Raw genomic sequence first — 57,671 nt, forward strand, 5'->3', positions numbered from 1 at the left:
GAACGCTCTCCACCTCGAACGGGCCGATGCGGTAGCCGGCCATGATGATCACGTCGTCGTCGCGGGAGGAGAAGCGGAAGAAGCCGTCCGCGTCCTGCGAGCCCGCGTCACCGGTCAGATACCAGCGGCCGTCGGCGGTGTAGCGCTGCGCGGTACGGTCCGGAGCGTCGAGGTAGCCGAGGAACCACAGCAGCGGACTGCGTTCCGTGTCGATCGCGACCCGGCCCAATTCGCCGGTGGGAGCGATCGTGTCGGCGTCGTCGGAGAGCACGGCGCAGGTCCAGCCGGGCAGCGAGCGACCCATCGATCCGGCCGGGGTCTCGGTATCCAGGTCTTCGTGCCAGGCGTTGCAGATAACCATGCCGTGCTCGGTCTGGCCGTAGTGGTCGCGCACCGGGACACCGAGGTACTCGACGGACCACGCGACCACTTCAGGGGTCAGCGGTTCTCCCGCCGAAGAGGCACGGCGCAATCGGGAATGCACGGGCGGCGTGGCACCGTCGGCGCGCAACGCTCGATATACCGTCGGGGCGGCGGCGAAGTTGGTGACGCCGAACGTCTCCAGCACCTGCCAGGTCAGCGGTGCCGAGAAGCCCGCGTGCAGCAGGATGCTGCGGACGCCGGTGGCCAGCGGGCCGAGGATGGCGTAGTAGAGCCCGTAGGCCCAGCCCGGATCGGCGGCGTTCCAAAAGACGTCGTCGGGGCGGACGTCCAGCGCGAATTCCTGGTACGCGTGGAAGGAGGCGAGCGCGCGCAGCGGAATCGGGACGCCCTTGGGCGTGCCCGTGGTGCCGCTGGTGAACAGTTGGACGAGCAGTCCGTCACCGCCGACCGCGATCGGCTGAGCCTGCGGAGAGGTGGCCGTATGAGCGTGGAGCAACTCGTCCATCCGCAGCGCCCCTTCGGGCGCCTCCGCTCCGGTGACGATCAACCGCCAGGACGGGTCGGCGGGCAGATCGGGTCCCGGCGCCAGCTTCGGCGCCTGGTCGGCATCGGCGATGACGACCGAGGCGCGACTGGCGTTCAACCGCAGGGCGATCGCGGGCGGAGCGAAGGCGGTGAACAGCGGAACGTGCACCGCGCCCCGGCGCCAGATCCCGAGCAGAGCGACCACCAGGTCCGCGGATTTCGCCATCAGCGTGGCGACCCGGTGGCCGGGTTCGACACCGAGTCCGGCGAGTGCGTCGGCGCAGCGGGCGGAGCGTTCGCGCAGTTCGCCGTAGGTGAGGTCGGTCGAGGACAGGTCTGCCTCGACGATCGTGAAGGCGACCCGGTCGGCCGGGTGCCGATCACACAGCAGGTCCGCCGCCGACGCGTCGGCCCGGTCGTAACAGTCCAGCAGTTCGCGCACCCGCTGATTCAGATCGGTGCCCATCTTCAGTTCTCCTCGTTCTGTGATCCAGCTCAACCCGGGTGTGCAATAGGATGTGGGTCACATCCCGCTGCCCACTACCCCCGAAAAGGGGTGAGTCTCGTGACCCACACCGCCCTGCTGCGTCCGCGCGACAGCGACGCGCTGCGCGCCGAGATCCGCTGGGTGGCGAGCGCGGCGGGCGTGCCGGTGGCGTTCGGCGGCGAGGTGCACGGGGACGCGCTGCTGCTGTCGGAGTTCGTCGGCACGCTGACCAACGGCCTGCGCGGTCTGGCCGTCGTGCGGGCTTCCGGGCTGGGCGGACGAGTGATGGATTCCGGGCGGCCCGCCGCGGTCTCCGACTATCGCCGCGCCTCCTCGATCACCCACGACTACGACGGGCCGGTCTCCGGCGAGGGCATCCGCTCCGTGCTCGCCGTGCCCGTGGTGGTGGACCAGCGCTCTCGCGCGGTGCTCTACGCCGCGACGCGCGGCGCGAGTCCGCTGGGCGACCGCACCGCGGATCTGGTCGTGCAGGCCGGGCGCCGCCTGGCCACCGAGATCGCCGTTCGCGACGAGGTCGACCGTCGGCTGCGCATGCTGGAGGTCACCCCGCCGTCGGCGGCCACGGCACCGGCGATCACGGAGGAACTCCGCGACATCCACGCCGAACTGCGCGGCATGGCGCGCACGACCGAGGACGATCGGCTGCGCGGACGCCTGCACGCGGTATGCGAGCGCCTCACCCGGGTCATGACCGGCGAGCCGCGGCCGGACGGCCCGAAACTTTCCCGCCGAGAACTCGACGTGCTGACCCAGATCGCCTTGGGATGCACCAACCAGGAAGCGGCGCAACGACTCTCACTCGGCCCGGAGACCGTGAAGAGCTACCTTCGCAACGCGATGGTCAAACTCGACGCCCACTCCCGACACGAGGCGGTGGTGGCCGCCCGCCGCCATGGTCTGCTGCCCTGACGCGGCGAAGATTCCCGCTGGAGTTCACCGAGGGAAGGCCCGAGCACGGCCTGCGACGCCCGGCTGCTCGAGAATTCGGATTCAGGTGGGTGAGGAGGTCGTCGACCAGGTCGGTGGGGTCGGCGTTGCCTTTTCCATCGGCCGCGAGGTGGCCCGCCGCGGCGAGGTCGGCGGCACCGTGCGCGACCTCGCGAAGGGTCACCGCCTCGACGCCGCCCGCGTCGAGCAGCCGGATCGCGGAACCGAGCAGCGCGGAGTGGGTGTCTGGCATTCACTCGGCGTAGTGCGCGGCGCACACGCTCCCACGCACGCTTCGCGCAGCTGTCCCGCGCGGCGCACCCTCTGGCAAGAAGCAGACCGATCCCCGGCCGTCCGGACCGCGCGGCCGAGCTCCGCACACACTTGGGGCGCTTGCGCGGGGCGTGGGTCTACCGCTCGGGGCCGGCCGTGTCGTGGTCCGCGAGCAGGTCCGGACGACGCTCGCGGGTCCGCGCGAGAGATTGCTCGCGCCGCCAGGCCGCCACCTTCGCGTGGTCGCCGGACAGCAGGACCGGCGGGACGTCCAACCCGCGCCAGGAGACCGGACGGGTGTAGCTGGGACCTTCGAGCAACCCGTCGGAGAACGAATCCTCTTGATGTGACTGCTGATTGCCGAGGACACCGGGCAACAGCCGGACCACGGCCTCGGTCATCACCAGCACGGCCGCCTCGCCGCCGATCAACACGTAGTCGCCGATGCTGACCTCTTGCACCCGGACGCGGCGGGCGGCGTCATCGAAGACGCGCTGGTCGATGCCCTCATAGCGCCCGCACGCGAAGACGAGATGCCGCTCGGCAGCCCAGCTGTGTGCCATGGCCTGCGTGAACGGCACCCCCGCGGGCGTGGGGACCACGAGCAGCGCGTCGTCGGGACACACCTCGTCGAGCGCGTCGCCCCACACGGTCGGTTTCATGACCATGCCGGGCCCACCCCCGTAGGGGGAATCGTCGACGGACTTGTGCACGTCATGCGTCCAACGGCGCAGGTCGTGCACCGTGAGCGAGATCAGTCCCTTGTCGATCGCCTTACCCAGCAGCGCCGTGCGCAACGGCTCCAGGTACTCGGGGAAGATCGTGACGACGTCGAGTTTCATGACTGTCTCCTAGCGCCGCCGGGCCGCACGTCGTCGGCCGGGCGAGCGACGCGCGGTCGGACGCCCACCGTGTCATTCCGGGTCGAGCAAACCCTCGGGCGGATCGATCACGATCACGCCCTCGGCGAGGGACACCGTGGGCACGATGGCGGTGACGAACGGGATCAGGATTTCCCGCCCGTCTTCCGCGGCCCGCACCTCCAGCAACTCACCCGCCGCGGAATGCAGCACTTCGCGCACGGAACCGACCACGGTGCCGTCGGTGAGCCGTACCTCCAGCCCCTCCAGTTCGTGGTCGTAGTACTCGTCCGGATCCTCGGAAGGCGGAAGGTCGGCGCTGTCGACCACGAACAGCATGCCGCGCAGCGCGTCGGCAGCGGTGCGGTCGGTCACACCGGACAGGAACACCAGAAGCCGGCCCGAGTGCTCCCGGACCGCCTCCACGGTGAACTCGCGAACTTCCGCCGCTCGCGGCAGCCGACCGCGCAACCTGACGCCCTGCGCGAAACGCGCCTCCGGCTCGTCGGTGCGCACCTCGACGACGAGTTCGCCGCGCACGCCGTGCGACTTGGCGACCCGCCCGACGACGAGTTCCATCTACTGGTCGGTGTCGACCACGTCGACCCGGATGCCCCGGCCGCCGATACCGGCGACGAGGGTGCGCAGCGCGGTCGCGGTACGTCCGCCGCGACCGATCACTTTGCCCAGGTCATCGGGGTGAACGTGCACCTCGACGGTGCGTCCCCTGCGGCCGGTGATCAGCTCGACGCGGACGTCATCGGGATTGGCGACGATACCGCGCACCAAGTGCTCGACGGCATCGGCGACGACGGCGCTCACTGCTCCATCACCTCACGACGCAACTCACCCGTCGTCGGGGCCGGTCCGTGGACGGCTCCTGACGGGTATCGGATGGACGGGTATCGCCCGCTCATTACTCGCCGGCCTCGGCAGCCTCGGCGCCCTCCTCGGCGTCCTTCTTGCCCTTCTTCTTGGGGGTGACCGCCTCGGCGACCGGCTCGTTGTCGGCGGCGGCCAGTGCGGCGTTGAACAGGTCCAGCTTCGACGGCTTGGCCGGCTTGACCTTCAGGGTGCCCTCGGCGCCCTCGATGCCCTTGAACTTCTGCCAGTCGCCGGTGATCTTCAGCAGCTGGAGGACCGGCTCGGTCGGCTGCGCGCCGACACCCAGCCAGTACTGCGCGCGCTCGGAGTCGATCTCGATCAGCGAGGGCTCTTCCTTCGGGTGGTACTTGCCGATGGACTCGATGGCCCGGCCGTCACGGCGGGTGCGGGCGTCCGCGACGACGACGCGGTACTGCGGGTTGCGGATCTTGCCCAGGCGGGTGAGTTTGATGCGAACAGCCACTGCTGATCTGCCTTTCGTTGGTTGGTCACGACGCAATTCGGCGACCCGCATGGTCTGCGAGCCCGGTTTTGCGCTTTCGAGTGTGTGACCGCCGCGCGGTACGGAACCGGAGACGGGCTGACACTTGTCCGGAAGGACGGTGGTCCATTGTGCCAGACCGGACGATCCCGCCAGAAATCGCGTGCGTGTTCACACACCGATACCCACCCGCCATAACCAGGCATGCGACTGTTCCGGCGCCACCGCACACGACCCGCCCGCATCACCCGCGACATCGCGAGCGAACTCGGCGAGGAGGCTGCCGTCGAGTACGTCGTACCCGGCGTGTTCCGGGTGCTGCGACTCGTTGCCGCGGGCGTCGCCCGCGCCATGGAGTGCGGCCCGGCGTTTCGATGCGGCTAGCCCGGGGCGGTGGCGGTGAGCGCACGGGTGGGGACCCAGGGGCCGCCCCACCACATCTGCCACCCCACGGAGCGCAGGGTGAGGGCGGTCGCGCCGTTCGCCGCCAGGACGGCGCGGTACGCCCGGGTGTCGCCGATATCGACGATGACCAGTTTGCCGCCGGGACGCAGCACGCGGCAGGCCTCCCGGACCGCCGCGGCCCGGCCCTCGGCGGTCTTGATGTCGTGAATCGCCAAGCTGGAGACGACGACGTCGAACACGCCGTCCGGGAACGGCATGCGGGTCATGTCGCCGGTGCGCAACTCGATCCGGTCGGCGACGTTCTCCGCGAGCGCGTTCCGCTCCGCGGTGGCCGGGGTGTTCTCGCAGTGATCCGCGGAGCACCACAGATCCAGGCCCACCGCACACCCGGCGGGCAAGCGGCGCGCGGCGGCCAGCAGCACCGCGCCGCGGCCGCACCCCATGTCGAGTAATCGTTCGTCGCCACGCAGTTCGAGGTCGTCGAGCAGGCGCGCCCAGACCCGGAACTTACCCCGGCGGGTCGCGTGCAGGAACAGCCCGAACTGCGTGGCCAGCACGACGCCGATCAGCAGGAGCAGCAGGCTCGGGCGCAGTTGCTGGAACAGCGCCACCACCAGCGCGGCGGCAAGATACCCGACCGCGAGAACTCCCAGCAACAACAGCACCGACGGCGCGTCGACACCGTACGACGCGCGCCACGGAGGGGCTATCATGGCCCGATCATAACCAGCGCCAACAGTATTCGCGCCGGGTTCGCGCTCGTCAGCGCACCAACGGAGCGAAGGTACGCCCGGCGAGCTCGACCGCACCCGGCTCGTGCCCGTTGAACACCATATTGATGATGAGACCGTCGACGCCGTGGTCCAGAACGCGGGTCCGCAGCTGTTCGGCAACCTCGTCCGGTGTGCCGACGAACTGGCGGTCGGCCGGGCTCTGCGCGAGCTCGGCGTCCGACAAGGCCGACAGGTCGATACCCATGCGGCTCAAGTAATCCCGCTGCTGCTTGCGCACCAGATCACCGTCTTCGTCCATCATGACGAAGCACAGGTAGCTGGTCTCCAAGGTGCGCGGATCCCGGCCGACCTCCGCGCAACGCGCCCGCAGCGCCTCGATCTTGCGCGGCAGCTCGGACGCGTTGCAGATGATGTTGAGGTGGTCGGCGAAGCGGGCGGCCAGGCCGAAGGTCTTCTTCTCACCGCTGCCGCCGAGCAGGATCGGCAGATCGTCGCGTACGCGCGGCTCGTTCATCGCGTTCTCGACCCGGTACCACTTGCCCTGGAAGGTGGGCCGCTCGCCGCGCAGCATCGGCTGGATGATGTGCAGCGCCTCGTCGAGCCGCTCGAAGCGGTCGGTGAAGGTGCCGAATTCGTAGCCCAGGGAGCGGTGCTCGAGTTCGAACCAGCCCGCGCCGATGCCGAGCACCGCGCGGCCACCGCTGACCACGTCCAGCGTGGTGACCGTCTTGGCGAGCATCGCCGGGTTGCGGTAGGTGTTGCCGGTGACCAACGCCGACAACTGGATTCGCTCCGTCGCCGTGGCCAGGCCGCCGAGCGCGGTGTAGGCCTCGAGCATCGGCTCGTCGGGCGTGCCGATGCCGGGCAACTGATAGAAGTGGTCCATGACGAAGGCCGTGTCGAAACCGGCGGCTTCGGCCTCTCGGGCCTGCGCGATCACCGTGGGGAACAGCTCGCGCACCGACTTGCCGTAGCTGAAGTTGGGCATCTGATATCCGAGGCGAATTGTCACGAAATCCGACCTTACGCCGTTTTCGGATAGACGCGGGTGAGCCGCGGTGCCGAGTTATCTATGGCCGGTGACCGGACCGTGCCCGCCGTACACGCGCCCGCGGAGCACGACGGCGTACGGTGTGGCGAGCGTCTCGGGGTGGCTACGCGGATCCTCCTCGTAGACCACGAAATCCGCGGGAGCGCCGTCCTCGATGCCGGGTCGCCCGAGCCACTCGCGCGCTTGCCAGGATGCCGCGCCGAGCGCGTCGTGCCGGGACAGGCCCGCGGCGCCGAGCGCGGCGATCTCGTCGGCGATACGCCCGTGGCGGATGGAGCCGCCCGCGTCCGTGCCCGCGAAGATCGGCACGCCCGCCTCGTGCGCGGCGGCGACCGTGCCGCGCACCCGCCGGTGCAGATCGCGCATGTGCGCGGCGTAGACGGGGAATTTGCCCGCGCCGTCGGCGATACCGGGGAAGGTGTCGATATTGATCAGGGTGGGAACCAGCGCGGTGCCGTGCTCGACCATCATCTCGATGGTCTCGTCGGTCAGTCCGGTGCCGTGCTCCAGGCAGTCGATACCGGCGTTGATCAGTCCGGGTAGCGCGTCCTCGCCGAAGACGTGTGCGGTGACCCGCGCGCCGTTGGCGTGCGCGGCGTCGATGGCCTCCTTCAGGATGGCGTCGCTCCACAGCGGCCGCAGATCGCCAACGGAGCGGTCGATCCAGTCGCCGACGATCTTCACCCAGCCGTCGCCGAGGCGGGCCTGCTCGGCGACGATCTCCGGCAGGTCGCGTTCGTCATCGAGCTCGATGCCCAGTTCGCGGATGTAGCGCTTCGGACGGGCGATGTGGCGGCCCGCGCGAATGATCCGCGGCAGGTCCTCGCGGTCGTCGGCGAACCGGGTGTCGATGGGCGAGCCCGCGTCGCGCAGCAGCAGGGCGCCTGCGTCGCGCTCGGTCTCGGCCTGCGCGGTGGCGCCAGCGCGGTCCTCGTGGCCCCCGCCGTACCGGATGCCGACGTGGCAGTGCGCGTCGACCAATCCCGGCACGATCCACCCGGAGGCGCAGAGGGTTTCGGCTCCGGGCACCGGCTCGAACGACACCAGGCCGTCGCGCACCCAGAGGTCGCACACCTCGCCTTCGGGCAGAACCACACCGCGTAGGTGCACAGCAACCTCCTGGAACTCGTCCGCGGCCTCCAACCTACTGTCCGATTCCCGGATCGGTCATCCGCGCGAAGCACGGCCACGAGACAGCGAAGCCGGCCGCCGCGTGGTCGCGTCATGGCGACCGAGCGGCGCGACACAGACGCCCGCCGCCCACGAACAGCGTGGTCGGCGGGAGTGTCCTACTTCTTCGGGAACTTCAACTTGCTGAGATCGAAGCCCTCCAAGCCGGGTGGCAATTGGTCCAGACCGGCAGGCATGTCGGACAGGTCGGGCATTCCCGCGGGCAGACCGGGCATGCCGCCCATCCCCGGAAAACCGCCGCGCACCTTCGGCGGCGTCGGGCCACGCCCGCCCTTCTTGCCTTTCTTGCCCTTCTTCGCGTTGCCGCGGCGGGCGCCGGGCAGCCCCATCTGGCGGCCCATCATCGTCATCATCTTCTTGGCATCGAAGAAGCGGTCGACGAGCTGGTTGACCTCGGAGACCTGGACCCCGGAGCCGTTGGCGATGCGCAGCCGCCGCGAGGCGTTGATGATCTTCGGGTTCGCCCGTTCGGCCGGAGTCATACCGCGGATGATCGCCTGCACCCGGTCGAGCTGCTTGTCGTCGACCTGGGCGAGCATGTCCTTCATCTGGCCCGCGCCCGGCAGCATGCCGAGCAGGTTCCCGATCGGGCCCATCTTGCGGATGGCCAGCATCTGGTCGAGGAAGTCCTCGAGGGTGAGTTCGCCGCTGCCGATCTTGCGGGCGGCCTCCTCGGCCTGCTTGGCGTCGTAGACCTGCTCGGCCTGCTCGATCAGGGTGAGCACGTCGCCCATGCCGAGGATGCGGCTGGCCATGCGATCGGGGTGGAAGACGTCGAAGTCCTCGAGCTTCTCACCGGTCGAGGCGAACAGGATCGGGACGCCGGTGACCTCACGGACGCTCAGCGCCGCACCACCGCGGGCGTCGCCGTCGAGCTTGGTGAGCACCACGCCGGTGAAGCCGACGCCGTCACGGAACGCCTCGGCGGTGTTGACCGCGTCCTGGCCGATCATGGCGTCCAGCACGAACAGGGTCTCGTCCGGTTGCACGGCGTCGCGGATGCCCGCGGCCTGGCGCATGAGCTCTTCATCGATGCCGAGGCGGCCCGCGGTGTCGACGATGACGACGTCGTACTGCTTCTGCCGCGCCTCTTCGACACCCCCGCGCGCCACGTTCACCGGATCGGCGGCGGAGATGCCCAGCGGGTTCTCACCGCCACCGATCGAGGTGCCGGGGTGCGGCGCGTAGACGGGCACGCCCGCGCGCTCGCCGACGACTTGCAGCTGGGTGACGGCGCCGGGGCGCTGCAGGTCGCATGCCACCAGCAGCGGCTGGTGGCCCTGCCCCTTCAGCAGTTTCGCCAGCTTGCCCGCGAGCGTGGTCTTACCGGAACCCTGCAGACCGGCCAGCATGACCACCGTCGGCGGATTCTTGGCCAGGTGCAGCCGCCTGGTCTCGCCGCCGAGGATGCCGACGAGTTCCTCGTTGACGATCTTCACGACCTGCTGGGCCGGGTTCAGCGCCGCGGAGACCTCCGCGCCCTTGGCGCGCTCCTTGATCCGCCCGATGAATCCGCGCACCACGGGCAGCGCGACGTCGGCCTCCAACAAGGCCAGGCGGATCTCGCGGCAGGTGGCGTCGATGTCGGCCGGTGACAGACGCCCCTTACCGCGCAGATCCTTGAGGGCACCGGTAAGCCGGTCGGACAGGGATTCGAACACCGATCGCGCTCCTGATCTCGGGGGACGTCACATTCTCTCCCAGGGTAATGGGATCGCCCGCGTGTTCGCGCAGGCGGTGCGTCCTTCCCCGGCGCGGCGGGCTCGCTAGTCGAGCACGCGACGGCGCGGCCTGGCCGTTTTGCGGTAGTCGTGGTTCTCCTCGGCCACCATGAAGACCGCCTCGTTGGCGGTCAGGCCCAGTTCGAGGGCCAGGCCGTCGAGAACGGCCCACTCGGCCCTGCTCGGGATGGGCGAGGTGGCGACCGTGGAGGCGATCGTCATCGCGGTAACCGCCTGTCGCCCGGTCAATGTGCGACCAGGAAGCCAGGAGACCACCCACCGGTCGCCGCCGACGCAGCGCGCCATGTGCGTGGTCTCGTCACTCGTCATCGTGGATGCCGAAACGACTTCAATTGCCACCGACCTGCTCCCCTCGTGCTCGCGATAGCCGGACGCTCTAGATCGTAGGGTCAGGCCACGAGCCGGGAGTTGGGATGTAGCAAATATTGCGCAACGGATTAATCACCGGATAAAAGTGCTGCTAATCACTATTTTCCGGCTCTGGAGTACCTTCGGCGGGAGGTTTCGGCGCAGTTCTGGGAACCACCGCGATGAGCGCTTTCTCGATCGTTTCGCGGCGCGCGGGGCTGTCCTCGGCGCCCAGATCGAGGCAGAAGCTGTCGACCACCGCCGACCCCATCGTGACCACCTTGGCCCAGCGCACGTCGGCTCCGCAGCCGGCCAGCTCCGCGGCCAGACGACTGAGCAGGCCCACGCGGTCCTCGGCGCGCAATTCCAGGATCACCTGGCCGGGCACCGAGGTGTCCGACCAGATCACCCGGGGCTGGGCCTGCGCGTACCGGCTGCGGCCGATGGTGCCCGCCTCGCGCTCGCGTTTGGCCAGCGCCGCGGGCACGTCCAAGTCGCCGGCCGTGGCGCGGATCAATTCCTGGCGCAACAGCCCCGGGTCCGGCGGATCGCCGAACTTGGGCGCGACGACGAAGGTGTCCACCGCGGAGGCGCCTTCGACGCCGAGCGCGGCCGACAGCACACGCAGCGAATGCAGCGCGAGCACGCCCGCGGCGTCGGACAGCAGCCCGGAGCTGTCGGGCGCGATGACGGTGACCACATACGTGTGCTTGCTCTCACCGGGCTGCAGATCGACGTGCACACCCCCCGCCCTGGCCTTCTCGACCAATTCCGGTGCGATCGGCTCCGGTGTCGGCAGCTGGTCGCCCGCCATGACCAACCGGCAACGCCGGACCAGTTCGCCGATCAGCGACGCCTTCCAGTCGCCCCACACGCCGGGACCGGTGGCCTGTGAATCCGCCTCGGCCAGGGTGTGCAGCAGCTCCAGCAGTTGCGGATCGCCGTCGAGCGCCTCGACGACGTACCGCACCGTCTCCGGATCGGACAGATCGCGCCTGGTCGCGGTTTCCGGCAGCAGCAGGTGATGGCGCACGACCGCGCTGAGCGTGCGCACGTCCGACGGCCACAGTCCGAGGCGGCGGCCGATGTGGGTGGCCAGTTCCGCGCCGACCACGCTGTGATCGCCCGCGCGACCCTTGCCGATGTCGTGCAGCAGCGCACCGAGGGCGAGCAGGTCGGGGCGGGCGACCCGGGTGCTCAGCCCGCCCGCGTAGGCGACCGTCTCCATGAGATGCCGGTCGACGGTCCAGATGTGCTGGACATCGCGCGGCGGCAGGTCGCGCACAGCGCCCCATTCCGGCAGCAGCCTGCCCCACAGTCCCGTCCGGTCCAGCGCCTCGATCGCGTCGATCGTGCCGCGGCCCGCGCCCAACAGGACCAGTAAGTCGTTGAGGGCGTCCTTGGGCCACGGCTCGCGTAGCTCGGGAGCGTCCTCAGAGAGCCGGTTGAGGGTGGTGGCCGACATCGGCAGGCCGGTCTGCGCCGACGCCGCCGCGACGCGCAGGATCAGCCCGGGATCGCGCTGCGGGCGGGCGTCTCTGGCCAGCACGACCTCACCCGCGTGCTCGACCACGCCTTCGTCCAGCGGCCTGCGCACCGGCATCCGGCGCAGGCGCGCCAATCCCCGGCGGGGCAGCGCGTTGGCCGCGGTGCGCAGCCCGACGTCCACGGAATAGCTGACCGTCCGGGCCGAATCGCTCAGTGTGCGGGCCAGATCGAACCGATCGCCGATGCGCAGGGCAGCGCCGATCTCGTCGGCGTCCTGTGCGCGCAGCTGGTCGCGGGCTCGTCCCGCCACACGGTGCAGTTCGGTGCGCACGTCCAGCAGCCGACGGTGCGCCTGCTTCAATCCGCCGCCCGGCACGTCCGGTCCCAATCCGGGCATGGCGTCGGTGAGCTGGGCGATCGCCAGCGCGTCCAGCAGCTGGATGTCACGCAGGCCGCCGCGCCCGTTCTTCAGGTCGGGCTCGGCGCGGTGCGCGATCTCGCCGTTGCGTTCCCATCTGGCCTGGGCCTGGGCGATGAGCTCCTCGAAGCGGGAGCGGATGCCGGTGCGCCACTCCCGGCGCACCCCGCCGATCAGCAGATTGCTCAGTTCCTGGTCGCCGACGATGTGCCTGGCCTCGAGCATGCCCAGCGCGGCGATGAGATCGTCCGCGGCCACCCGAAGCGCCTGCGGAACGGTACGCACGCTGTGGTCGAGTTTGATGTGCGCGTCCCACAGCGGATACCAGAGCTGGTCGGCGACCTCGGCCACCCGGGCCGGGTCGACGTCGTCGTGCAGCAGCACCAGGTCCAGATCGGAGTACGGCAGCATCTCCCCGCGCCCGAGGCCGCCGACGGCCACCACGGCCAGACCGCTGTCGGGGGCGATGCCCAGTTCGGCGCCCTTGCTGGTGAGCCAGAGTTCGTAGAGGTCGACCAGCGCCTGGCGCAGCGACTGGGCGTCCAGCCGGGGATTGCGCGGCTGGCCGCCGTCGAGCAGTTGGGTTCGCGCGCGGACCAGGTCGGCCGCCCCGTTGGACATCTTGCCGTTGCCTTGTTCGGTGACCTTCGGATCACCGTCGTGCTCGTACTGACTAGTCACAACCCACCGCCCATTTGATGCGCGCGACCCCGCCCCGACCGGGAGCTCCGGTGGGAGCGGGGCCGCCGCTCGACTCGTTTCCGCTACAGCGCGTCGGTGCCGCGTTCGCCGGTCCGCACCCGGATGATCGCCTCCACCGGAGTGATCCAGACCTTGCCGTCGCCGATCTTGCCGGTGCGGGAGGCCTCCACGATCACCTCCACGACCTTGTCGACGGAGGCATCGTCCACGACGACCTCGACGCGGACCTTCGGCACGAAATCGACGGAATACTCCGCGCCGCGGTACACCTCGGTGTGGCCCTTCTGCCGGCCGTACCCTTGGACCTCGCTGACGGTCATGCCCAACACACCCGCCTGCTCGAGACCGGACTTGACGTCTTCGAGCGTGAACGGTTTGACGATTGCGGTGATCAGTTTCATGTTCGTCATGCCTCCTTGACGGCCGAACGTGCCGTGCTACCCAGAGCGCCGAAGTCATAGGCGGTTTCCGCGTGCTCGGACTCGTCCAAGCCGACCGACTCTGCTTCCTCGCTCACGCGCAGCCCAATGGTGAACTTCACGATATAGGCAATGATCAGGGTCGCGATGAAGGAGAAGGCAAGTACCACACCGGCGCCCACCGCCTGCCGCCACAGCTGATCGAAACCGCCGCCATAGAACAGACCGGTCTTGGCCGCACCCGCCTCGGGCGCCGCGACGAAACCGACCATCAGGGTGCCGACGATACCGCCGACCAGGTGCACGCCGACCACGTCGAGCGAGTCATCGAAACCGAACTTGAACTTCAGGCCGACCGCGAGGGCGCACAGCGCGCCCGCGACGACGCCGATGGCGAGCGCGCCGAGCACGTTCACCGAGGAACACGACGGCGTGATGGCGACCAGACCCGCCACGATGCCCGAGGCAGCGCCCAGCGAGGTGGGCTTGCCGTCGCGGATCTTCTCCACCAACAGCCAGGCCAGCATGCCGGCGCAGGTCGCGATGGTGGTGGTGACGAAGGTCGAACCGGCCAGGCCGCCGGAGGTCACCGCGGATCCGGCGTTGAAGCCGAACCAGCCGAACCACAGCAGACCGGCGCCGAGCATGACGAACGGCAGATTGTGCGGGCGGAACGGGGTGGTCGGCCAGCCCTTGCGCTTGCCGAGCACCAGCGCCAGGGCCAGACCGGCCGCACCGGCGTTGATGTGCACCGCCGTGCCACCGGCGAAGTCCACCGCGAGCAGCTTGTTGGCGATCCAGCCGCCCTCATGCACGACGTTGCCGTCGGCGTCCTTGACGTCGAAGTCGAACACCCAGTGCGCGACCGGGAAGTAGACCACCGTGGACCAGATGCCCGCGAACACCAGCCACGCGCCGAACTTCAAGCGGTCGGCGACCGCACCCGAGATGAGGGCAACCGTGATGATGGCGAACATCAGCTGGAAGGCGACGAAGACGGTCGCCGGAATCGTGCCCGCGAGCGGGATGTTCACCGCGTCGGTGGTGACCGTGCCCGCCGCGTCCTTGACCTCGGCGACGGAGTTGCCGCCGATCAGGCCCTTCAGGCCGAAGAACTGCGTCGGGTCACCGATCACGCCGAACGTGTTGTCGCCGAAGGCCGTCGAGTATCCGTACAGCGACCACAAGACGCCGACCAGGCCCATGGCGCTGATGCTCATCATGATCATGTTGAGCACGTTCTTCGACCGGACCATGCCGCCGTAGAAGAAAGCCAGGCCCGGCGTCATCAGCAACACCAGCGCCGAACTCGCCAGCATCCATGCGGTGTCACCGGTATCCGGTGCACCGGTAAGTGGAAAAGCCACCTTAATGTCCTCCTCATCTCGGGCCCAGCCGCTTCCGGCAAATGGACCTGAACAGAAGGGTCCTAACTCGGTGTTTCATCCGTAGAGCTGTCGTGTTTCACCTACGTGAACGGATGGAGCAGCTGTGTTGCCACTACGTTTCGTCCCGCGCACCAGCGGTTTTCCGCCGCTGCGAGCACGGTGTTCGGGAAATCGGACATTCGTTACCGCCCACGAGGAGTCGGCAAACTTCCGGGGTGTGACCGCCCTCGCACCGAGGGCGGCGGCGACCGAACGAGCACCCGTGGCGCACCTCGTGGATGGAACGTCGCGGGCGGCAACCTCTTTCGACCGGTCTCGGCGAGTGGAACGGCTCAGCCCAGCAGCGCGTCCACGAACGCGGCGGGCTCGAACGGAGCCAGGTCGTCGGCCCCCTCACCGAGCCCGACCAGCTTCACCGGCACGCCCAGTTCGTGCTGGACCTGGAAGACGATGCCGCCTTTCGCCGTGCCGTCGAGCTTGGTCAGCACGACGCCTGTGATATCGACCACTTCGGCGAACACCCTGGCCTGGGTCAGTCCGTTCTGCCCGACGGTCGCGTCCAGCACGAGCAGGACCTCGTCGACGGCGGCCTTCTTCTCCACGACGCGCTTGACCTTGCCCAGCTCGTCCATCAGACCCGTCTTGGTGTGCAGCCGACCGGCCGTGTCGATCAGCACCACGTCGACGCCGTGCTCGACGCCCGCGGCCACCGCGTCGAACGCGACCGCGGCCGGGTCGGCGCCCTCGCGGCCACGGACGGTGTCGGCGCCGACCCGCTCGCCCCAGGTCTGCAACTGGTCGGCGGCCGCGGCCCGGAAGGTGTCGGCCGCGCCGAGCAGCACCCGGCGGCCGTCGGCCACGAGCACGCGCGCGAGCTTGCCGGTGGTGGTGGTCTTGCCGGTGCCGTTCACGCCGACCACGAGCAGGATCGACGGGTGATCGGGATGCGGCAGCGCGCGCACCGAGCGGTCCAGGTCCGGTCGCAGCTGCTCGATCAGCACGTCGCGCAGCACGGCACGCGCCTCGTCGGTGGTCCGCACGCTGCGTGCCGCCATCTCCGAGCGCAGCCGGGAGACGACAGCGGTGGTGCTCGCGGTGCCGAGGTCGGCCAGCACGAGGGTGTCCTCCACCTCTTCCCACGAGTCGTCGTCCAGGTCACCGCCGCCGAGCAGGCCGAGCAGGCTCTTGCCGACCGCGTTCTGCGAGCGCGACAGTCGTCCGCGCAGCCGGACCAGGCGGCCCGCGGTGGGCTCTATCTCCTCCAGCGCGACGGGTGCTTCCACCCCCGCGGGCGTGTCGGGCGCGACGATCTCGGTGGCGGCTTCGGTGTCCGGCCCCGCGGTGGCGGTGGGCGGCTCGGCGGTCGCGTCGGCCGTGGCCGGGCTCTCCCGGGTTTCCAGCTGGTCGGGCGCCTGCGCTGTCGTCTCGGCCGCGGGGGTGCCCGCCTCGGGCTCGGCGGCCGGCTCGGCGACGTCCGGCGCGACGGAGGCCTCGGTGACGTCCGCGTCCGGCAACGGAACGTTGGTGATGCCGCGTTTGGGCGCGTCGCGTGGGATCGCGGCGTCGTCGCCGACATGCGGCTGTCCTTCGGTGTCGGTGCGCTCGACCGGTTGCGGTTCGGTCGCCGCGCCGCCCCGGCTGAAGGTGAATCCACCGGACGCGGCATAACCACCGGACCGGTCGGTCACCTCTTTCTCCTGCGTGGGCGGAGTCAGCGACACGCGGCCGCGCTTGTACCGGACGAAACCGGCGACGAGCACGACGAGCAGCAGTGCGGCGACCGCGGCGATCAGGATCCAGACTTCAGGACTCACGCGGACCATCCTTGCAGACCGACCGTCACGGGATCGGCCCCGAGCCGCGCCCGCGCGCGCGTCGCGCGCCGGGGCCGGGGGCGCGAACTCGGCGAACATCGCAGGTACCGGCCGAGGGCGGGTGCGAGCGGGCACCGACACAGCCCTCCAGATTTCTTGTCCTGCGGAACTTCTCGCGAAGGGACAATAGGATCGGCGACGTGACCGATCGAAACGTGCTTGGGGGGCCGCTGGAAGAGTGCGGCACCGATCCTCTCACCGGCTTCTACCGGGACGGCTGCTGCAGTACCGGGCCGGAGGATCTGGGCAGCCACACCGTGTGCACCGTCGTCACGGCAGAATTCCTGGAGCATCAAGCTTCCATCGGAAACGATCTGAGCACGCCGCGCCCGGAGAACAATTTTCCCGGTTTGCAGCCGGGTGACCGATGGTGCGTGGTCGCCGTGCGGTGGCTGCACGCGCACGAGGACGGCGTCGCCGCGCCCGTGGTGCTGGCCGCCACGCACGAGAACGCCCTGGAAGTGATCTCGATGGACATCCTGCGCAAGTACGCCGTCGACGTGCCCGACGACGTCAGCGACCTGCTCTGAGCCACCGGTAGGTAACCCCTCCGGCGGGCGCAGCGCGGACCACCGGCTCGCCCGGATCGCGGGCCGGTGTCCGATCGGTTCGTGGCGCAGCCGAGCACCGATTGGCACAAATGCGCCATTCGGCTCAGCGCGCCGTCGCGATGCGTCGGCGATGAGCTTTCTGACGACATGCCGCCGAGCAGTATCTCGCCCGTCGGCCCGTCCCGGCGCGGGACAACGGCGCGTGACACACCGGGCAGGTGTCGGCTCCACTTTCGTTACGATCGAGAGTTTCGTTACGGACTTCGGCCACCGCATCCCGTTTCGTCACCGTCAGCCCTACCGGCTCCGCGCGCAGCGCGTCCAGCACGATGGCGGCGCTACGGTCCATGCCGCCCCGTGCCTTCCGGAGCCGTTGGATCGCAACGCATCCGGTGAAGATCGCCAGCACGTCGTCGAGTTCGATGTCGGCCCGGACCGCCCCGTCGCGCTTGGCCGCGGCGAGCAGGGCGGCCAACGCGTCGTGGAAACGCGCCCCCGCGCTGCGCAAAAGCGCACGCGGCCAGCCGTCGTCGGACTGAACGATGTCGCATAACGCCTGGTTGTCCGGCGTTGTGGTGATCACCGCGGTGCAGAAGTCGAAGAAGGCGGCGCCCGGATCCGGCGCGGCGAGATGGTCTGCGGCCATCTTCGCCAACCGGTCGACGCGCTGCTGCATAACCGCTTCCAACAGTGCGGCTTTCGTGGGGAAGTGCCGGTAGACGGTGCCCGCGCCGACACCCGCCCTGCGGGCGACCTCGACGAGGGACACGGAGGCGCCCTGCTCCGCGAAGGCGCGTTGCGCGGCAGCCAGCACGAGGGCGCGATTGCGGCGGGCATCGGCTCGCGATGTCGCGCCCGGGGCGAGCGATGCGGTCATTTCGTTACGGCCTTCCGCTGAGCAGCCTGGTCAATCGGGTCGAGGCACCCGTATCGTTCGAATCCGGGTCAACCAACCCGATTCTACCGAGCAGAGAAGGCGGAGCATGTCCCCTCAGCACAACCTCATCCTGGTCACCGGCGCCACCGGCAAGCAAGGCGGCGTGACCGCCCGGCGACTGCTGGCCGACGGCAGGGCGGTGCGCGCGCTGGTCCGCGACGCGCAGTCGCCCGCCGCACGGGAGTTGGCCGCGGCGGGTGCGGAACTCGCCGTCGGCGACTTCGACGCCCCCGAGACCTTGCCCGCGGCGCTGGCCGGCGTCAGCGGACTGTTCCTGGTCCCGCCCGCCGCGTACGGCCCCGAAGGCTGGGATGTCGAATTGGAAGCCGCGCGCGGAGAAGCCGTCGTGGACGCCGCGCGTGCGGCCGGTGTGTGGCAGATCGTGTTCACCGGCATCGCGTCGATGGGCGACGACGTCTCGTGGGGGGCCAAGGGCAAGAAGCGCATCGAAGACGCCGTCATCGCCAGCGGCGTGCGGTACACCCTGCTGCGCCCGGTGCGCTTCATGGAGAACTACCTGCTGCGCACGTCCCCCGTCGACGGCATCTTCGACGGCGTGCACCGGCACCTGTTCCCGGCCGAAGGTCCGATGAAGGTCATCGCCGTCGCGGACATCGGCGATATCGCAGGTCTCGCGTTCGCCGACCCGGATCGCTTCCACGGCCGCGTCCTCGAACTCGCGGGCGATGTGCTTGCCCCGACCGCGGCCGCCGCGGCGATCAGCGCCGCCACCGGGCATCAGGTGCGCTACCACCAAGTCACCGAAGCCGAGTCGGACGCGCTCGGCGAGGAGATCGGCAATGTGTGGCGCCTCATGCGCCACACCGGCGGCTGGCGCGCCGACGTCGACGAGATCCGCGAGATCCACCCCGGGCTGCGCACGTTCGACACTTGGCTCGCCGAGACCGGCGCGGCGCAGATCAAAGCGCTGCTCGACCACGAAGACGCGCGCGTCGCAGGGTGATTCGAGTCGACTATTCGTCCTGTTCAACGGGATGATCGAGCGGCGAGGCGTACCCTCGGCGCGGTGATACGCCCGCCCAGACGATCCGGCCGCGCCCGGCGCGACCCGGTCGGCGCGGAGGTCGACGAGATATTCGGCCCTTCGCGCAAGCACGTCCACGAGCGCAAGGAATGGGTGGCGATCGCGAAGGTCGACGATCGGGTCTCCGGTGACGATCCGCTGGTCGACCTGGACTCCGGCACCGTCACCCTGCCCGCACGCCGCGGCTGACCGCGCGGCGCGGCTCAGCCCGCCGCGCCGACCGGGGCCAGGTTCTCCCCGCGCAGCCGCTGGGAGATCACCTGGGTGATGCCGTCGCCGCGCATGCTGACGCCGTAGAGCGCGTCGGCGATCTCCATCGTCGGCTTCTGGTGGGTGATGACGATCAGCTGGCTCTTCTCCCGCAACTGCTCGAACAGGCCGATCAGGCGGCGCAGGTTGGTGTCGTCGAGCGCGGCCTCGACCTCGTCCATCACGTAGAACGGCGAGGGCCGGGCGCGGAAGATGGCCACCAGTAACGCGACCGCGGTCAGCGACTTCTCCCCACCGGACAGCAGCGACAGCCGCTTGACCTTCTTGCCCGGCGGACGGGCCTCCACCTCGATGCCGGTGGTGAGCATGTCCGAGGGGTCGGTGAGCAGCAGCCTGCCCTCGCCACCGGGGAACAGTTTCGCGAACACCTCGACGAACTCGCGCTCCACGTCGGCGTATGCCTCGGTGAACACCTGGAGGATGCGGGCATCGACCTCGGCGACCACATCGAGCAGATCCTTGCGCGCGCTCTTGACGTCTTCGAGTTGCGTGGCCAGGAAGTTGTACCGCTCCTCCAGCGCCGCGAATTCCTCCAGCGCCAGGGGATTCACCTTGCCCAGGGTGGCGAGATCCTTCTCCGCACGCTTGGCGCGTCGTTCCTGGGTCTGCCGGTCGTAGGGCATCGGCGCGGGTTCGCTGACCTGCTCGCCGCGCTCCTTGGCCTGTTCGTATTCCTGCAACTCCAGCGCCGAGGGCGGCAGCGGCACGTCCGGACCGTACTCCGCGATCAGGTCGTCCAGCGCGATGCCGAACTGCTCGGCGATGGTCGCCTCCAGTTGCTCGATGCGCAGGGCCGCCTGAGCCTTCGCCACCTCGTCCCGATGCACCGCGTCGGTGAGCTGGGACAGCTGCGCGGTGAGCGCACGCACCCGCTCCTTGACCTGTTCCACCTGCGCGGCACACTCGGAGCGCTTGCGCACCAGTTCGTCCCGGCGCGCGCCCGCCTCGGCGACCACGCGCTCCAGTTCGCCAGCGATCTTCGCGCCGGATTCGGCGACGGCGGCGGCCACCTCCGCCGCCTTCTTGCGCGCGGCCTGGGCGCGCTCGGCCCTGGCCCGGGTCTCCCGCTCGGCGCGCGCGGCCCGGCGCAGCGAGTCCGCCTTGCCGCGTACCGATTCCGCTCGTTCCTCGGCCGTGCGCACGGCGAGCCTGGCCTCGACCTCCATCGCCCGCGCCTCGGCCAGCGCGGCCGCCGCCTCCTCCCGCGCCCGGCCCGCGGACTCGGTGCCCGCCGCGCCCGCACCGTCGGCGTCGACCTCGGCCTGCTCGAGTTCCGCATGGCGCAGGCGGTCTTCCAGTTCGGCGAGCGAGGCGAGTGCCTCTTCCCGGCTCGTCTCCGCGTCGTCGCGCTGGCCGACCAGCCGTTCGCTGTCCGCGTGTGCGGTGCGGGCGGTCTGGCCGAGCCTGCCCAGCCGCTCGTAGATCGCCACCAGTGCCTGGTCGGATTCGTGCAGGGCGAGCAGGGCGTGGTCGACGGCGTCCTTGCGATCGGCTTGCTCTTCGAGGGCGCCGGACAGCGCGGCCTCGAGTTCCTCGGCGCGCCGCTGCGCCGCGACCAGCTCGGTCCGGGCGGCGTCGATGTCGGCCTGGATCTCCAGCTGGCTGGGCGCGCGATCGGACCCGCCCAGCAGCCAGCCGTTTCCGGCGAGATCACCGTCGCGGGTGACTACGCGCAGCTCGGGCCGCGCCGCGACCAGCGCGCGGGCGGCGGGCAGATCGTCGGCCACGGCGATCCCCGCGGTGAGCGCCGCGATCGCGCCGCGCACCGTTTCGGGGCACTCCACCACGTCGACCAGCCAGCGGGCGCCGTCGGGCAACGCGCCCGGCTGCGGCCGATCGGTGCGCTCGGCGCCGAAGACGACGGCGGCGCGGCCACCGTCGGCGTCCTTGAGCGCCTGGATCGCGGCGTGCGCGGACTCGCCGGTGTCGGCGGCGACGGCGTCGGCCAGCGGGCCGAGCGCGGCGGCGACCGCGGCCTCGAAGCCGCCGTGCACGCGCAGCAGCGCCGAGAGCGGGCCGAGCAATCCCTGTTCGCGATGCTCCACCAGCCAGGCGACGCCGTCCCGGCGCGCCAGGTTCATGCCGAGCGCCTCGATCCGCGCGCCGAGCGATGCGACCCGCTTGCTCGCGTCGCGGTCCTGTTCACGCAGTTCGGTGACCCGCTGATCGGCCAGTTCCAGCGCCTGCACCGCGTGCTCGTGCTGGGCGTCCAGACCGGCCTCGCCCGCGTCGAGTTCGGCGAGTTCGGCTTGCACCGTGTCGAATTCGGCTTGGGCGGCCTCGCCGCGGTGGCGGGCGTCGGCGATGGCGACCGACAGTCGCGCGATCTCCGCGTCCACCGACTGCGCCCTGGCCCGCAGGGTGTCCACCTTGCCGGACAATCGGGCCACGCCCTCGCGCCGGTCGGCGATCGCCCGCACGGCGGCCAGGTGCGCCTGCTCGGCGGCCTTGGCGGCGTATTCGCGTTCGGCCAGCTGGTCCCGGGCCGCCTCCAAGGTCTCCGCGGCGATCTCCACCGCTTCGCGCAGTTCGGCCTCGTCGGCTTCGACCCGGTCGGCCTCGGCCTCGAGCTGCTCGGGGTCGCGGCCGGTGCTGACCGGAGTGGTGGTGTCCAGGTGCCGCGCCCGGTCGCCCGCGATGCGAATGGTCGCGTTGACCCGTTCGGCGAGCGCGGAGAGCTGGAACCACAGCTGTGCGGCGGCCTCGGCGCTCGGCGTCAGCCGGGACAGCTGGAATTCCTGCTGCGCCAGCGCCGCGTTGGCGGCGTCCAGCTCGGAGTGCACGGTGATCTGCTGCTCGCGCGCGTACGCTTCCTTGCTCTGCTGGCTCGCCAGCTCTTCGCGCCGGGTGACCAGATCGTCGGCGGCCAGCCGCAACCGGGCATCGCGCAGGTCGGCCTGCACGGTCTGCGCCCTGCGCGCCACCTCGGCCTGCCTGCCCAGCGGTTTGAGCTGGCGGCGCAGTTCGGTGGTGAGGTCGGTCAGCCGGGCCAGGTTGGCCTGCATCGCCTCGAGCTTGCGTACCGCTTTTTCCTTGCGTTTGCGGTGCTTGAGCACACCGGCGGCCTCCTCGACGAACGCGCGGCGGTCCTCCGGGCGCGACTCCAGGATGGCCGACAGCTGACCCTGCCCCACGATGACGTGCATCTCGCGGCCGATACCGGAGTCGCTGAGCAGTTCCTGCACGTCCATCAGGCGGCAGGAGTTGCCGTTGATCTCGTATTCGCCCGCGCCGTCGCGGAACATGCGCCGGGTGATGGACACCTCGGCGTAGTCGATCGGCAGCGCGCCGTCGGAGTTGTCGATGGTCAGCGTGACCTCGGCGCGGCCGAGGGGGGCGCGGCCCGCCGTGCCCGCGAAGATCACGTCCTGCATCTTGCCGCCGCGCAACGCCTTCGCGCCCTGCTCGCCCATCACCCAGGTGAGCGCGTCGACGACGTTCGATTTGCCCGATCCGTTGGGACCGACCACACACGTGATGCCCGGTTCCAAGCGCAGGGTCGTCGCGGACGCGAAGGATTTGAAGCCCTTCAACGTCAGGCTCTTCAGGTGCAAGTTCGACGACCTTTCCGTGTTCTGCCCGGTCGGCGTTTCGCGTCGCGGCAGCGCATCCGGCGACCTGTCATGGTATCCGTCGCGTACCGGGAGCCTCCGGGGCCCGACGGCGTGCGCGGCCGAGTGGTGGTTCGGCGATATCCATAGGTTATCGACTCGCCGCCGGTTCGCGCGCATTTCGATGTGCTCGAGGTTTGCCGGGATGGGCGGCCACGCTGCCGGTCGGCGTCAGCGGCACGACCCGCTCGGCCCTCTCGCCGCGACCGGGGAACGCCCGCCCGCGCTCGGCCTGCCACCGGTACCCTCCCCACCCGTGGGTCCGCCGATTCCGCGCGGTCTCGAACTGGCACTGACGCCACACCCTCCGGCCACATACGATCCCTCTGATTCGCCAGCGGAATTTCGGGAGCGCACCACGATGTCTGCCCCCTCACCAGGGACAAGTACCCGGTTCCGCCTTGCCCGGATCGCGGGGCTGGTACTCGGCAGCCTGCTGCTCCTGCACGCCTGTGAACGCAGCAAGAGCGCGCTGCTGAGCGATGTGCGGGTGGAGGTCGCGATCGCGGCCGCCTTCGGTGCGGCCGCCCTGGGCGCGGCGTGGTTCGAGATCAAACTGCGGGCGCAGGAGCAGGACGCGGATCCGCCGTGGGACGACGACGAGGAACCCGAAACTCCCAGTTCTGGGAATTTTCCCGGTCGAGCCGGACGATCCGCCGACCCCGCGTACGGCAGGGGCGAGCGTGCCGGACGCACCGGCGCCGGCGCGCGGTCAGCGCCCATGGCTCACTTCGAGGGCGAGGACCTGCCCGAACCCGCGGAAACCCCTGGGAGCGCGGATCTCGTCGCCGGGATTGCGCGGACATTGCGGATCACCCGCTCCGGCGACTCGGACGACCGGCAGCCGCTGCTCCCGCTGGGCGCGGTGACGAAATGGATGCGCCGCGTCTACCCCGACGACGACATCGAGCCCGGCGAACTCGACGACCATGACGAGACGGAGCAGATCACCCGCAGCGAGACCGGCGAACTCGTCATCGAATCCGGCACGCGAACGGTGCGGGCGAAAATCTCCCGCTCCGGCGACCTCGTCCTGCACGGCCGCCGACACGGGGAGGCGCGGTCGGAGTGGAAGTGGACGTTCCCCGCGGACGTCTTCCCCGCCATCCGCGGGGCACTCGGCGACGGGCCCGGCGACCTGCTCGATCTGCTCGAGGACACCCTTCCGTGGCTGGACGCCGCCGCCCGCCACGACCCGGGTGCGTGGCTGCGCGCTCAGGACATTTCCGCGAAGTATCAGGAGAAGGGCGTCAGCGCCACCCAGGACACCCGGGAACTTCCCGTGCTCCAGCCGGGGCGTCCGCCGCAGCCGCCCCAAGCGAGCAGATCCCACCGGAAGCCGTCGCACGACGCGTCCGGCGCACGGGAGGCCCGCGCGTCCGCGAAAGCCTCCGACGACCATGGCCACCGTGGAAAACCTGCTGCGACACGATCCCGCGAGTCCCTGGCCGCGCACGGCGAAACTCGCTCCACCCGGCGCGGAGCCGCCGACCCGCCGCCCTCGTCCCGGCGCACCGATACCGATCGACGAACTCGCGGCGACAAACCCCGGCCCACCGGACAAGCGAAGCGTCCGGCCGACGACTACGGTTCGCCCACGCCGTCGCGCCGTCGCCGTGACGAACCCGAACCCACTCGGCGCGGCGATCGGCTCCCGCGCGGCGGCGGGACGGATTCACACCCGCGCCCTACACCCGGCCGCCCCGAACTGCCGAGACGTCGGCAGCACGACGAGCACGGCACACCACACGTCGCTGAACATCGCGACGGCTACGACGAAGGGGATGCCCGGTGGCCGCGAGCGAACCGGCAATCGGGGCGCGACCAGGAGCCCACGAACTTCGAGTCCGAGACCGGCCGACGAGAGCGACCCGATACTCCCTATCGCGACCGCCCCACTCCATCCGACCGAGCACCGGAACGGACCTACGACCAACCACCCAGCCGCCGCCATCGCGACGACCAGCGGTCACGCCGCGATACCTCGCTTCCCCCGCACGAGTCCTCGCGGCGCAGATGGTAGGACACGAAAACGGCGCTGTCACTCGATGTTCCGGGTGACAGCGCCGAGGAATGACGCTCAGCTCGCGCGGTGGGTGAATCGGCCGTTCTCGAAGCCGGCCACCATGCGGAACGCCAGGACGGCGCCCCACGGGCCGATCACCCAGACCGGCCAGAAGTAGGTCGAGGCGCCGACGCTCAGCGAGATCGCGCCCCAGATGACCAGCACCAGCGCGCTCACGGCGAGCCAGGCGCTGCCCTCGATGCGCTGCCAGATCGGGATGCGCGGGCGCGCGGAGGCCGGTGCGCCCGCGTCCTTGCTCAGTTCGGGCAGATCGAACAACACCGCGCGCAGGTCCTCCCGGTCGGTGGTGGCGTACACCTGGGCGACGCGCTGGTCGTATTCGGCCAGATCGATCCGCCCGTCCGCCATATGCCTGCCGAGCAGGCGCACCACGGCGTCGCGTTCGGCATTCGAGGCGCGGGTGCCGGTGGAGATGTCCATGCCTGGTCCTATCGACAGATCCCACCCTCCATAGTGGAATATTACTTCAGCATAACCCTCCAAAGTGGAATGTCAACCCCGTCGTGATTCCCGGCCGAAACTCGAGACTTCCCGCGATCCGGCGGCAGTGTTCGAACCGAGAACAACTGTATGGACAGGTGTTCAGCTCGCGGGTTCGCGGAACGTCCGGATCCGCGTCCCGAGAACGCTCAGGAGGCACAGGTGTCGGAAACCGTCCGTGGGATCGTGGCCCGCAGCAAAGGCGCACCGGTCGAGCTCGTCGAGGTGGTGATCCCCGATCCGGGCCCGCACGACGTGGTGGTGCGGGTGCAGGCGTGCGGGGTCTGCCACACCGACCTGCACTATCGCGAAGGCGGCATCACCGACGACTTCCCGTTCCTGCTCGGCCACGAGGCGGCGGGCGTGGTGGAAGCCGTCGGCGCCGCGGTAAGCCACGTGGCCGAGGGTGACTATGTGATCCTCAATTGGCGCGCGGTCTGCGGCGAGTGCCGGGCGTGCAAGCGCGGCAAGCCCTGGTACTGCTTCGACAGTCGTAACGCGAGCAAGAAGATGACGCTCGCCGACGGGACCGAGCTGACTCCCGCCCTCGGCATCGGCGCATTCGTCGACAAGACCTTGGTGCACGAAGGCCAGTGCACGAAGGTCGATCCGGCCGCCGACCCGGCGGTGGCGGGCCTGCTCGGCTGCGGGGTGATGGCGGGCATCGGCTCGGCGATACACACCGGCAACGTCTCGATCGGCGACACCGTCGCGGTGATCGGCTGCGGCGGCGTCGGGGACGCGGCCATCGCCGGGGCCCGGCTGGCGGGCGCGCGCACCATCATCGCGGTGGACCGCGACGCCCGGAAACTGCGGTGGGCCACGGATTTCGGCGCCACCCACACCGTTGACGCGAGCACCGAGGACGTGGTCGAGAAGATCCAGGAGTACACCGACGGCTGGGGCGCGGACGTGGTCATCGACGCGGTCGGACGACCGGAGACCTGGCAGCAGGCCTTCTACGGTCGCGACCTGGCGGGCACGGTGGTCCTCGTCGGCGTGCCGACCCCGGAGATGACCCTCGAGATGCCATTACTGGACTTCTTCTCGCGCGGCGGCGCGCTGAAATCCGCTTGGTACGGCGACTGCCTTCCCGAACGCGACTTCCCCACCCTGATCGACCTCTACCGCCAAGGACGGCTGCCACTGGACCGGTTCGTCTCCGAGCGCATCGGGATCGACCAGGTCGAGCAGGCCTTCGCGAAGATGCACGCAGGCGACGTGCTGCGTTCGGTGGTGGTCTGGTGACCGTCCGCATCGACCGCGTCGTCACCTCCGGCGACTTCTGTCTCGACGGCGGAACCTGGGCGGTGGACAACAACATCTGGCTCGTCGGCGACGACGACGAAGTGGTTGTCATCGATGCCGCCCACGACGCCGATCCGATCGTCGCGGCGGTCGCCGGGCGCACCGTTCGCGCGATTGTGTGCACCCACGGCCACAACGATCACGTGACGGTCGCCCCCGAACTGGCCGAGCGCTCGGCGGCACCGATCCTGCTGCATCCCGGCGACGAGCCGCTGTGGCGCATGACCCACCCGGACACGGCCTACCGGCCACTCGCGGACGGCGATCGAATCGCCGTGTCGGACAGCGAGCTTCACATCCTGCACACCCCCGGCCACTCCCCCGGTTCCGTCGCATTGCATCTGCCCGATGCGAAGGTCGTGTTCACGGGCGACACATTGTTCGCCGGTGGACCCGGTGCGACCGGCCGATCGTTCTCCGATTTCGGCACGATCATCGAGTCGATTCGCGAACGCCTGCTCACGCTTCCGGAGGAGACCACGGTCCATACCGGGCACGGCGATTCCACCACCATCGGCGCGGAGAAACCCTTCCTCGCCGACTGGATCGCCCGCGGCCACTGACCGCCGCGGGCGGCACCCGGCACCCGCCCGCGGCAGCACCGCGCGGATCAACCGGGGAACCGGCGATCCAGCTCCAGGTTCAACCGGAGCACCTCGACTCGCGGCTCGCCGAGGAACCCCAGCGTCCGGCCGCTGGTGTGCTCGGCGACCAGCGCCCGCACCTGCTGTTCGGAAATCCCGCGCGCCTTCGCGACCCGCGCCACCTGGATGGCCGCGTACTCCGGCGAGATGTTCGGGTCCAGCCCGCTCCCGCTCGCGGTGACGGCATCGGCGGGCACCGCCGGATCGGCGGGCGCGTCGCCGTGGATCGGGACGACTCGCCCGGCGGCGTAGTCCCGTCCCGGTGCGGCACATTCGACTCGGACGCCGCGATATGCGGCGACGAAGGGCTGCGCCGGGCACGCCTCGTTGACGCTGACGACCTGAACGGGATGCGAAACGTCCCCGTCGGCGTCACGCGGTCCGATCACCGACAGCACCGCGCCCACACCGCCTTTCGTGCAGAACGGACGACTGCCGTCGACCCCCTCACGGTCGCCGATCTCCTTGCTGCGGGCGCAGATCGTGGTGAGCAGGCTCGCGCGTGCCGGAGTGTCGACGATGTCTTCCGGTCCGAGATTGCTCGCCGCGGTGGACAGCGGATCGTAGCCGTCACCGGCGGCGGAAGGGCGGCTCTGGAAGTACCGCACCAGGGCCGCACCGTCGGATCCGGTGAACGATTGCCCGATCAGGCCGGAGCCCACGGTCGTTCCGTCGACGGCGACCAGCGACCCGTCCGCCTTCTCGTGCAGGCCGGGCAGCTGGGCCACCGCGAAAACGGCCAGCGGGTAGACGATTCCGGTGATCGCCGTGAGCGCGAGCAACGCGCGCAGGGCGGCGAGATGCTGCCGGATCCAGGTTGAAAGGCGCATGTCAGGACATCCCGGGGAGGAACTGGACCACGAGGTCGATGAGTTTGATGCCGAGGAACGGCGCGATGATGCCGCCGAGCCCGTAGACGGTCAGGTTGCGGCTCAACAGTTTCGACGCGTTCGACGGCCGGTAGCGCACACCGCGCAGCGCCAGCGGGATCAGCGCCACGATGACGACGGCGTTGAAGATCACCGCGGACAGGATCGCCGACTGCGGACTGGACAGCCGCATGACGTTGAGCAGGTCCAGGCCGGGAAACAGCGTCACGAACAGGGCGGGAATGATCGCGAAGTACTTCGCGATGTCGTTGGCGATGGAGAACGTCGTCAGCGCGCCACGCGTGATGAGCAGTTGCTTGCCGATCTCCACGATCTCGATCAGCTTGGTCGGATCGGAATCCAGATCGACCATGTTGCCCGCCTCTTTGGCGGCCGACGTTCCGGTGTTCATCGCGACGCCCACATCGGCCTGCGCCAGCGCGGGCGCGTCGTTGGTGCCGTCGCCGGTCATCGCGACCAGCCGTCCGCCCTCCTGCTCCCGTTTGATCAGCGCCAGCTTGTCCTCCGGCGTCGCCTCGGCGAGGAAGTCGTCGACCCCCGCCTCGTCCGCGATCGCCTTCGCGGTCAACGGGTTGTCGCCGGTGATCATCACCGTGCGGATGCCCATGCTGCGCATCTCGTCGAACCGCTCGCGCATGCCCTGTTTCACTACATCCTTGAGGTGGATCACGCCGAGCACCCGGGCGGCACCGCCGTCGACCTGGCCGACGACAAGCGGCGTGCCGCCCGCGGCGGAGATGCCGTCGACGGTGGCGCCGAGTTCCGCCGGCACCGAACCCCCCTGCGATCGCACCCATTCGGTGACCGCGCTCGCGGCGCCCTTGCGCAGCAGACGGCCCCCGACGTCGACGCCGGACATCCGGGTCTGCGCGGTGAACTCCACCCACCGCGCGTGGCTCAGCTCGCCCGGTGTGCGCTCCCGCAGGCCGTAGGCCTGTTTGGCGTAGACCACGACCGAGCGGCCCTCCGGGGTCTCGTCGGCCAGGCTGGAAAGCTGTGCGGCGTCGGCCAGTTCCGCGTTGCTCACGCCGGGCGCCGGGACGAAGTCCGCCGCCTGGCGGTTGCCGAGCGTGATGGTGCCGGTCTTGTCCAGCAGCAAGGTGTTCACGTCTCCGGCCGCCTCGACGGCCCGCCCGGACATGGCGAGCACATTGCGCTGCACCAGGCGATCCATGCCCGCGATCCCGATCGCCGACAGCAGCGCGCCGATGGTCGTGGGGATCAGGCACACCAGCAACGAGACCAGCACGATGCCGGTGACGCCGTGCGCGTCCAGCGCCACGGTGTCCGGCACGCCCGGATTGTTCGACTTGCTGAAGATCGCCATCGGCTGCAGCGTGACCACCGCGAAGACGAAGATGATCGTCAATGCCGCCAACAGGATGTTCAGCGCGATCTCGTTCGGGGTCTTCTGCCTGCTGGCCCCCTCCACCAGGGCGATCATCTTGTCGATGAAGCTCTGCCCCGGTTCCTGCGTGATCCGGACGACGATCCGGTCCGACAGCACGGTGGTACCGCCGGTCACCGCCGACCGGTCACCGCCGGATTCCCGGATCACCGGAGCGGATTCACCGGTGATCGCCGACTCGTCGACCGAGGCGATGCCCTCGACGACGTCGCCGTCACCGGGGATCACCTGCCCCGCCTCGACCACGACGTGATCGCCGCGGCGCAGGTCCGGGGCCGCGACGCGTTCCTCGACCACCCGCGCGCCCGGCGACCACTCGACCAGTCGCCGCGCGACGGTGTCGGTCTTCGCTTTGCGCAGTGTGTCGGCCTGCGCTTTGCCGCGCCCCTCCGCGACGGCCTCGGCCAGGTTCGCGAAGATCACTGTGAGCCACAGCCACACGACGATCGCCCAGGCGAAGAAGGTCGGGTCCGCCAGCGCGAGCACGGTCGACCACACCGCGCCCAGTTCGACGATCAGCATCACCGGGTTGCGCCACAGCGTGCGCGGATCGAGCTTGCGTACCGCGTCCGGCAACGAGGTCAGCAGCATCTTGGGATCGAGCACGCCGTTCGGGACACTCTTGCCCCGCGGCCGCTCGGGCTCGGCCTGTGCCGAGACGTTCTCATCGATTGCGGGACTCGGCATGTCAGTGGATTCCTTCGGCGAGCGGCCCGAGCGCCAGCGCGGGCAGGAAGGTGAGCGCGACCAGGATCACCGTCACGCCGACGACCATGCCGACGAACTGCGGACGATGGGTCGGCAGCGTGCCGATCGATGCGGGAGTGGTGCCCTGCCGCGCGAGCGAACCGGCCAGCGCGAGCACGAAGATGATCGGCAGGAAGCGCCCGAAGAGCATGGCCAGGCCCAGCGCGGTGTTGTACCACTCGGTGTTGCCGGTCAGGCCCGCGAAAGCGGAGCCGTTGTTGTTGGCGGCCGAGGTGAACGCGTAGAGCACCTCCGACAGTCCGTGCGGCCCGGAGTTGAGCATGCTCGCGCGCCGGCCCGGCATCGCCATCGCGGCGGCCGTGCCGACCAGCACGATCAGCGGGCTGATCAGGAAGTACGACGCGGCCAATTTGATCTCGCGCGGCGTGATCTTCTTGCCCAGATACTCCGGGGTGCGACCGACCATGAGGCCCGCGACGAACACCGTGATCACCGCCAGGATCAGCATGCCGTACAGGCCCGACCCCGTGCCGCCCGGCGCGACCTCGCCCAGCTGCATGTTGAACATCGTCATCAGACCGCCGAGGCTGGTGTAGGAATCGTGGAACGAATCGACCGCGCCGGTGGAGGTCAGGGTGGTCGCACCGGCGAAGGTGGCCGAATTCGCCACACCGAAGCGCTGTTCCACGCCCTCCATCGAGGAGCCGATCGCGGTCGGCACCGTGCCGTGGTGCTGGAGCTGGAGCAGGTTGGTCAGCGTGACGCTGAGCAGTGCGATCGTCCCCATCACGGCGACGATCGCGTAGCCCTGCTTGCGGCTGCCCACCATCCGACCGAAGGTGCGCGGCAGCGAAAAGCTGATCACCAGCAGCAGGAAGATCTCCACCCAGTTGGTCCAGGTGGCCGGGTTCTCGAACGGGTGCGCGGAGTTGGCGTTGTAGAAGCCGCCGCCGTTGGTGCCGAGTTCCTTGATCACCTCTTGGCTGGCGACCGGGCCGCCCGTGATGGTCTGCTCGGTGCCGCCCAGCGTGTGCGCCACCTGGTCGTGCAGGTGGAAGTTCTGGATCACGCCGCCCGCCACCAGCACGAGGGCGAAGACGAACGCGATCGGCAGCAGGATGCGCAGCGTGCCGCGCACCAGGTCCACCCAGAAGTTGCCGAGGTCACCGGTGTGCCTGCGAGCGAAACCGCGCACCAGTGCCACGGCCACCGCCATGCCGACCGCCGCCGAGACGAAGTTCTGCACGGCGAGCCCGGCCATCTGCACCAGGTGCCCTTGAGTGGATTCACCGGAGTAGTTCTGCCAGTTCGTGTTCGTCACGAAGCTGACCGCGGTGTTCCACGCCAGCGCGGGCGTCATCTCGGTGCCCGGATCGGTCAGGTGCAGGGGCAACCTGCCTTGCACGAGCTGGAAGAAGAAGAGGAAGAGAATGCCGACCGCCGAGAAGGCCAGCACACTGCGCGCGTACACGGGCCAGGGCTGCTCGACTTCGGGATGCGCGCCTATCGCGCGATAGACGAGACGTTCGACGCGAGAATGCGCACGTCCCTCGTAGACCCGGTACATGTAGTCGCCCAGCGGCACGTGTACCAGCGCGAGCGCCGAGATCAGGGAGGCCACGAAGGCGATCCCCGCGGTTGTCGTGCTCACTCAGAACCTCTCGGGAAACAGCAGCGCCGCGGCCAGGTAGACCGCGACGCCCGCGGCGAGAACGAGACCGATCAGGTTCGCGGTCACAACTTCTCCACCCCGCGCTGGACCAACCCCAGCAGCGCGAACGCCGCCACGGTGAGCGCGGTGAACACCACGACCGACATAACTCGACAACCTCCATCCGCGCGCCGGGCTTCGGCGCGACAGAGCGAGTGAAGCGCCCCGATGGCGCGTCCGGTCGTTTCCTGACGACTTCTTGACGCCCCGGCACCTGGCATTTGCGGTTCGTTGACGGGCCCGCGATGCCCGCAAGTATGGCGTCAAGGAACACGGGCGGACCGTCAACACACCGTAAAAATCGAGGTCGGCCCGCCTGGCGGCGGTAGAAGTGGAGAGCCGGCCAGGCGGGACGATTCCAGCGCGACCGGCGCCGTCCAGCCGGGAAGGAAGAGAGGATCGCAATGTCGGCAGTGATCTTTGTCGTCGCGTTCGTCTGCTGCGCGCTGGTCATTCGCGCGTTCGGCGCTCGTGCGCAGACGCCGCGGCTGCAACCGGTGCGGATCGAGACCGATGATGTGCGGCGGTGACGTGGCGCAGCGCGCCGGGACGACCCAGGGGTGTTCGGCCGGGGCGGCGCGACGCGCGATGATGAAGGCGTGAAACGCGGTCAGCTGCGTATCTACCTCGGCGCCGCGCCGGGAGTCGGCAAGACCTACGCCATGCTCGGCGAGGCGCACCGGCGACTGGAGCGCGGTCGCGACGTGGTAGCCGCGGTGGTCGAAACACACGGCAGGGAGAAAACCGCGGCACTGCTCGATGGCATCGAACGCATCCCCCCGAAGCTGATCGAATATCGCGGTAGCACGTTCCAAGAAGTCGACGTCGAGGCGGTGTTGCGCCGCGCCCCCGCGGTGGTGCTGGTCGACGAGCTGGCGCACACCAACGTGCCCGGCAGCACGCACGAGAAGCGCTGGCAGGACGTGGCGCAGCTGCTCGACGCGGGGATCGACGTGATCTCCACGGTCAACGTGCAGCATCTGGAGAGCCTCAACGACGTGGTGGAGCAGATCACCGGCATCCAGCAGCGCGAGACGGTGCCCGACGCCGTTGTGCGCGGGGCGGACCAGGTGGAGCTGGTCGACATCACGCCGGAAGCGCTGCGGCGCAGGCTTTCCCACGGAAACGTCTACGCCGCCGAGAAGATCGACGCGGCGCTGCGGAACTATTTCCGCGCGGGGAACCTCACCGCGCTGCGCGAACTGGCGCTGCTGTGGCTGGCCGATCAGGTCGACGCCGCGCTGGCCAAGTACCGGGCCGACCACAGGATCACCGAACTGTGGGAGGCGCGCGAGCGCGTCGTGGTCGCGGTGACCGGCGGTCCGGAATCGGAGACGATCGTGCGCCGGGCCGGCCGGATCGCCACCAAATCCAGCGCCGATCTGGTGGTCGTGCACGTGGTGCGCGGCGACGGCCTGGCCGGGGTCTCCACCGAGCGGCTGGCCCGGCTGCGCGAGCTGGCAGCCAGCCTGGATGCCTCCCTGCACACGGTCACCGGCGAGGACGTGCCCACCGCCCTGCTCGAGTTCGCCCGAGAGGCGAACGCCACCCAGCTGGTGCTCGGCACCTCCCGTCGCTCGCGGTGGGCGCGCATCTTCGATGAGGGCATCGGCTCCACGGTGGTGCAACGCTCCGGCAGGATCGACGTGCACATGGTGACGCACGAGGAGGCCCACCGCGGATTCCGGTACGCGGCCCTGCATCCGCGCCGCCCGGTGGCGGCGTGGCTCGCCGCCGTCGCCGTACCGGCCCTGGTGTGCGCGCTGAGCGCCGCCTACCTCGACTCGGTGCTGGATCTCGGCGGCATCAGTGCCGTGTTCGTGGTGGGCGTGGTCGCTGTCGCGCTGCTCGGCGGGGTCGTGCCCGCCTCCTTCTCGGCGCTGCTGTCGGGCCTGCTGCTGAACTGGTTCTTCGCGCCACCGCGCTACAGCCTGACCATCGCCGAGCCGAACAGCTTCATCACCGTGGTGGTGCTGCTCATCGTCGCCGTCGCGGTGGCCGCCCTGGTCGATCTGGCCGCGAAGCGAACCGCGCAGGCGCGCAAGGCCTCCCGGCAGGCCGAGCTGCTGACCATGTTCTCCGGCGCGATCCTGCACGGCGCGGACCTGCCCCGGCTGCTCGAACAGATCAGGGAGGTGTTCGGGCAGCGCGCGGTCGCCCTGGTATCGGGTGACCAGGTTCTCGCCGAGGTGGGAGTGGGCCCACCGCGGCGGCCCTCCGACGCGGACACCGTGGTCGAGGCTGGCGATGCCGTGCACTGGTTGCTGCTGGCCGGCCGCCCGCTGGCGGCCGCCGACCGTCCGGTGCTGAACGCGGTCACCAACCAGGCCGTCGCTCTGGTCCGGCAGGCTCGCCTGGCCGAGGAGGCCAGCGCCGCCGCGGCCCTGCTGGAGGCCGATCGCCTGCGGCGGGCGTTGCTCTCGGCGGTCGGCCATGACCTGCGCACCCCGCTGGCAGGCGCCAAAGCGGCGGTTTCCAGCCTGCGCAGCGACGACATCGAGTTCTCCCCCGAGGACACCGCCGAACTGCTGGAGACCATCGAGGAGTCGGTGGATCAGCTCACCGCGCTGGTCGGCAATCTGCTCGACTCCTCCCGGCTCGCGGTCGGCGTGGTCACGCCGCAGGTGCGGCGGGTCTACCTGGACGAGGCGGTGCACCGCGCGCTGGTGAGCGTCGGGATGGGCGCGCGCGGGCTGCGGCGCGCGGCGATGGACCGGGTGCGGGTCGAGGTCGGCGACGTCTCGGTGCTCGCCGACAACGGCCTGCTGGAACGGGTGCTGGCCAATCTGATCGACAACGCGCTGCGGCACGCCCCGCGCGCGGGCACGGTCCGGGTCACCGCCGAACGCGCGGGCGACCGGGTCGCGATCGCGGTCGTCGACACCGGTCCCGGCGTGCCGCACGGCACCGAGGAGCAATTGTTCGAGCCTTTCCAGCGGCGCGGCGACCGGGACAACACGACCGGCGTCGGGCTCGGCCTGTCGGTGGTGCGCGGGTTCGTCGAAGCGATGGGCGGCACCGTGCACGCCGAGCCCACACCCGGTGGAGGATTGACCATGCTGGTCGACTTGCCCGGCGGCGAGGCACCGGACGCGAACGGCACGGGCGTGGCACACGAGACGACGAGCGCGGGTGAGTGAGGTGTCCGCGACGACACAGGAGGCGGCGGTTGTGACGAAGACGCCCGATGCGGTGGCGACGAAGGTGCTCGTGGTCGACGACGAACCGCAGATCGTGCGCGCGTTGCGAATAAATCTCTCGGTCCGCGGCTACGAGGTGATCACCGCGGCGACCGGCAGCGCGGGCCTGCGCGCGGCGGCCGACCGGCATCCGGACGTCGTGATCCTCGATCTCGGCCTGCCCGACATGGACGGCATCGAGGTGCTCGCCGGATTGCGCGGCTGGACCTCGGCGCCGGTGATCGTGCTGTCGGCGCGGACGGATTCCGCCGACAAGGTCGAAGCGCTCGACGCGGGCGCCGACGACTACGTCACCAAACCGTTCGGCATGGACGAACTGCTGGCCCGGCTGCGCGCCGCGGTCCGGCGCGGCGTCACCGATCCCGACGCCTCGGCGCCGGTGGTGACCACCGACTCGTTCACCGTCGACCTGGCCGCCAAGAAGGTCACCAAGCGCGGCGAGACCGTGCACCTGACCCCCACCGAGTGGGGCATGCTCGAAATGCTGGTGCGCAATCGCGGCAAGCTGGTCGGGCGGCGCGAACTGCTGCGGGAGGTGTGGGGCCCGTCGTACGCCACCGAGACCCATTACCTTCGGGTCTATCTGGCGCAATTGCGCCGCAAACTGGAGGACGACCCGTCACGCCCCAAGCACCTGCTCACCGAGGCGGGCATGGGATACCGGTTCCAGGAGTAATCCCGGCCACGGTCCGCCGACCGCGCGGAATGGCCCGTCCGCGCGCGGCGTTGCCAGGCCCGCGAACTGATTGCGACGACAATGGCAGGATCGAACCCATGGCTGAACAGACCGCTACTCCCGTCACCGCCCCCGCGGCGCCGAGCGCGCCGGAGCCGACCACGTTGTGGGTCGAGCGCACCGGGACCAGGGCCTACACCGGCCGCAGCTCCCGCGGCGCCGAGGTCCTGATCGGTTCGCAAGGCGTCCCCGGTGTGTTCACCCCCGGCGAGCTGCTGAAGATCGCGCTCGCCGCCTGCTCCGGCCTGAGCGCGGACTTCCCGCTGTCGCGCAGACTCGGCGACAACTTCGACGCCACCATTCGCGTCTCCGGTGACGCCGACCGGGAGAACGAGGTCTACCCGCAGCTGGACGAAGTGTTCGAACTCGACCTCAGCGACCTGGACGAGGAGGCCCGCGAACGATTGCTGGTCACCGTGCAGCGCGCGATCGACAAGGTCTGCACCGTGGGGCGGACGTTGCGAGCGGGATCGAAGGTGACGCTGTCGTTCGACGTCGAGGCCTGATGGACGAGCCCGTTCGGTTGAGCGCCTGGGTGCACGGACTGGTCCAGGGCGTCGGTTTCCGCTGGTGGACCCGGTCCCGCGCGCTCGAATTGGGACTGGCCGGGCACGCGACGAATGCCAGGGACGGCCGCGTGCACGTGGTCGCCGAAGGTCCGCGGCCGGCTTGTGAGCGGTTGCTGACCCTCTTGCGTTCCGAGGACACACCTGGTCAGGTCAGGTTGGTTGTGGAAAGCTGGGAGCCCGCGCGGGGTGATTTGACCGGTTTCGAGGAGCGGTAGTGGTGGTTCGGGCGACGAGGGGGGCGCAGCGATGAGCACGCGAGATCCGGGTGACCAGCGCCGGGACGAGCCCGAGCGGCCGTCCGGCCCACAGCGCCCGGCCGAGGACCGGCAACCGCCGACGCCGACGTCCGGCGACGAACAGGACAGGTCGACACCTGCCGCCGGTGGCGCCGACCGGTCGACCCCCACGTCCGCATCGGGTGACCCCGATCAGCCCGGAAACGACTGGTCGACGCCCACTTCGGTGCCATCGAGCGGGGGCGGTCCCGCCGATCGGCCGCCCGCCGCGCCCACTCCTCGCCCCGGCAGTATCCAACGCCAAGAAGCGGGCGTGACCCGCCCCCGTCCGCCCACGGTGGCCGAGGCACGAGCGCGCGACAAGGCGCGCAAGCGCGCCGAGGAAGTCCAGCGCGCGGCCGCCGCGGCCGAGGAGGCCAAGAAGCGCACCCGCAAACGCGTCATGATCGGCGGTGTCGCCATCGTCGGCGTCGCCGCCCTGGTCGGCGGTGGCTATCTGGCCTATCGCGCCTTGGCTGCCCCGGACCGGGTCACGGCCCAGTGCGTGAAGACCGAGAACGGCCAAGAAATCGTGGTCGACGACTCCTACTGCGGAGACGGCCGTCCCGGCTTCGTCAACGACACCGGCATCAATCCCGGTTTGATCATCCTCGGCGGCGGGCCGCAGTACCGCTACTACTACGGCGGCACCGGCACGATCGGCAAACCGCCCATCGGCGGCACCACGATCAAGCCGAAGAGCGCCGAGATCAAGACCAAGAGCGGCACCACCGTCCAGCGCGGCGGCCTGGGTAGCAAGAGCGGCGGAGGATCGTAGATGCGGCGTGTACGGGATACGCCCCGGCCGGGCTGGCAGCAGATCATCGAGAGCCAAGGCCTGGTCTACGGTGCCCCGGGGCGGGACGCCAGCGGTCAGCCGCGACCGTACTGGGACGAGTCGGTGCACTACGAGTTCGAGATGTCGGAGATCCTCGCCTTGGAGGCCGACGTCGAACTCCTGCACTCGATGTGCCTGAACGCGGTGGAGCACATCGTGCTCACCGAGCGGTACGCCGATTTCGGCCTGCCCGAATGGAGTTGGGGCCCGATCGCCGAATCCTGGCGGCGTTCCGATCCGCACGTGTACGGGCGGTTCGACCTGCGCTACGACGCACGGCGTCCGGCGAAACTATTGGAGTACAACGCCGACACGCCGACCTCGCTGCTGGAGGCGGCGATCGTGCAGTGGCACTGGCTGACCGACCGCTACCCCGGCGGCGACCAGTGGAACTCGTTGCACGAGAAGCTGGTCGAACGGTGGGGCGAGTTGCGCGACGTGCTGCCCACGTCGCAGCTGCACTTCACCTGGTCCGGTGCGGACGCCACCGGCGAGGACAACGTCACCACCGCCTACCTGCAGGAGACCGCGGCCGAGGCCGGTTTCGACACCATCGCGCTGCCGATCGAGGAGATCGGGTTCGACTCCGAGCTGGACCGTTTCGTCGACCTGGCGGAGGCTCCGATGGAGGCGGTCTTCAAGCTCTACCCGTGGGAATGGGTGCTCGACGACGATTTCGGCAAACGCGTCGTGGACAGCCTGCCGGAGACCATGTGGATCGAACCGCTGTGGAAGACGCTGCTGAGCAACAAGGCGATCCTGGCGGTGCTGTGGGAGATGTACCCGGGTCACCCGAATCTGCTGCCCGCCTACCTCGACCAGCCCAACGAGCTCACCGAGTACATCCGCAAACCGAAGCTGGGACGCGAGGGCGCCAACATGACGATCGTCGGCGCCGGACTGGAGACCGCGACCGGCGGCGTCTACGGCGAGGAAGGCTACGTGTACCAACTGCTCGATCCGCTGCCGGAATTCGACGACATGCGTCCGGTGCTCGGCGCGTGGATCGTCGGCGACGCCGCGGCGGGGCTGGGTATCCGCGAGACCGCGGGACTGATCACCGACGACGGCTCCGCATTCGTCCCGCACCGCATCGCCACCGACTGAGCATCGTCACCGTCAAGCACGAACCCATCTCGGCCGCATGCCGATCCATCTCGGAAGGATCAAGATGACCGCAGTCGCCCTGGAATCGGGGTACTGGAACTCGCTCGGCGAGGGCGTGGGAGCGATCGTCCTCTATGCCCTCGTCGGGTTGGTGCTCATGCTCGTCGGTTTCTACGCCATCGACCTGACCACGCCGGGCAAGCTGCGCAAGCTGGTGGTGGCGGGCAAGCCGAACGCCGTCATCGTCACCGCGGCGGGCATGATCAGCATGGCGTTCATCGTCGTGCTCGCCATCTTCGCCGTGGGCAGCGGCGGCAAGCTCTCCGAGGGCCTGATCGCCGCCCTGGTGTTCGGCCTGGTCGGCATTGTCGCGCAGGTCATCTCGGTGCGCGTCATCGAACGGGCGCTCGGCATCGACATCGGCGCCGCACTGCACGCCGACACCTACACCACCGAGGTGCTCGTGGTGGCGGCCGCGCATTTCGCGCTCGGGCTCGTGGTCGCCTTCGCGATCCTGTAGGCGTCACGGCGGTGCGTGGTGTCGGCAGGACGCTGGGTGCCCTGCCGACACCGCGTTCCGGAGTGCAGCCGATGGTTCAGTTCTCGTCGCCGTGGGCGAGACAGTACGCCGCCGCCGCGAGATATTGGCGGCACTCCGGGCCGTGACCGGCGTGCACGCTGCGAATGAACAACGCGCGATCCATGTCGAGATCCGTCGACGGCTCCGCGGAACAGTCCCGGTACCGGGTCCGCCACAGATCCTGTATGTCCAGCGATGTCTGCATCGTGCACCTCCCGTGCTGCGTATCAGTGCGAGAAGGCTTGCAATGTCCTTACCTCGGGGGCATACCCGCTCCCGCCCCGCGGCAATCGGTGCAGGTCATCGGGTCACCAACCGCCAGTCGTCGGGCAGGCGCGCCGCGGTGATCTGCGCGCCTTCTGCCTCGAGGTCGACGGTGGTCGCACCGAGCCGCAGCGCGCGCAGCGACACCTTGCCCCACCGCGCGGGCAGCTGCGGTCGAACGGTGAGCGTCCTGGTCGGCGCGTCGGGATCGAGCCCGAGGAACGCGCGCACCAGCAACAGCGGCGCCGCGCTGGCCCACGCCTGCGGCGAGCAGGACGTCGGATACGGCACGGGCGTGGCGAATCGAGACCGAGGGAAGCCGCAAAACAGCTCCGGCAAGCGGCCGTCGAACACCGCGGCCGCGTCCAACAGGCCGGTGGCCAGCCGAGTGGCCAGTTCCACCGCGCCGGGAACGTGCCGGTAGCGCAGCAGCCCCGCCACCGCGATCGCCGTATCGTGCGGCCAGACCGAGCCGCAGTGATAGCTCATCGGGTTGTAGGCGCCCATGTTCGACGCCAGCGTGCGCAGCCCGAAGCCGGAATCCATCTCCGGGGCCGCCATCCGCGACACCAGCTCCGCCGCGTGCTCGTCGGTGGCGATGCCCGACCAGAGGCAGTGCGCGACATTGCTGGTCAGCGCGTCGACCTGGCGCTTGCCGCCGTCCAGCGCCACGGCATACCAGCCGCGGTCGGGCAGCCAGAACTGTTCGGCGAACTTGACGCGCAACTCCGCGGCACGTTCGCGCAGCTGGCCGGCCAACCGCAAGTCGTCGAAGGCCTCCGCCAGTTCGGCCCTGGCCAGCATCGCGGCGTGCACGTATCCCTGCACCTCGCACAGCGCGATGGGCGCTTCGGCGATATGGCCGGTGGCGTCGTTGATTCCGTCGAAGCTGTCCTTCCACCCCTGGTTGATCAGGCCGCGATCGGTGGCGCGGCGGTACTCGACGAAGCCGTCTCCGTCCCGGTCGCCGTAGTCGGTGATCCAGTGCAGCGCGGCGTCGGCGGCGGGCAGCAAGTGCCGGATCGCCTCCGGATCGGCGCCCCAGCGATGACATTCGGCCAGCAACATCACGAACAGCGGTGTGGCGTCGGCGGTTCCGTAGTAGATGTGGCCGCCGAACACCTGCCCGCCCGCGGGCCCGCGGCGCATCTCGTGCATGATGCGGCCGGGTTCCTCCTCGGTGAGCGGGTTCACGTCCTGACCTTGCAGTTCGGCCAGCTGCTGCAGCGTGCCCAACGCCAGATCCACCTCCAGCGGCAGCGCCATCCACGCGGTGAGCAGGCTGTCGCGGCCGAACAGGGTCATGAACCACGGCGCGCCCGCGGCGACGAAAGGCCGGGCGTCGCCGGATTCGTCGTGCATCTGCAAGGCGCCCAAGTCGCTCTCGCTGCGGCGCAGCACCCGGGTGAGCGCCGGATCGGACGCGGCGATGTCGGTGGCGGTGTCACGCCACGCCTCGATCTTGCGGCCCGGCGCGCTGACGTTGTAGTGCTCGCCCGGCGAGATCGCCTGGAAACGCTGATTGCCCACAGTCGGCTGGGCGATGATCTCGGCCTGCCAGCATTCGCCGACCGGCACGATCACCCGCCACAGCAGCGAACCGGGCATCACCTCGGGCTCCACGGTCGCCGAGATCGAGATGCCCCGGCTGCGGTCGGCGTGATCGTGCAGCACCAGTTCCCCGTCGGCGACCGTCACGTCCGCCCGCCCGTGTCCGGCGCGTCCTTCCTTCACCGCGAACAGGTCGACGAAGTCGGCGTCCACATGCAGTTCCAGCAGCACCGCGGTGGGCTCGCGACCCATGTTCTCCAACGTGATCAGCTCGTGCATGCCGTCGGCCACGATCCGTTCGCGCACCACCAGCAACGTGCTGTCGGCCAGGCCCGCCTGCGGGGGCCTGCGCAACACGAACCTGGCGGCGAACGCCTCCGGACTGAGCACCGAAAGCGACTCGGCGGGTTTGCCGTTCACCAGCAACTCCCAGCGCGACAGCACGCGGGCGTCCCGGAAGAACAAGCCGTGCGGCTTACCCGGTTCGACGTCGCCGAGCCGATTGGACAGGCAGAAGGTGCCGCCTTCCACCAGGGTCACCGAGCCGCACCCCCCGAACCCGGTCGACTCACCGGAGTTCAGGGGGGCGGGGCTCACCGGTACGGAATCGGTCACGCCAAGCCGCTCGCCGCGATCCGGATCGGCGAGGCGGGCGCCGGGTCGTCGAGTGGCGTGGTCACGGGCGCCGCGGTGTCGAGCGGCGCGGCGCCGGACCGCTTCTTGGAGCGCAGGACCCGGCGATACACCTGCTCGTACCCGAAACCGAGCGTGTCGGAGCCGAACTTGGCCTGCACGTGCGCCCGGCAGGCGTACGGATCCAGCGCCCTGACCTCTTCGATGGCCGCGGGCAATTCGGCGGGATCCTCGCAGATCCGGCCGGTTACGCCGTCGACGATCACCTCGGACACCGCCCCGCCGCGCAGCGCGACCACCGGCGTGCCACAGACCATGGATTCGATCATCACCATGCCGAACGGTTCCTCCCAGCGGATCGGGAACAACAGGCAACGCGCATTCGCAAGCAGCTTACGCTTGGCCGTCGCGTCGGCGAGACCGAACACGTGATCGTTTTCCGTCAGCAGCGGCCGCACCTTCTCCTCGAAATAGGCCTGCTCGGGACGCTCGCTGCACTTGCCGGCCAGCACCAGCGGGATACCAGCGGCGTGCGCGGCTTCCAGCGCCAAGTGCGGGGCCTTGCACTCGTTGAACCGCCCGAGGAACAGCGCGTAGTCGTCCTTCTCGACGCGAAACGGCCAATCGTCGACGTGCAGTGCGTTGTGCACCCGTCCGGACCAGTTGAGACCCTGCGCGAGCTCGCGCTGGCGGTCGCTGATCGCCACCAAGGCGACCTCGTCGCCCAGATCTTGGTAGTAGCGGTAGATATCGTCCTCCACCGGCCCGTGGACGGTCAGAACCGTCGGAAGGCCCATGTTCTGGAAGACGGTCGCGTTGAGCGGCCCCGCGAACGTGTGGTCGTGCACCAGGTCCACACCGGAAGTGGCCGCGAGGTTCTCGATCGCGCGGCGCACCCGCAACGCGTGCACGACCTCGGGAAACGGCTCTCCGAGGCGTTCGGGCAGCGCCCGGTCCCACACCGGCACGAACTTGGCCTTCGTCCCCGGCTCCCCCGCGCCCAACAGCGTGACGTCGTGGCCGCGAGCCACCAGCGCGTCGACCAGATCGGCCACCACGGCCTCGACGCCGCCGTATGCCTTGGGCGGGACGTCGAAGTACGGTGGCACGACCATCGCGATGCGAAATGGGCCGCTGGAACGATCTGTCGACAAGTAGTCGGACGACGGCATCTCCAGATCGGACGACGCCTGCGCGGAAATCGGCACGGAAAGCGCGCTCATGACCCTCCTTCCAGGGACAACCAAGTAGCACTCGCATTCACCCAGCACTCGGAGTACCGGGCGCCGAACTGAACTAAGTGGCCCCCGCGGCGGAGGTGAAGACCTAGCTGCACCGCCGTCCATGGGGCTTGGTTGGCCTGGTCACGCGGTCGGCATGATCAGGGGGGCCGAGTGGGAGGTACCTCAGGGGGTGCCGTTCAAACCAAACGGTTCGGGAAAAATCCCCTCCCGCAGCGTTCGTTCGGCTACCGATGGGTAGTCCGGTGGCCCCGCGTTGTCCGCCGGGCCATGGGAACGACGTCCGGGGTCACTGATCCGGCAGGCAGCGACCGGGATCGGGCAGGTCGGCACACGGCGCGTTGCCGTGCGCGCGCAGCACCTCTTTGCCGGTCCGATCGGTCAGGAAGTGCAGGAAGCTCGCGGCGAGCGACCCACCGGGCAACTCGCCGTTGCTGTAGGCGTACTCGACGCCCCACAAGGGATAGGCGCGCCGCACGGCGGCGTCCCGGCTCGCGCCGACGCCCTCGATCGCGATGGTCGGCAGACCGGCTCCGACGGCCTCGGAGAATTCCGAATAGCCGATGGCGCCTGGTATTTCGGCCACCGCTTTGCGCATGTCGGCGGTGACCTGCACCTCGCACTGCGCGGGCGCGGTGACGACCGTGCCCTTCAACGCCGTGCAGCTCACGTGCGGGCGCTCCGGCTGCGTGCCGCCGAGCAGCCTGCGTTCGAAGATGGTGCGCGTGCCCGAGCCGGGTATGCGGTTGACCAGCACGACTGGCAAGTCCGGACCGCCCACCTCGCGCCAGTTGCCGATCCTGCCCCGGAACAGATCCTGGATCTGGGCGACGGTGAGATCGCGGACGCCGACGCCGGGATGCGCGATCATGGTGAACAGCGACAACGCCAGCGGCCGGTGCACCAGTGTCGGATAGCCGCCGCCCTTCGCACCGTCGGTGACGGCGAGCAACCCGGGATTGCCCGCGCCTTCTTCGGCGAGCCGGTCCAGTCCGCGCTCGGATCCTTCGAAGCCGTAGCTGAAGTCGGCGCCGGTGCAGCTCTTCCGATACTGCTCGGCGGCGTCTTCGATCACCTGGGCGAACGCCGAGGACCCGATCACGGTCAGTTTGCCTGAGGCGCACTCGAGCGGCGTCGGCGACGGCTCCAGCGCGGACACCACCAACTGGACGACGATCACCAGCACCAAGAAGACCGTGAGCGCGACCATCATCAGGGAAACGCCGGTGCGGCTGCGGGTCTCGGTGATCCGGCCGCCTTTGATGCCGCCGCGCAACGTCGGCGGCGGGTATTCGCCCACGCCCTCCGAGCGCTGCAGGATCGCGAGAATCTTGTAGTGATCGCCGGGGGCGAGCGGCACCTTCGGCAGGTCGATCACACCGATGTGCCCGCCGGTGTCCTCGCGCACCGCGATGCCGGAATCGGGGTCGAGGTTGTCGGCCAACGCGGGATCGCTGAGTTCGTTCACCGCCATGCCGATCACGCGGCGCTGCGGAAAACGCAGATGCAGGCCGATCCGCGCGGCTTCCGGCGCTTTGTAGTCGTGGCTGTCGATGGTCGTGATGCCGCTGTTCTCGACGCGCACCAGAACGACCGAGATGTCCTTCAGGTCCGGACTGGCGCCGTCGAGCGAGGGGCGCAGTTGCGGGAGCACACCGGGGAACACCGACTCGATCTCACCGGTGACCGGCGTATCCATCTGCACCCGATAGCCCAGGCGCCTGCGGCCGGCGAAGACGAACTCCCATAGGAACGCGCCGATGGGCACCGCGATACCGATGAGCGCGAGTACGATTTCGAGCGGAAAGTCGCCCACCAGTTGATCCCACCCCTAGCGATTCGTGTGACCCTCATTCTGTGCCGCAATAGCCTTCGGACACAGGCGAAGTCGTATTGTTCGGCAATAGTTAACCCGACGGTCACGCTTGCGCGCGAGTCCACGCCAGCAGATCCGCCAGCGGCCAGGTGTTGATCACCCGTTCCGCCGCGACGCCGTTCGCGAGCGCGCGCTCGCAACCGTACCCCTGCCAGTCGAGTTGGCCGGGTGCGTGCGCGTCGGTGTCGATCGAGAAGTGACAACCCATCTCGGCGGCCAGGCGCAGCAATCGCGAAGGCGGATCCAGTCGTTCGGGCCTGCTGTTGATCTCCACGGCGGTGCCGTAGGTGCGGCACGCCTCGAACACCACCTCGGCGTCGAACGTCGACTCCGGCCTGGTGCCGCGTCCCCCCGTGACCAGGCGGCCGGTGCAGTGACCGAGCACGTCGACGTTGGGATCGGCGACCGCGTACGCCATGCGCTTGGTCATGGTCGCGCTGTCGTCGCGCAGACGCGAATGCACGCTGGCCACGACGACGTCCAACCGGGCGAGCAGATCCGCCCGCTGATCGAGGGTGCCATCGTCGAGGATGTCCACCTCGATGCCGGTCAGGATGCGGAACGGCGCCATCCGGTCGTTGAGCTCGGCCACCACGTCCAGCTGCCTGCGCAACCGGTCGGCGGACAGGCCGTTGGCCACGGTCAGGCGCGGGGAATGGTCGGTCAGGGCGCAATACTCGTGCCCGAGCGCGGCCGCGACCCGCATCATCTCCTCGATCGGGCTGCCGCCGTCGGACCAGTTCGAGTGGGTGTGCAGATCGCCGCGCAGGCGCTCGCGCAACGGCTTGCCCGGCGCCCCGATCGGCTGCGCGGCCGCCCGCAACTCGACCAGGTACCGCGGCACCACGCCCGCGTACGCCTGCTCGATGACGGCGGCGGTCTTGGGCCCGATGCCGGCCAGCTCGGTCCAAGTGCCTGCCGCCCGGCGCGCCTCGCGCTCGTCGGCGGACAACGCCGCGACGACGTCGGCGGCGCGCCGGTAGGCCTTCACCCGGTGGGTCTCCGCCCGGGAGCGCTCCAGCCAGAAGCCGATCTCCCGCAGCGCCGCTTCCGGACCGGGAGCCGCGGCGGCGTCCGGCATCCCGCTCGATTCCTGACCGGGCACCGGGTCAGTGCACCCGGCTGTATTTGACGAAGGCCACCCCGTCCTCGAACACCGTGCTGGTGATCACCCGGAACTTGGCCGGTTCCGGCAGCCGCGACCCGGCGCCGAACAGCGCACGGCCGCTGCCGAGCACGATGGGGTAGAGCTTGAGGAAGATCTGGTCGATCTCCGGCAGCAGCGCCTGCGCCAGTTCCCCGCCGCCGCACAACCAGATACCCAGCCCGCTCTCCCGCTTGAGTGCGCGAACCTTCTCGATCGGGTTCTCCGAGATCAGCTCCACGGCCGCGTCGGGACTCTCGGGCAGGGTGGTCGAGACGACGAATTGCCGCAGATGCGCGTAGGGAGTGGAGGTGCCGGTGCGGACGCCGAAGTCGTGCGTCTTGCGTCCCATCAGCACCGTGTCGAAGTAGCGATTGCGCTCCTCCAACCCGATCGCCTCGCGCACCTTGGTCGGCAGCGTCTCGGGATACTGCGCGTTGATCGAGGGACCGTGGTCGCCGCCGACCGGGAAGAAGTCGACCGAGCCGTCCTCGGTGGCGATGAAACCGTCAATCGTCGACGCGACGTAATAGGTGAGCTTGCGCATGCTTCCCTTCCTCACGGTCGGCTGACATTCCGAACCGCCCTGAGAAAACGGTAGCTCGCCCGCGCTAACGACGACGAGGCTTCGGCTGGCAGCGCGGGCAGGAGTAGGACGAGCGGTTCATGAACCGCTCGCGGATGATCGGCGCACCACACCGGCGACACGGCTCGTGCTCCCGACCGTATACGGCCAGGGAGCGTTCGAAGTAGCCCGACTGGCCGTTGACGTTCACATAGAGTGCGTCGAACGACGTACCGCCCGCGGCGAGCGCTTCGCCCATCACAATGCCGACTTCGGCGAGCAACCCGCGCACCGCGGGTCTGGACAGGCCGGAGGCGGTCCGTCCCCCGTGGATCCCGGCCCGCCACAGCGCCTCGTCGGCGTAGATGTTGCCGATGCCGGAGACCACGCCTTGGTCGAGCAGCACGCGCTTGATCTCACTCTGCTTGCCCCGGATGACGGCGACCACGGATTCGGCGTCGAAACGCGGATCCAGCGGATCGCGAGCGATGTGCGCGACCGGCTCGGGCACCAGGGTGCCGTCCACCTCGACCAGCGGCGCGAGCGCCCAGCCACCGAAGGTGCGCTGGTCGACGAAGCGCAGCTGGGTGCCGTCGCCGAAGGTGGCGCGGATGTGGGCGTGCTTCTCCAGCGGCGCTTCCGCGGGCCGGACCAGCATCTGACCGCTCATGCCGAGATGCACGACGAGCGCCGTCTCCGGATCGTCGAAGGTGAGCCAGAGGAATTTGCCGCGCCGCTCGGCCGACTCGACCTTCAGGCCGGTCAGCCGTGCGGCGAGATCGGCGGCGCCTTCGAGATGGCGGCGCACCGAGCGGGGATGGGTGATCGCCACCGATTCGATCATCCGGCCGACCACGTGCTCGGCGAGCCCGCGCCGCACGACCTCGACCTCGGGAAGTTCGGGCACGTCAGGTTTCGGCGGTCAGCGCCTCGTAGGCGGTCCCCGCGGCCTTCTGCTCGGCTTCCTTCTTCGACCGTCCGACACCCTGCCCGTAGGCCCTGCCGCCGATCACCGTGGTGGCGGTGAACTCCTTGTCGTGGTCCGGCCCGGTCGAGGTGATCTCGTAGCTGGGCACGCCGAGACCACGCTCGGCGGTGAGTTCCTGCAGGCTCGTCTTCCAGTCCAGCCCCGCGCCCATCCGCGGTCCGCGCTCGAGCAGCCCGGCGAACAGCCGCAGCACCACGGCGCGAGCCACTTCGATGCCGTGCTCGAGATGCACAGCGCCGAGCAACGACTCCATGCCGTCGGCGAGGATGCTCTCCTTGTCCCGGCCGCCGGTGAGCTCCTCGCCCTTGCCGAGCAGGAGGTGGGCACCGAGCCCGCCCTCGCCGAGCCCACGGGCGACCTCCGCCAGCGCGCGCATATTCACCACGCTCGCGCGCAGTTTGGCCAGCTCACCCTCGGACTTCGAGGGATGCTCGTGATACAGCCGTTCGGTGATGCTCAGCCCGAGCACGGAGTCGCCGAGGAACTCGAGACGCTCGTTCGTCGGCAGACCGCCGTTCTCGTACGCGTACGACCGATGAGTCAGTGCGAGACGCAGCAGATCCGGCTGCACGTCGACGCCCAACGCGGCGAGCAGGCTCGCGTGTTCACCGGACGAGTCGGGTTCGTCGGTCACGTCGCTACGACAGATCGGACGATCAGACCGCCGCCGTGACCTGGCGGCCCTTGTAGGTGCCGCAGGACGGGCAGGCGATATGCGGCAGGGTCTTCTCGCCGCAGGCGCGGTTCGGGCAGGTGATCAGGGTCGGCGCGGTGGCCTTCCACTGGCTGCGCCGCGACCTGGTGTTGGAACGGGACATCCGGCGCTTGGGAACGGCCACGACTACTTCTCCTCTGTCTGAATTGCTCTGCCGGTTCGGCTGATCGGTCTTGCTCAGTGGTCTCGGTCGGCCGCACCCTCGTCGGGGCTGCCGCTGCCGGGCGATTCGGAGGCAAATCCAGCCAGTCCGGCCCAGCGAGGGTCAAGTATCTCATGCCGGTGGTCGGATCCCGCAATCGCCATCCGTACGCCGCATTCCGGGCACAGTCCCGCGCAATCCGGGGTGCACAGCGGTTGCAGCGGCAACTCCAGCCCGACGGCGTCGATCACCACCGGTTCCAGATCGATGAGGTCGTCGTCCATGCGATAGATCTCGTCGTCCTCGGTGGTCTGCTCGGTGGTGCTGTCCGGATAGGCGAACAGCTCGGTCAGCCGCAGGCTGACCGCGTCGGTGAACGGCTCCAGGCAGCGCGAGCACTCGCCTTCGATCGGCGCCTCGACCGTCCCCGTGACCAGCACTCCCTCGGACACCGCCTGCAACTGCAGATCGAACTCCAGCCGCGCGCCCACGGGAACGCCGATCAGATCCAGACCGATCCGCTCCTCGGTGGTGACGGTGCGGCGCAGTTCGCGCATGGTCCCCGGCCTGCGGCCGAGGCTGCGGGTGTCCAGCACGAAAGCGGCGTCCGGCGACCGGCGCTTGGCCGATTGGGGACGCGACGCGGAACCGGAACCGGCGGACATCACGGACTCACTCACGATCGAGGGGATACGGGCAACCACTCAACAATACGCGATCACGCGGTCCACGCCCAAACGCGGCCCATCGCGCTCGGGCCCGCTACCTGCGGAATTCCGTGGCGTAGTCGGGTGCACCCGCCCCGCTGCGCAGTTGATGACGCCCCCGCCCGACCGTGCGCAGCGTGCTGGTCAGCGTCTCCTCGAAATCGGCGAGCCGGGAGTCGACATAGTGGTCGCATTCCTCGCGCAGGCGATCCGCCTCGGCGTGCGCGGCGTCGATCACCCTGGCCGATTCCGCGTGCGCCGCCCGCACCACCTCGGTCTGCGTGACCAGCCGCTCCTGCTCGGCGAGCCCGTCGGCGACGGAGCGGTCGTAGGCGGCCTTGCCCGCATCGATCATCCGCTCCGACTCGACCCGCGCCCGGCCGGTCACCGCCTCGTATTCGGCGTTGCCGTCGGCCACCACCCGGTCGGCCGCCTCCTGAGCGGAGGCCACCAGGTGATCGGCGTGCGCGCTCGCCTCGGCGACCATCCGATCGGCATGCGCCTTGGCGTCGGCGAGGATGCGGTCGGCTTCCTCGCGCGCCGCGCCGATGGTGCGCTCGGCCTGCTCGTTCGCCCCGGTCACGGCGGTCTCGGCCGCGGTCCTGGCATCGGAGACGATCTTGTCGCGATGGTCGAGCACGTCCTGGGCGTCGTCGAGTTCGCCGGGCAGCGCGTCGCGGACGTCGTCGAGTAATTCCAGCACGTCGCCGCGCGGCACGATGCAACTGCGGGTCGGGGGGATGCCGCGCGCCTCTTCGACGATGGCGACCAGTTCATCGAGCGCTTCGAAAACGCGATACATGCTCACTACCCTCCTGCGGACTCACGGCGAAATCTCCGCCGACGCCCAGTGTGCCCCTCGTCACGGCTCGTGCCGAGTCCCTTTCCGGTGTGTCGTGCCAGTGTCTCGCACGCCACAAAATCAAGTGGAGATCTCCTCTCCGCTTCGTGTTACATTTTCTTGGAAGGTCGACCAAGATCTTCAGCACCTACCGCGTTCCCCGGATCGCGGACAAGGAAGCCGGAGGTAAGGACAACCCGCCGTCGAATGTTGACAGGCGCCGACACGTCAGCGATTGCCGAATATGCGCTACGAACGGAACCTGCCAAGAGTCGACGGGGGAAGCACGCGAGCACTCTCGCCGTTGTCCCTGCCGAGGGCTTGTGTTCGATCGGAAAGACGATGACCCTACTGGAACTGCCGCGACCCGGAGGAGTGAGCGCCACCAGCTTCTTCGTGCCGTGGGTCGGCCCCTATCCGGCACTGCCGAGGACCTCCGTGGCGACCGGGTTCGGTCGGCTCACCCGGTACCTGCGCGGCGATCGCGCCTTCGCCCAGCTGATCCGTTTCGCGCTGGTCGGCGGCTCCAGCAATATCGCGTACGTCCTGTTGTTCTTCGCCATGCACGGCGTCGGACCGCTGATCGCCAACGTCGCCGGCTCGATCGTGAGCACCGTGATCGCCAACGAGCTGCACCGTCAGCTCACCTTCCACGCCGCGGAACGGGTCGGCTGGTTCACCGCGCAATGGGAAGGCGGCGGGCTCGCGTTGGTCGGACTCGGCGTCACCACAGCGGGGCTGGCCGCCCTGGGTCTGTGGGCTCCCGGACTCGGGGACACCGCCCAGGCCGTCGCGATCCTGGCGATCACCGCCGCGGTCGGCGGGATGCGTTTCCTGGCCCTACGCGGTTTGGTGTTCTAGGCGGATTCGCGGTTGCGTTTGTCAGCTTTTGCGTTCGGCCAGGCGGTCGAGGAGGCGCTTGTGTACCGAGGGGGGCAGCATGTCGGCGACGTCGCCGCCGTAGGCGGCGACCTCCTTGACCAGTGAGCTGGACAGGAAGCTGAACGACGGGTTGGTGGCTATGAAAAAGGTGTCCACGCCGGAGAGCTTCTTGTTCATCTGCGCCATCTGCAGTTCATAGCCGAAGTCGCCCGCGTCGCGCAGACCCTTCACGATGGCGGTGATGCCCTGCTCGCGGGCGAAGTCCACCAGCAGCCCCTGCCACGACTCCACCCGGACGTTGCCCAGGTGCGCGGTCGACTCGCGCAGCATCTCGATGCGCTCGTCGACGGTGAACATGCCCTGCTTCTTCGGGTTGATCATGACGGTGATGACGACCTCGTCGAACTGGGCCGCCGCCCGGGTGAAGACGTCGAGGTGTCCGTAGGTCACGGGGTCGAACGACCCGGGGCACAGTGCTCCTGCCATGAGGCGACGCTAGCAGGACGCACGCGGCCGGGCACGAGTGGCCGCACGCGCGCCTATTCGTCCGGATCGAACTCCGCCAGCTCGATGCGGGTTTCGCCGTACCGGCGCGACTTGGCCGGGACGAAGCCTGCGGGCCAGGCGATTTCGGGCGAACGCGCCGAACGCTCCAGCACGACCACCGCCCCTGGACGCAGCCAACCGCGCTCGGCCAGCGCGCTCAGGTCGGCCAGCACCGCGGCGTTGTCCACCGCGTACGGCGGGTCCGAGAAAACCACGTCGAAGCCGCCCGCCCCGCCCAGTTGCAGCACACTGGCCACCGTCGCGACCCGCAATTCGGCGCCGGGCAGCCCGAGGTCGGCGATATTGCCGCGAACCACGGCCGCCGCCTTCCGGTCGGATTCGACGAGCAACGCGTGCTCGGCGCCGCGCGACAGCGCCTCCAGCCCGAGCGCGCCGGAACCCGCGTACAAGTCGAGGACGCGCGCGCCCGCGAAGTCCAACCGGGCGTCCAACGCGCTGAACAGCGCCTCCCGGACGCGATCGGAGGTCGGGCGGGTGCCGGACGGCGGCACCCGGAGACGCCGCCCGCCCGCCGCGCCCGCGACGATCCTCGTCATCCGGCGGACGACTCCCGCACCGCCAGTTCGATGAGCAGGTCACCGCCTTCGACCTGCTGCACGGAGCCGATGGCGACGCGGCCGACGATGCCCGCGCGTGGCGCGGTGATCGCGGCTTCCATCTTCATGGCCTCGATGGTGCCGATGGTGTCGCCCGCCGCGACCGAATCGCCTTCGGATACCGCGAGAGTGACGACACCGGCGAACGGCGCCGCGACGTGGCCCGGGTTGGCCTTATCGGCTTTCTCCGCCGCGGGGATCTCGCTGGCGATCGACCGGTCACGCACCGAGACCGGCCGCAGCTGCCCGTTGAGGATGCACATCACCGTGCGCATACCGCGCTCGTCGGGCTCGGAGATCGCTTCCAGACCGATGAGCAGGGTAACGCCCTTCTCCAACTGCACCCGGTGTTCCTCGCCGCGGCGCAGCCCGTAGAAGAACTGGTTGGCCGACAACCCGGAGGTATCGCCGTACTTCTCCCGGTGGGCGAGGAATTCGGCGGTGGGGCCGGGGAACAGCAACCGGTTCAACGTCGCCCGCCGCTCCTCGGAGCTGCCGGACAGGCCCTTCTCGTCCGCGGGCGTCAACGGTGTCTCGGGCTTGGCCGCGCCGCGCCCGGCCAGAGCCTTGGTGCGGAACGGTTCGGGCCAGCCGCCCGCGGGTGTGCCGAGTTCCCCGCGCAGGAAACCGATCACCGAATCCGGGATGTCGTAGCGGCCCGGGTCGGAGGCGAAATCCTCGACCTCGACACCGGTGCCGACCAGCGCCAGCGCCAGGTCACCGACGACCTTCGAGGACGGGGTGACCTTCACCAAGCGGCCGAGCAGCCGGTCGGCGGCGGCGTATTTCGCCTCCACCTCCTCGAACCTGTCGCCCAACCCGAGCGCGATGGCCTGCTGACGCAGGTTCGACAACTGCCCGCCGGGGATCTCATGGGTGTAGACGCGACCGGTGGGTGCGGGCAGCCCGGACTCGAACGGCGCGTACACCTTCCGCAGCGCCTCCCAGTACGGTTCCAGGTCGCACACGTTCTGCAGGTTCAACCCGGTGTCGTACTCGCTGTGCGCCGCCGCGGCGACGATCGCCGAGAGCGCGGGCTGGCTGGTGGTGCCCGCCATCGCGGCGCTCGCCCCGTCCACGGCGTCGGCGCCGGCCTGCCACGCGGCAAGATAAGTGGCCAGCTGCCCGCCCGGGGTGTCGTGGGTGTGCACGTGCACCGGCAGATCGAAATTGCTGCGCAACGCGGTGACCAGCGTGGTCGCGGCCGGGGCGCGCAGCAGACCCGCCATGTCCTTGATCGCGAGCACGTGCGCGCCCGCGTCGACGATCTGCTCGGCCAGCTTGAGGTAGTAGTCCAGGGTGTAGAGCGACTCGTCCGGATTCGACAGATCCCCGGTGTAGCTGATCGCGACCTCCGCGATCGCGGTGCCGGTCTCGCGGACCGCATCGATGGCCGGACGCATCTGGTCGACATTGTTGAGCGCGTCGAAGATACGGAAGATGTCGATACCCGTGGCGGTCGCCTCCGAGACGAACGCGCGGGTCACCGCCTCCGGATACGGGGTGTAGCCGACGGTGTTGCGGCCGCGCAGCAGCATCTGCAAGCAGATGTTCGGGATCGCCTCACGCAACGCCGCCAGCCGCTCCCACGGGTCCTCGTACAGGAACCGCAGCCCCACGTCGTAGGTCGCTCCGCCCCACGCCTCGATCGACAGCAACTCCGGAGTCAATCGCGCCACATGCCCCGCCACGCCCAGCAGACCGTTGGTGCGCACCCGGGTGGCCAGCAGCGATTGGTGCGCGTCGCGGAAGGTGGTGTCGGTGACGCCGACCGCCTTCTGCTCACGCAACGCCCGCGCGAAACCCTCCGGACCCAGCCGCAGCAGCCGCTGCCGCGAGCCGTCCGGCGGCGGCACGCTCAGATCGATCGCGGGCAACTTGTCGTGCGGGTACACCGTGGTCGGCCGATCGCCGTGCGGCTTGTTCACCGTGATGTCGGCCAGGTAGTCGAGGATCTTGGTGCCGCGGTCCGCGGACCGGCGCAAGGTCAGCAGCTGCGGACGCTCGTCGATGAACGAGGTGGTGACCCGGCCCGCCCTGAAGTCCGGATCGTCCAGCACCGCCAGCAGGAAGGGAATGTTCGTGGCGACGCCGCGAATCCGGAACTCGGCCAGCGCCCGGCTCGCCCGCGCCACCGCCGTACCGAAGTCACGGCCCCGGCAGGTGAGCTTGACCAGCATGGAGTCGAAGTAGGCGCCGATCTCGGCGCCCAGGTTCGCGCCGCCGTCCAGGCGGATGCCCGCGCCGCCCGGTGTGCGGTAGGCGGTGATCCGGCCGGTGTCGGGACGGAATCCGTTGGCCGGGTCCTCGGTGGTGATCCGGCATTGCAAGGCCGCTCCCCGGATGGTCACGGCGTCCTGGCTGAGACCGAGTTGCTCGAGCGTCTCCCCCGCCGCGATGCGCAGCTGCGACTGCACCAGGTCCACGTCGGTGATCTCCTCGGTCACCGTGTGCTCCACCTGGATGCGCGGGTTCATCTCGATGAAGACGTGGTTGCCGCGCTCATCGAGCAGGAACTCGACGGTGCCCGCGCACGAATAGCCGATCTGCCGGGCGAAGGCGACCGCGTCTGCGCAGATCCGTTCTCGCAGTGCGGGGTCCAGATTGGGCGCGGGCGCCAGCTCGATCACCTTCTGGTGGCGGCGCTGCACCGAGCAGTCCCGCTCGAACAGGTGCATCACGTTCCCGTGCTGATCAGCCAGGATCTGCACCTCGATGTGGCGGGGGTTCACCACCGCCTGTTCCAGGAACACCGTCGGGTCGCCGAACGCCGACTCCGCCTCCCGCGACGCCGCCTCGATCGACTCGCGCAGCTGTTCGGGCGCGGCGACCCGGCGCATCCCGCGCCCGCCGCCGCCGGCCACCGCCTTCACGAAGATGGGGTATTCCAGCTCCCGTGCCGCGGCCAGCAACTCCTCCACGTCCGACGACGGTGCGCTCGAACGCAACACCGGCAGCCCGGCAGCCTTGGCCGCCTCGATCGCCCGCGCCTTGTTACCCGCCAGTTCGAGCACCTCGGCCGACGGCCCGATGAAGGTGATGCCCTCGCGGGCGCACGCCGCCGCCAGATCCGGGTTCTCCGACAAGAACCCGTATCCCGGGTAGATCGCGTCCGCGCCCGCCGACTTGGCCGCCTCGATGATCGCCTCGATCGACAGGTAGGCCCGCACCGGATGGCCGGGCTCGCCGATCTGGTACGACTCCGCCGCCTTCAACCGATGGACCGAATTACGGTCCTCGTAGGGGAACACGGCGACCGTCCCGATGCCGAGTTCGTAGGCCGCACGGAAGGCGCGGATGGCGATCTCGCCACGGTTGGCAACCAAGACTTTCGAGAACATTGACCCAAGGTACCCGGCCGCGTGAACCGCACCGACACGGAATCCCCCTTCGCAAACCTTTTCACAAGACCGACTAGCACCGTTGCGAAGTTGCGTTCACAGCGCCGACACATGGGCGGTGCGACAGCAACCGGTGTGCTGTCCCGAGGCCGGGGTTCGTTTCGGGAGTCCAGCGGCGGAAGCCGCCGAGCAGCAGCCCCGGTGGCCGGGCCCGGCATCGAGCCGCGCTCGCCTGGCACGAGTTCGCGACCTCGGACCAGGCGAACCACGCATACGACGAGTTCGGAAAGGTGAATCCCGGGTGACCCGGCGGTCTGGTAGCCGGTCGAGAGCAGATCCGGGTCCACATGGGCGGCCCGGCCGATAGCCGGAACGGAAGGCAGGTGCGGAATCGGTACGCGATGAGCAGTGCGGGCAAATGCCGGTGTGAGATGCCTCGCGGTGTGCTCGCTCGGCCGCGTCCTATGCTGAGTGGGCAGCTGGTTCACCGCAGCACGACGAGATGGAGCCCCGACGTCGCGCCGCGGAGTCGAGCCCGCCCGTACGGCGACGTCACGGCGGGTGAGAGGGAACCCGGTGGGAATCCGGGACTGTCCCGCAGCGGTATGCAGGAACGACCGCCGTCACCAGGCACTGAGTTCAGCGATCCGGAAGGTTCGGCGACTTGGGAAGCGACGGCCAGTAGGTCGGCCATCGGGAGCACTCCGGCGTATGCCGGCCCGCACGGCCGGTGCCCGCGAGTCCGAAGACCTGCCAGCCGTGCCGGGTACGCCGTACCCGGCGGCCACCGCCTCGTGGACTGGGCGTGCGGATCACCAGCTGACGTGTCGGGCTCCTCCGCCGGGAACATCACCGGCATGTCACCGGGTTCTCCGCCTGCCCGTATGGCGATGGCTTTCGTCCTCAGCAATGGAGATACATCGTGACTGTTGCACAGCAAACGCCGTTCACCGCGACGGTTCTCGGGCTTCCACGAGTGGGGCCGCGTCGCGAACTGAAGCGGGCCACCGAAGCCTATTGGGCGGGCAAGATCGACGCCGACCAATTGCAGGCCGTTGCGCGCGACCTCCGGCACGCCCAATTCGCCGAACTACGGGCCGCGGGCCTGGACTCCGTTCCGGTCGGCACGTTCTCCTACTACGACCAGATGCTCGACACCGCCGAGTTGCTGGGCGCACTGCCGCCCCGGGTCGCCGGGATCGCGGACCCGCTGGACCGGTATTTCGCCGCCGCGCGCGGCACCGACACGGTCGAGCCCTTGGAGATGACCAAGTGGTTCGACACCAACTACCACTACTTGGTGCCGGAAATCGGGCCGGAGACCGCCTTCTCGCTGCACCCGGAGAAGCTGCTCGCGCAACTGCGGGAAGCACTCGAGCTGGGCGTGCCCGCGCGGCCGGTGGTGCTCGGGCCGATCACCTTCCTCAAACTGGCGAAGGCGACCGGCGGCTCGGCGCTAGCCCGGCTGGTCGAGCTGCTGCCGCTGTATCGGGAACTGCTGCGCAGGCTCGCCCTCGCCGGCGCCGGATGGGTGCAGATCGACGAGCCGGTGCTGGTCACCGACCTCACGGCGGAGGAAATCGACCTGGTGCGGGTCACCTACGAGGAACTCGCCGACGCCGCCGAGCGCCCGGCGATCCTCGTCGCGACCTACTTCGGGCAACCGGATGCCGCTCTGACGGCGCTGGCGAGCACCGGAATAGAGGGGGTCTCCCTCGATTTCACGGCCGGCGCCGACGTCGCCGCGGTGGCCGCCGTGCCCGCGCTGGCCGGCAAACTGCTCGTCGCGGGGATCGTCGACGGCCGCAATGTGTGGCGCACCGATCTGGACCGCGCCGTGGCCACCCTCGGCACGTTGCTGGGATCCGCTGCGCACGTGGCGGTTTCGAGTTCCTGCTCGCTGCTGCACGTGCCGTACACGCTGGCCGCGGAAACCGGGTTGGACGAGCGGCTGCGGTCCTGGCTGGCATTCGGTGCAGAGAAGGTGGCCGAGGTGCGCCTGCTCGCCACCGGGCTGAGCCAGGGCACGGAGGCGATCGCCGCCGAGTTGGCCGAGGTGCG

Annotated in this window: 53 protein-coding genes and 1 riboswitch (2 of these 54 cut by a window edge); of the genes, 18 read left to right on the forward strand and 35 right to left on the reverse strand. The window is 69.5% G+C overall.

The features are described 5' to 3' along the window. Positions 1–1,375: the 5' portion of an AMP-binding protein gene (locus tag ACWEH3_RS06970; protein ID WP_450019394.1), read on the reverse strand. 260 nt of this gene lie to the left of the window's left edge; only the first 1,375 of its 1,635 coding nucleotides appear in the window; the start codon lies at positions 1,373–1,375; the stop codon falls past the left edge of the window. Positions 1,376–1,474: 99 nt separating this feature from the next. Here ACWEH3_RS06970 and ACWEH3_RS06975 point away from each other — a divergent pair, with 99 nt between their 5' ends. Next, on the forward strand, positions 1,475–2,326 hold the full coding sequence (locus ACWEH3_RS06975) for a LuxR C-terminal-related transcriptional regulator (protein WP_450019396.1): 852 nt from the start codon (positions 1,475–1,477) through the stop codon (positions 2,324–2,326). 428 nt (positions 2,327–2,754) lie between these two features. Here the strand turns inward: ACWEH3_RS06975 and trmD are convergent, their stop codons facing one another. From trmD to rpsP, 4 genes are all read right to left on the reverse strand, one after another. Further along, complete coding sequence (gene trmD, locus ACWEH3_RS06980; protein WP_397076611.1) at positions 2,755–3,459, reverse strand: tRNA (guanosine(37)-N1)-methyltransferase TrmD; 705 nt, start codon at positions 3,457–3,459, stop codon at positions 2,755–2,757. A 72-nt stretch (positions 3,460–3,531) separates the two neighbouring features. Continuing rightward, positions 3,532–4,056 carry a ribosome maturation factor RimM gene (gene rimM / locus ACWEH3_RS06985; RefSeq protein ID WP_450019399.1) on the reverse strand — a complete coding sequence of 175 codons (525 nt, stop codon included), beginning with the start codon at positions 4,054–4,056 and terminating at the stop codon, positions 3,532–3,534. After that, complete coding sequence (locus ACWEH3_RS06990) at positions 4,057–4,299, reverse strand: RNA-binding protein (protein ID WP_011210690.1); 243 nt, start codon at positions 4,297–4,299, stop codon at positions 4,057–4,059. A 94-nt stretch (positions 4,300–4,393) separates the two neighbouring features. Further along, complete coding sequence (gene rpsP / locus ACWEH3_RS06995; RefSeq protein ID WP_379251478.1) at positions 4,394–4,825, reverse strand: 30S ribosomal protein S16; 432 nt, start codon at positions 4,823–4,825, stop codon at positions 4,394–4,396. Positions 4,826–5,047: 222 nt separating this feature from the next. Here rpsP and ACWEH3_RS07000 point away from each other — a divergent pair, with 222 nt between their 5' ends. Further along, on the forward strand, positions 5,048–5,227 hold the full coding sequence (locus ACWEH3_RS07000) for a hypothetical protein (protein ID WP_450019401.1): 180 nt from the start codon (positions 5,048–5,050) through the stop codon (positions 5,225–5,227). On the opposite strand, the gene ACWEH3_RS07005 is transcribed toward ACWEH3_RS07000, so the two are convergent. The 9 genes from ACWEH3_RS07005 to ftsY form a co-directional block, all read right to left on the reverse strand. Continuing rightward, positions 5,224–5,961 carry a class I SAM-dependent methyltransferase gene (locus ACWEH3_RS07005; RefSeq protein WP_450019403.1) on the reverse strand — a complete coding sequence of 246 codons (738 nt, stop codon included), beginning with the start codon at positions 5,959–5,961 and terminating at the stop codon, positions 5,224–5,226. The two genes, ACWEH3_RS07000 and ACWEH3_RS07005, sit on opposite strands and share 4 nt — an antisense overlap. Positions 5,962–6,010: 49 nt before the next feature. Further along, positions 6,011–6,994, reverse strand: coding sequence for an LLM class F420-dependent oxidoreductase (locus ACWEH3_RS07010; RefSeq protein WP_355069879.1), 984 nt, complete (start codon positions 6,992–6,994; stop codon positions 6,011–6,013). A 54-nt stretch (positions 6,995–7,048) separates the two neighbouring features. Beyond that, the gene (locus ACWEH3_RS07015) at positions 7,049–8,143 is read right to left on the reverse strand and encodes an amidohydrolase family protein (protein ID WP_450019406.1); all 1,095 of its coding nucleotides are present in this window, start codon (positions 8,141–8,143) and stop codon (positions 7,049–7,051) included. A 179-nt stretch (positions 8,144–8,322) separates the two neighbouring features. Beyond that, positions 8,323–9,885, reverse strand: a complete 1,563-nt coding sequence (gene ffh / locus ACWEH3_RS07020; protein ID WP_450019408.1) for a signal recognition particle protein — start codon at positions 9,883–9,885, stop codon at positions 8,323–8,325. Positions 9,886–9,990: 105 nt separating this feature from the next. Further along, positions 9,991–10,305, reverse strand: a complete 315-nt coding sequence (locus ACWEH3_RS07025; RefSeq protein ID WP_450019410.1) for a hypothetical protein — start codon at positions 10,303–10,305, stop codon at positions 9,991–9,993. Positions 10,306–10,426: 121 nt separating this feature from the next. After that, positions 10,427–12,841, reverse strand: coding sequence for a [protein-PII] uridylyltransferase (locus ACWEH3_RS07030; RefSeq protein ID WP_450019484.1), 2,415 nt, complete (start codon positions 12,839–12,841; stop codon positions 10,427–10,429). A gap of 143 nt (positions 12,842–12,984) precedes the next feature. Next, positions 12,985–13,323, reverse strand: coding sequence for a P-II family nitrogen regulator (locus ACWEH3_RS07035; RefSeq protein WP_330249397.1), 339 nt, complete (start codon positions 13,321–13,323; stop codon positions 12,985–12,987). A 5-nt stretch (positions 13,324–13,328) separates the two neighbouring features. Further along, the gene (locus ACWEH3_RS07040; RefSeq protein WP_450019412.1) at positions 13,329–14,708 is read right to left on the reverse strand and encodes an ammonium transporter; all 1,380 of its coding nucleotides are present in this window, start codon (positions 14,706–14,708) and stop codon (positions 13,329–13,331) included. Positions 14,709–15,061: 353 nt separating this feature from the next. Continuing rightward, a complete protein-coding gene (ftsY, locus tag ACWEH3_RS07045) occupies positions 15,062–16,552 on the reverse strand; it encodes a signal recognition particle-docking protein FtsY (protein ID WP_450019414.1) in 1,491 nt (496 codons plus the stop codon). A 191-nt stretch (positions 16,553–16,743) separates the two neighbouring features. Between ftsY and ACWEH3_RS07050 the strand changes: the two genes are divergently transcribed. Continuing rightward, positions 16,744–17,133, forward strand: a complete 390-nt coding sequence (locus ACWEH3_RS07050) for a DUF2237 family protein (RefSeq protein WP_019048221.1) — start codon at positions 16,744–16,746, stop codon at positions 17,131–17,133. 124 nt (positions 17,134–17,257) lie between these two features. Here ACWEH3_RS07050 and ACWEH3_RS07055 read toward each other — a convergent pair whose 3' ends face one another. Next, positions 17,258–18,031: a TetR/AcrR family transcriptional regulator gene (locus tag ACWEH3_RS07055; protein WP_450019416.1), complete on the reverse strand. Its 774-nt coding sequence runs from the start codon at positions 18,029–18,031 to the stop codon at positions 17,258–17,260. Positions 18,032–18,137: 106 nt separating this feature from the next. Here ACWEH3_RS07055 and ACWEH3_RS07060 point away from each other — a divergent pair, with 106 nt between their 5' ends. Continuing rightward, entirely contained in the window at positions 18,138–19,055 is a 918-nt protein-coding gene (locus ACWEH3_RS07060) for an NmrA family NAD(P)-binding protein (protein ID WP_450019418.1), read from the forward strand. Positions 19,056–19,118: 63 nt separating this feature from the next. After that, complete coding sequence (locus ACWEH3_RS07065; protein WP_450019420.1) at positions 19,119–19,325, forward strand: hypothetical protein; 207 nt, start codon at positions 19,119–19,121, stop codon at positions 19,323–19,325. Positions 19,326–19,339: 14 nt separating this feature from the next. On the opposite strand, the gene smc is transcribed toward ACWEH3_RS07065, so the two are convergent. Next, positions 19,340–22,960 (reverse strand): chromosome segregation protein SMC, encoded by a 3,621-nt coding sequence (gene smc, locus ACWEH3_RS07070; RefSeq protein ID WP_452358283.1) that lies wholly within the window; start codon positions 22,958–22,960, stop codon positions 19,340–19,342. Between the two features lie 418 nt (positions 22,961–23,378). Between smc and ACWEH3_RS07075 the strand changes: the two genes are divergently transcribed. Further along, complete coding sequence (locus ACWEH3_RS07075; RefSeq protein ID WP_450019424.1) at positions 23,379–25,040, forward strand: hypothetical protein; 1,662 nt, start codon at positions 23,379–23,381, stop codon at positions 25,038–25,040. 57 nt (positions 25,041–25,097) lie between these two features. Here ACWEH3_RS07075 and ACWEH3_RS07080 read toward each other — a convergent pair whose 3' ends face one another. Next, complete coding sequence (locus tag ACWEH3_RS07080; RefSeq protein WP_450019426.1) at positions 25,098–25,523, reverse strand: DUF1707 SHOCT-like domain-containing protein; 426 nt, start codon at positions 25,521–25,523, stop codon at positions 25,098–25,100. Between the two features lie 222 nt (positions 25,524–25,745). Here ACWEH3_RS07080 and ACWEH3_RS07085 point away from each other — a divergent pair, with 222 nt between their 5' ends. Together ACWEH3_RS07085 and ACWEH3_RS07090 are read left to right on the forward strand one after the other, a co-directional pair. Further along, positions 25,746–26,831, forward strand: coding sequence for an S-(hydroxymethyl)mycothiol dehydrogenase (locus ACWEH3_RS07085; protein ID WP_450019428.1), 1,086 nt, complete (start codon positions 25,746–25,748; stop codon positions 26,829–26,831). After that, positions 26,825–27,454, forward strand: a complete 630-nt coding sequence (locus ACWEH3_RS07090) for an MBL fold metallo-hydrolase (protein WP_450019487.1) — start codon at positions 26,825–26,827, stop codon at positions 27,452–27,454. Before ACWEH3_RS07085 ends, ACWEH3_RS07090 begins: the two co-directional genes overlap by 7 nt. A 47-nt stretch (positions 27,455–27,501) precedes the next feature. Here ACWEH3_RS07090 and ACWEH3_RS07095 read toward each other — a convergent pair whose 3' ends face one another. From ACWEH3_RS07095 to ACWEH3_RS07110, 4 genes are read right to left on the reverse strand one after another with little or no spacing between them, the layout of a single operon-like run. Further along, positions 27,502–28,365, reverse strand: coding sequence for a potassium-transporting ATPase subunit C (locus tag ACWEH3_RS07095; protein WP_450019430.1), 864 nt, complete (start codon positions 28,363–28,365; stop codon positions 27,502–27,504). Between the two features lies 1 nt (position 28,366). Then, the gene (gene kdpB, locus ACWEH3_RS07100; RefSeq protein ID WP_450019432.1) at positions 28,367–30,520 is read right to left on the reverse strand and encodes a potassium-transporting ATPase subunit KdpB; all 2,154 of its coding nucleotides are present in this window, start codon (positions 30,518–30,520) and stop codon (positions 28,367–28,369) included. A gap of 1 nt (position 30,521) precedes the next feature. After that, positions 30,522–32,192 carry a potassium-transporting ATPase subunit KdpA gene (gene kdpA / locus ACWEH3_RS07105; protein WP_450019434.1) on the reverse strand — a complete coding sequence of 557 codons (1,671 nt, stop codon included), beginning with the start codon at positions 32,190–32,192 and terminating at the stop codon, positions 30,522–30,524. Further along, positions 32,193–32,543 (reverse strand): potassium-transporting ATPase subunit F, encoded by a 351-nt coding sequence (locus ACWEH3_RS07110; protein ID WP_450019436.1) that lies wholly within the window; start codon positions 32,541–32,543, stop codon positions 32,193–32,195. A 113-nt stretch (positions 32,544–32,656) separates the two neighbouring features. Here ACWEH3_RS07110 and ACWEH3_RS07115 point away from each other — a divergent pair, with 113 nt between their 5' ends. The 8 genes from ACWEH3_RS07115 (at position 32,657) to ACWEH3_RS07150 (ending at position 39,497) form a co-directional block, all read left to right on the forward strand. Continuing rightward, positions 32,657–32,782: a hypothetical protein gene (locus tag ACWEH3_RS07115; protein WP_356961266.1), complete on the forward strand. Its 126-nt coding sequence runs from the start codon at positions 32,657–32,659 to the stop codon at positions 32,780–32,782. A 69-nt stretch (positions 32,783–32,851) separates the two neighbouring features. Further along, complete coding sequence (locus ACWEH3_RS07120) at positions 32,852–35,392, forward strand: ATP-binding protein (protein ID WP_450019438.1); 2,541 nt, start codon at positions 32,852–32,854, stop codon at positions 35,390–35,392. Positions 35,393–35,444: 52 nt separating this feature from the next. Further along, positions 35,445–36,128, forward strand: a complete 684-nt coding sequence (locus ACWEH3_RS07125) for a response regulator (protein ID WP_450019489.1) — start codon at positions 35,445–35,447, stop codon at positions 36,126–36,128. A gap of 98 nt (positions 36,129–36,226) precedes the next feature. Beyond that, on the forward strand, positions 36,227–36,694 hold the full coding sequence (locus ACWEH3_RS07130) for an OsmC family protein (protein ID WP_450019440.1): 468 nt from the start codon (positions 36,227–36,229) through the stop codon (positions 36,692–36,694). Then, positions 36,694–36,972, forward strand: coding sequence for an acylphosphatase (locus ACWEH3_RS07135; RefSeq protein WP_450019442.1), 279 nt, complete (start codon positions 36,694–36,696; stop codon positions 36,970–36,972). Before ACWEH3_RS07130 ends, ACWEH3_RS07135 begins: the two co-directional genes overlap by 1 nt. A 31-nt stretch (positions 36,973–37,003) precedes the next feature. Further along, entirely contained in the window at positions 37,004–37,810 is an 807-nt protein-coding gene (locus ACWEH3_RS07140; protein WP_450019444.1) for a hypothetical protein, read from the forward strand. Further along, entirely contained in the window at positions 37,811–38,977 is a 1,167-nt protein-coding gene (locus tag ACWEH3_RS07145; protein ID WP_450019446.1) for a glutathionylspermidine synthase family protein, read from the forward strand. It abuts the gene before it with no gap. Positions 38,978–39,041: 64 nt separating this feature from the next. Further along, a complete protein-coding gene (locus ACWEH3_RS07150) occupies positions 39,042–39,497 on the forward strand; it encodes a DUF350 domain-containing protein (protein ID WP_379251499.1) in 456 nt (151 codons plus the stop codon). 76 nt (positions 39,498–39,573) lie between these two features. Here ACWEH3_RS07150 and ACWEH3_RS07155 read toward each other — a convergent pair whose 3' ends face one another. The 11 genes from ACWEH3_RS07155 to ACWEH3_RS07205 form a co-directional block, all read right to left on the reverse strand. Then, positions 39,574–39,762, reverse strand: a complete 189-nt coding sequence (locus ACWEH3_RS07155) for a hypothetical protein (protein WP_450019448.1) — start codon at positions 39,760–39,762, stop codon at positions 39,574–39,576. A 95-nt stretch (positions 39,763–39,857) separates the two neighbouring features. After that, positions 39,858–41,969: an amylo-alpha-1,6-glucosidase gene (locus tag ACWEH3_RS07160; RefSeq protein WP_452358286.1), complete on the reverse strand. Its 2,112-nt coding sequence runs from the start codon at positions 41,967–41,969 to the stop codon at positions 39,858–39,860. A gap of 14 nt (positions 41,970–41,983) precedes the next feature. Then, positions 41,984–43,177 carry a glycosyltransferase family 4 protein gene (locus tag ACWEH3_RS07165; protein WP_450019491.1) on the reverse strand — a complete coding sequence of 398 codons (1,194 nt, stop codon included), beginning with the start codon at positions 43,175–43,177 and terminating at the stop codon, positions 41,984–41,986. Between the two features lie 358 nt (positions 43,178–43,535). Then, a complete protein-coding gene (locus ACWEH3_RS07170) occupies positions 43,536–45,062 on the reverse strand; it encodes a PstS family phosphate ABC transporter substrate-binding protein (protein ID WP_450019452.1) in 1,527 nt (508 codons plus the stop codon). 103 nt (positions 45,063–45,165) lie between these two features. After that, positions 45,166–46,203, reverse strand: coding sequence for a PHP domain-containing protein (locus ACWEH3_RS07175; RefSeq protein ID WP_450019454.1), 1,038 nt, complete (start codon positions 46,201–46,203; stop codon positions 45,166–45,168). Positions 46,204–46,231: 28 nt separating this feature from the next. Further along, positions 46,232–46,813, reverse strand: coding sequence for a dihydrofolate reductase family protein (locus tag ACWEH3_RS07180; RefSeq protein ID WP_355069839.1), 582 nt, complete (start codon positions 46,811–46,813; stop codon positions 46,232–46,234). 64 nt (positions 46,814–46,877) lie between these two features. Beyond that, positions 46,878–47,738, reverse strand: coding sequence for a bifunctional DNA-formamidopyrimidine glycosylase/DNA-(apurinic or apyrimidinic site) lyase (gene mutM, locus ACWEH3_RS07185; protein ID WP_450019457.1), 861 nt, complete (start codon positions 47,736–47,738; stop codon positions 46,878–46,880). A 1-nt stretch (position 47,739) separates the two neighbouring features. After that, complete coding sequence (rnc, locus tag ACWEH3_RS07190) at positions 47,740–48,453, reverse strand: ribonuclease III (protein WP_450019459.1); 714 nt, start codon at positions 48,451–48,453, stop codon at positions 47,740–47,742. A 22-nt stretch (positions 48,454–48,475) separates the two neighbouring features. Continuing rightward, a complete protein-coding gene (gene rpmF, locus ACWEH3_RS07195; protein WP_014987105.1) occupies positions 48,476–48,658 on the reverse strand; it encodes a 50S ribosomal protein L32 in 183 nt (60 codons plus the stop codon). Between the two features lie 53 nt (positions 48,659–48,711). Continuing rightward, positions 48,712–49,341 carry a YceD family protein gene (locus ACWEH3_RS07200; protein ID WP_450019493.1) on the reverse strand — a complete coding sequence of 210 codons (630 nt, stop codon included), beginning with the start codon at positions 49,339–49,341 and terminating at the stop codon, positions 48,712–48,714. A 97-nt stretch (positions 49,342–49,438) separates the two neighbouring features. Then, the gene (locus ACWEH3_RS07205; protein ID WP_450019495.1) at positions 49,439–50,185 is read right to left on the reverse strand and encodes a DivIVA domain-containing protein; all 747 of its coding nucleotides are present in this window, start codon (positions 50,183–50,185) and stop codon (positions 49,439–49,441) included. Positions 50,186–50,566: 381 nt separating this feature from the next. Between ACWEH3_RS07205 and ACWEH3_RS07210 the strand changes: the two genes are divergently transcribed. Continuing rightward, entirely contained in the window at positions 50,567–51,085 is a 519-nt protein-coding gene (locus ACWEH3_RS07210; protein ID WP_450019461.1) for a GtrA family protein, read from the forward strand. A gap of 21 nt (positions 51,086–51,106) precedes the next feature. Here the strand turns inward: ACWEH3_RS07210 and coaD are convergent, their stop codons facing one another. Genes coaD through ACWEH3_RS07225 form a run of 3 tightly spaced genes read right to left on the reverse strand, consistent with a single transcriptional unit; the run spans position 51,107 to position 55,610 of the window. After that, positions 51,107–51,592: a pantetheine-phosphate adenylyltransferase gene (coaD, locus tag ACWEH3_RS07215; RefSeq protein ID WP_452358284.1), complete on the reverse strand. Its 486-nt coding sequence runs from the start codon at positions 51,590–51,592 to the stop codon at positions 51,107–51,109. A gap of 53 nt (positions 51,593–51,645) precedes the next feature. Beyond that, positions 51,646–52,209, reverse strand: a complete 564-nt coding sequence (gene rsmD, locus ACWEH3_RS07220; RefSeq protein WP_450019465.1) for a 16S rRNA (guanine(966)-N(2))-methyltransferase RsmD — start codon at positions 52,207–52,209, stop codon at positions 51,646–51,648. Next, the gene (locus ACWEH3_RS07225) at positions 52,206–55,610 is read right to left on the reverse strand and encodes a pyruvate carboxylase (protein WP_450019467.1); all 3,405 of its coding nucleotides are present in this window, start codon (positions 55,608–55,610) and stop codon (positions 52,206–52,208) included. Before ACWEH3_RS07225 ends, rsmD begins: the two co-directional genes overlap by 4 nt. 542 nt (positions 55,611–56,152) lie before the next feature. Continuing rightward, positions 56,153–56,382: riboswitch (cobalamin riboswitch) on the forward strand. Between the two features lie 150 nt (positions 56,383–56,532). Between ACWEH3_RS07225 and metE the strand changes: the two genes are divergently transcribed. Then, on the forward strand, positions 56,533–57,671 hold the 5' portion of the coding sequence (metE, locus tag ACWEH3_RS07230; RefSeq protein ID WP_450019469.1) for a 5-methyltetrahydropteroyltriglutamate--homocysteine S-methyltransferase. It continues 1,129 nt past the right edge of the window; the window shows 1,139 of its 2,268 coding nt (coding positions 1–1,139); the start codon lies at positions 56,533–56,535; its stop codon lies beyond the right edge, outside the window.

It is taken from the genome of Nocardia sp. NPDC004718, from assembly GCF_053601535.1.

What these genes read in the sequence shown, in the direction of transcription:
- trmD (WP_397076611.1), bottom strand. Translation starts at nt 3,459, where the DNA reads ATGAAACTCGACGTCGTCACGATCTTCCCCGAGTACCTGGAGCCGTTG.
- rimM (WP_450019399.1), bottom strand. Translation starts at nt 4,056, where the DNA reads ATGGAACTCGTCGTCGGGCGGGTCGCCAAGTCGCACGGCGTGCGCGGC.
- ACWEH3_RS07000 (WP_450019401.1), top strand. Translation starts at nt 5,048, where the DNA reads ATGCGACTGTTCCGGCGCCACCGCACACGACCCGCCCGCATCACCCGC.
- ACWEH3_RS07005 (WP_450019403.1), bottom strand. Translation starts at nt 5,961, where the DNA reads ATGATAGCCCCTCCGTGGCGCGCGTCGTACGGTGTCGACGCGCCGTCG.
- ACWEH3_RS07030 (WP_450019484.1), bottom strand. Translation starts at nt 12,841, where the DNA reads ATGTCCAACGGGGCGGCCGACCTGGTCCGCGCGCGAACCCAACTGCTC.
- ACWEH3_RS07035 (WP_330249397.1), bottom strand. Translation starts at nt 13,323, where the DNA reads ATGAAACTGATCACCGCAATCGTCAAACCGTTCACGCTCGAAGACGTC.
- ftsY (WP_450019414.1), bottom strand. Translation starts at nt 16,552, where the DNA reads ATGGTCCGCGTGAGTCCTGAAGTCTGGATCCTGATCGCCGCGGTCGCC.
- ACWEH3_RS07055 (WP_450019416.1), bottom strand. Translation starts at nt 18,031, where the DNA reads ATGACCGCATCGCTCGCCCCGGGCGCGACATCGCGAGCCGATGCCCGC.
- ACWEH3_RS07060 (WP_450019418.1), top strand. Translation starts at nt 18,138, where the DNA reads ATGTCCCCTCAGCACAACCTCATCCTGGTCACCGGCGCCACCGGCAAG.
- ACWEH3_RS07075 (WP_450019424.1), top strand. Translation starts at nt 23,379, where the DNA reads ATGTCTGCCCCCTCACCAGGGACAAGTACCCGGTTCCGCCTTGCCCGG.
- ACWEH3_RS07080 (WP_450019426.1), bottom strand. Translation starts at nt 25,523, where the DNA reads ATGGACATCTCCACCGGCACCCGCGCCTCGAATGCCGAACGCGACGCC.
- ACWEH3_RS07095 (WP_450019430.1), bottom strand. Translation starts at nt 28,365, where the DNA reads ATGCGCCTTTCAACCTGGATCCGGCAGCATCTCGCCGCCCTGCGCGCG.
- kdpB (WP_450019432.1), bottom strand. Translation starts at nt 30,520, where the DNA reads ATGCCGAGTCCCGCAATCGATGAGAACGTCTCGGCACAGGCCGAGCCC.
- ACWEH3_RS07115 (WP_356961266.1), top strand. Translation starts at nt 32,657, where the DNA reads ATGTCGGCAGTGATCTTTGTCGTCGCGTTCGTCTGCTGCGCGCTGGTC.
- ACWEH3_RS07130 (WP_450019440.1), top strand. Translation starts at nt 36,227, where the DNA reads ATGGCTGAACAGACCGCTACTCCCGTCACCGCCCCCGCGGCGCCGAGC.
- ACWEH3_RS07135 (WP_450019442.1), top strand. Translation starts at nt 36,694, where the DNA reads ATGGACGAGCCCGTTCGGTTGAGCGCCTGGGTGCACGGACTGGTCCAG.
- ACWEH3_RS07140 (WP_450019444.1), top strand. Translation starts at nt 37,004, where the DNA reads ATGAGCACGCGAGATCCGGGTGACCAGCGCCGGGACGAGCCCGAGCGG.
- ACWEH3_RS07145 (WP_450019446.1), top strand. Translation starts at nt 37,811, where the DNA reads ATGCGGCGTGTACGGGATACGCCCCGGCCGGGCTGGCAGCAGATCATC.
- ACWEH3_RS07150 (WP_379251499.1), top strand. Translation starts at nt 39,042, where the DNA reads ATGACCGCAGTCGCCCTGGAATCGGGGTACTGGAACTCGCTCGGCGAG.
- ACWEH3_RS07155 (WP_450019448.1), bottom strand. Translation starts at nt 39,762, where the DNA reads ATGCAGACATCGCTGGACATACAGGATCTGTGGCGGACCCGGTACCGG.
- ACWEH3_RS07165 (WP_450019491.1), bottom strand. Translation starts at nt 43,177, where the DNA reads ATGCCGTCGTCCGACTACTTGTCGACAGATCGTTCCAGCGGCCCATTT.
- ACWEH3_RS07175 (WP_450019454.1), bottom strand. Translation starts at nt 46,203, where the DNA reads ATGCCGGACGCCGCCGCGGCTCCCGGTCCGGAAGCGGCGCTGCGGGAG.
- ACWEH3_RS07180 (WP_355069839.1), bottom strand. Translation starts at nt 46,813, where the DNA reads ATGCGCAAGCTCACCTATTACGTCGCGTCGACGATTGACGGTTTCATC.
- ACWEH3_RS07200 (WP_450019493.1), bottom strand. Translation starts at nt 49,341, where the DNA reads ATGTCCGCCGGTTCCGGTTCCGCGTCGCGTCCCCAATCGGCCAAGCGC.
- ACWEH3_RS07205 (WP_450019495.1), bottom strand. Translation starts at nt 50,185, where the DNA reads ATGTATCGCGTTTTCGAAGCGCTCGATGAACTGGTCGCCATCGTCGAA.
- ACWEH3_RS07210 (WP_450019461.1), top strand. Translation starts at nt 50,567, where the DNA reads ATGACCCTACTGGAACTGCCGCGACCCGGAGGAGTGAGCGCCACCAGC.
- coaD (WP_452358284.1), bottom strand. Translation starts at nt 51,592, where the DNA reads ATGGCAGGAGCACTGTGCCCCGGGTCGTTCGACCCCGTGACCTACGGA.
- rsmD (WP_450019465.1), bottom strand. Translation starts at nt 52,209, where the DNA reads ATGACGAGGATCGTCGCGGGCGCGGCGGGCGGGCGGCGTCTCCGGGTG.
- ACWEH3_RS07225 (WP_450019467.1), bottom strand. Translation starts at nt 55,610, where the DNA reads ATGTTCTCGAAAGTCTTGGTTGCCAACCGTGGCGAGATCGCCATCCGC.